This is a genomic window from Ensifer sp. NPDC090286, from assembly GCF_044769565.1.
GTDB lineage: Bacteria > Pseudomonadota > Alphaproteobacteria > Rhizobiales > Rhizobiaceae > Ensifer.
On the sequence record NZ_JBIVYF010000001.1, the window covers coordinates 1,166,331 to 1,220,419 of the forward strand.

55 protein-coding genes (1 of these 55 only partly in view) are annotated in these 54,089 nt (G+C 64.4%); 22 read left to right on the forward strand and 33 right to left on the reverse strand.

All coding sequences use genetic code 11. The annotated features are described in order from the left end of the window. Positions 1 to 1,059 carry the 5' portion of a sensor histidine kinase gene (locus tag ACIQUG_RS05795; RefSeq protein ID WP_402318432.1) on the reverse strand. Its footprint begins 105 nt before the window's first position, so 1,059 of the gene's 1,164 nt are visible here — the first part of the coding sequence; the start codon lies at positions 1,057 to 1,059; its stop codon lies beyond the left edge, outside the window. Between the two features lie 280 nt (positions 1,060 to 1,339). On the opposite strand from ACIQUG_RS05795, the gene ACIQUG_RS05800 reads away from it, so the two are divergent. The 4 genes from ACIQUG_RS05800 to ACIQUG_RS05815 all read left to right on the forward strand — a co-directional run bounded on the left by ACIQUG_RS05800 (position 1,340) and on the right by ACIQUG_RS05815 (position 4,313). Further along, positions 1,340 to 1,483, forward strand: coding sequence for a hypothetical protein (locus tag ACIQUG_RS05800; RefSeq protein WP_034793319.1), 144 nt, complete (start codon positions 1,340 to 1,342; stop codon positions 1,481 to 1,483). Positions 1,484 to 1,738: 255 nt separating this feature from the next. Continuing rightward, positions 1,739 to 2,251 carry a GNAT family N-acetyltransferase gene (locus ACIQUG_RS05805; RefSeq protein ID WP_402320585.1) on the forward strand — a complete coding sequence of 171 codons (513 nt, stop codon included), beginning with the start codon at positions 1,739 to 1,741 and terminating at the stop codon, positions 2,249 to 2,251. 300 nt (positions 2,252 to 2,551) lie between these two features. Beyond that, positions 2,552 to 3,793, forward strand: coding sequence for a multidrug effflux MFS transporter (locus ACIQUG_RS05810; protein ID WP_402318435.1), 1,242 nt, complete (start codon positions 2,552 to 2,554; stop codon positions 3,791 to 3,793). Beyond that, positions 3,777 to 4,313, forward strand: coding sequence for a hypothetical protein (locus ACIQUG_RS05815; RefSeq protein WP_402318438.1), 537 nt, complete (start codon positions 3,777 to 3,779; stop codon positions 4,311 to 4,313). The genes ACIQUG_RS05810 and ACIQUG_RS05815 overlap by 17 nt, the downstream gene beginning before the upstream one ends. 47 nt (positions 4,314 to 4,360) lie before the next feature. On the opposite strand, the gene ACIQUG_RS05820 is transcribed toward ACIQUG_RS05815, so the two are convergent. After that, the gene (locus tag ACIQUG_RS05820; RefSeq protein ID WP_402318441.1) at positions 4,361 to 5,263 is read right to left on the reverse strand and encodes a LysR family transcriptional regulator; all 903 of its coding nucleotides are present in this window, start codon (positions 5,261 to 5,263) and stop codon (positions 4,361 to 4,363) included. Between the two features lie 290 nt (positions 5,264 to 5,553). Between ACIQUG_RS05820 and ACIQUG_RS05825 the strand changes: the two genes are divergently transcribed. The 5 genes from ACIQUG_RS05825 to ACIQUG_RS05845 all read left to right on the forward strand — a co-directional run bounded on the left by ACIQUG_RS05825 (position 5,554) and on the right by ACIQUG_RS05845 (position 10,771). Continuing rightward, entirely contained in the window at positions 5,554 to 6,327 is a 774-nt protein-coding gene (locus tag ACIQUG_RS05825; RefSeq protein WP_402318445.1) for an SDR family oxidoreductase, read from the forward strand. A gap of 403 nt (positions 6,328 to 6,730) precedes the next feature. After that, on the forward strand, positions 6,731 to 9,043 hold the full coding sequence (locus tag ACIQUG_RS05830; RefSeq protein ID WP_402318448.1) for a mechanosensitive ion channel family protein: 2,313 nt from the start codon (positions 6,731 to 6,733) through the stop codon (positions 9,041 to 9,043). Between the two features lie 233 nt (positions 9,044 to 9,276). Next, positions 9,277 to 9,408: a hypothetical protein gene (locus ACIQUG_RS05835; protein ID WP_256364289.1), complete on the forward strand. Its 132-nt coding sequence runs from the start codon at positions 9,277 to 9,279 to the stop codon at positions 9,406 to 9,408. A 328-nt stretch (positions 9,409 to 9,736) separates the two neighbouring features. Next, entirely contained in the window at positions 9,737 to 9,859 is a 123-nt protein-coding gene (locus tag ACIQUG_RS05840) for a hypothetical protein (RefSeq protein ID WP_255380501.1), read from the forward strand. A 519-nt stretch (positions 9,860 to 10,378) separates the two neighbouring features. Continuing rightward, positions 10,379 to 10,771, forward strand: coding sequence for a hypothetical protein (locus tag ACIQUG_RS05845; protein WP_402318453.1), 393 nt, complete (start codon positions 10,379 to 10,381; stop codon positions 10,769 to 10,771). Positions 10,772 to 10,876: 105 nt separating this feature from the next. Here the strand turns inward: ACIQUG_RS05845 and ACIQUG_RS05850 are convergent, their stop codons facing one another. From ACIQUG_RS05850 to ACIQUG_RS05860, 3 genes are all read right to left on the reverse strand, one after another. Next, positions 10,877 to 11,677, reverse strand: a complete 801-nt coding sequence (locus ACIQUG_RS05850; RefSeq protein ID WP_402318456.1) for a nucleotidyltransferase domain-containing protein — start codon at positions 11,675 to 11,677, stop codon at positions 10,877 to 10,879. A gap of 82 nt (positions 11,678 to 11,759) precedes the next feature. Next, positions 11,760 to 12,800 (reverse strand): cell division protein FtsZ, encoded by a 1,041-nt coding sequence (ftsZ, locus tag ACIQUG_RS05855; RefSeq protein WP_402318459.1) that lies wholly within the window; start codon positions 12,798 to 12,800, stop codon positions 11,760 to 11,762. Positions 12,801 to 13,249: 449 nt separating this feature from the next. Then, the gene (locus ACIQUG_RS05860) at positions 13,250 to 13,858 is read right to left on the reverse strand and encodes a glutathione S-transferase family protein (protein ID WP_402318461.1); all 609 of its coding nucleotides are present in this window, start codon (positions 13,856 to 13,858) and stop codon (positions 13,250 to 13,252) included. Positions 13,859 to 14,096: 238 nt separating this feature from the next. On the opposite strand from ACIQUG_RS05860, the gene ACIQUG_RS05865 reads away from it, so the two are divergent. Then, complete coding sequence (locus ACIQUG_RS05865) at positions 14,097 to 14,393, forward strand: hypothetical protein (protein WP_402318464.1); 297 nt, start codon at positions 14,097 to 14,099, stop codon at positions 14,391 to 14,393. Positions 14,394 to 14,443: 50 nt separating this feature from the next. Here the strand turns inward: ACIQUG_RS05865 and ACIQUG_RS05870 are convergent, their stop codons facing one another. The 7 genes from ACIQUG_RS05870 to ACIQUG_RS05900 all read right to left on the reverse strand — a co-directional run bounded on the left by ACIQUG_RS05870 (position 14,444) and on the right by ACIQUG_RS05900 (position 20,553). Continuing rightward, positions 14,444 to 14,830, reverse strand: a complete 387-nt coding sequence (locus ACIQUG_RS05870) for a type II toxin-antitoxin system death-on-curing family toxin (RefSeq protein WP_402318467.1) — start codon at positions 14,828 to 14,830, stop codon at positions 14,444 to 14,446. Further along, positions 14,827 to 15,126, reverse strand: a complete 300-nt coding sequence (locus ACIQUG_RS05875; RefSeq protein WP_402318469.1) for a hypothetical protein — start codon at positions 15,124 to 15,126, stop codon at positions 14,827 to 14,829. Before ACIQUG_RS05875 ends, ACIQUG_RS05870 begins: the two co-directional genes overlap by 4 nt. Before the next feature lie 55 nt (positions 15,127 to 15,181). After that, on the reverse strand, positions 15,182 to 16,222 hold the full coding sequence (locus tag ACIQUG_RS05880; protein WP_402318472.1) for an ABC transporter ATP-binding protein: 1,041 nt from the start codon (positions 16,220 to 16,222) through the stop codon (positions 15,182 to 15,184). Beyond that, complete coding sequence (locus ACIQUG_RS05885; protein WP_402320587.1) at positions 16,210 to 17,916, reverse strand: ABC transporter permease; 1,707 nt, start codon at positions 17,914 to 17,916, stop codon at positions 16,210 to 16,212. Before ACIQUG_RS05885 ends, ACIQUG_RS05880 begins: the two co-directional genes overlap by 13 nt. A 74-nt stretch (positions 17,917 to 17,990) precedes the next feature. Then, positions 17,991 to 18,971, reverse strand: a complete 981-nt coding sequence (locus ACIQUG_RS05890; protein WP_402318474.1) for an ABC transporter substrate-binding protein — start codon at positions 18,969 to 18,971, stop codon at positions 17,991 to 17,993. Between the two features lie 139 nt (positions 18,972 to 19,110). Continuing rightward, the gene (locus tag ACIQUG_RS05895; protein WP_402318477.1) at positions 19,111 to 20,037 is read right to left on the reverse strand and encodes a peptidoglycan-binding domain-containing protein; all 927 of its coding nucleotides are present in this window, start codon (positions 20,035 to 20,037) and stop codon (positions 19,111 to 19,113) included. 243 nt (positions 20,038 to 20,280) lie between these two features. After that, positions 20,281 to 20,553, reverse strand: coding sequence for a hypothetical protein (locus ACIQUG_RS05900; protein WP_402318479.1), 273 nt, complete (start codon positions 20,551 to 20,553; stop codon positions 20,281 to 20,283). Between the two features lie 226 nt (positions 20,554 to 20,779). Here ACIQUG_RS05900 and ACIQUG_RS05905 point away from each other — a divergent pair, with 226 nt between their 5' ends. Continuing rightward, entirely contained in the window at positions 20,780 to 21,250 is a 471-nt protein-coding gene (locus ACIQUG_RS05905; protein WP_402318482.1) for a carboxymuconolactone decarboxylase family protein, read from the forward strand. Then, a complete protein-coding gene (locus ACIQUG_RS05910) occupies positions 21,250 to 22,107 on the forward strand; it encodes a sigma-70 family RNA polymerase sigma factor (RefSeq protein ID WP_402318485.1) in 858 nt (285 codons plus the stop codon). Before ACIQUG_RS05905 ends, ACIQUG_RS05910 begins: the two co-directional genes overlap by 1 nt. Before the next feature lie 175 nt (positions 22,108 to 22,282). Here ACIQUG_RS05910 and ACIQUG_RS05915 read toward each other — a convergent pair whose 3' ends face one another. Then, on the reverse strand, positions 22,283 to 22,705 hold the full coding sequence (locus ACIQUG_RS05915; protein ID WP_402318487.1) for a RidA family protein: 423 nt from the start codon (positions 22,703 to 22,705) through the stop codon (positions 22,283 to 22,285). 169 nt (positions 22,706 to 22,874) lie between these two features. Between ACIQUG_RS05915 and ACIQUG_RS05920 the strand changes: the two genes are divergently transcribed. Beyond that, positions 22,875 to 23,471 (forward strand): TetR/AcrR family transcriptional regulator, encoded by a 597-nt coding sequence (locus ACIQUG_RS05920; protein WP_192447176.1) that lies wholly within the window; start codon positions 22,875 to 22,877, stop codon positions 23,469 to 23,471. Between the two features lie 40 nt (positions 23,472 to 23,511). On the opposite strand, the gene ACIQUG_RS05925 is transcribed toward ACIQUG_RS05920, so the two are convergent. The 3 genes from ACIQUG_RS05925 to ACIQUG_RS05935 form a co-directional block, all read right to left on the reverse strand. Then, positions 23,512 to 25,413, reverse strand: a complete 1,902-nt coding sequence (locus ACIQUG_RS05925; RefSeq protein ID WP_402318490.1) for an adenylate/guanylate cyclase domain-containing protein — start codon at positions 25,411 to 25,413, stop codon at positions 23,512 to 23,514. 146 nt (positions 25,414 to 25,559) lie between these two features. Next, a complete protein-coding gene (locus ACIQUG_RS05930) occupies positions 25,560 to 26,165 on the reverse strand; it encodes a deaminase (protein WP_402318492.1) in 606 nt (201 codons plus the stop codon). Between the two features lie 204 nt (positions 26,166 to 26,369). Further along, on the reverse strand, positions 26,370 to 27,836 hold the full coding sequence (locus tag ACIQUG_RS05935; protein WP_043619576.1) for a nucleobase:cation symporter-2 family protein: 1,467 nt from the start codon (positions 27,834 to 27,836) through the stop codon (positions 26,370 to 26,372). A 377-nt stretch (positions 27,837 to 28,213) separates the two neighbouring features. Here ACIQUG_RS05935 and ACIQUG_RS05940 point away from each other — a divergent pair, with 377 nt between their 5' ends. Continuing rightward, complete coding sequence (locus tag ACIQUG_RS05940) at positions 28,214 to 28,504, forward strand: hypothetical protein (protein ID WP_371258892.1); 291 nt, start codon at positions 28,214 to 28,216, stop codon at positions 28,502 to 28,504. A gap of 46 nt (positions 28,505 to 28,550) precedes the next feature. Here ACIQUG_RS05940 and ACIQUG_RS05945 read toward each other — a convergent pair whose 3' ends face one another. Beyond that, positions 28,551 to 29,456, reverse strand: a complete 906-nt coding sequence (locus tag ACIQUG_RS05945; protein ID WP_402318495.1) for a hypothetical protein — start codon at positions 29,454 to 29,456, stop codon at positions 28,551 to 28,553. Positions 29,457 to 29,651: 195 nt separating this feature from the next. Next, complete coding sequence (locus ACIQUG_RS05950) at positions 29,652 to 30,290, reverse strand: glutathione S-transferase family protein (protein ID WP_402318498.1); 639 nt, start codon at positions 30,288 to 30,290, stop codon at positions 29,652 to 29,654. 287 nt (positions 30,291 to 30,577) lie between these two features. On the opposite strand from ACIQUG_RS05950, the gene ACIQUG_RS05955 reads away from it, so the two are divergent. Continuing rightward, complete coding sequence (locus tag ACIQUG_RS05955) at positions 30,578 to 31,591, forward strand: aldo/keto reductase (protein ID WP_402318500.1); 1,014 nt, start codon at positions 30,578 to 30,580, stop codon at positions 31,589 to 31,591. Positions 31,592 to 31,720: 129 nt separating this feature from the next. On the opposite strand, the gene ACIQUG_RS05960 is transcribed toward ACIQUG_RS05955, so the two are convergent. After that, positions 31,721 to 32,653: a LysR family transcriptional regulator gene (locus ACIQUG_RS05960; RefSeq protein ID WP_402318503.1), complete on the reverse strand. Its 933-nt coding sequence runs from the start codon at positions 32,651 to 32,653 to the stop codon at positions 31,721 to 31,723. Positions 32,654 to 32,873: 220 nt separating this feature from the next. Between ACIQUG_RS05960 and ACIQUG_RS05965 the strand changes: the two genes are divergently transcribed. Next, entirely contained in the window at positions 32,874 to 34,166 is a 1,293-nt protein-coding gene (locus tag ACIQUG_RS05965; protein ID WP_402318506.1) for an MFS transporter, read from the forward strand. A gap of 251 nt (positions 34,167 to 34,417) precedes the next feature. Here the strand turns inward: ACIQUG_RS05965 and ACIQUG_RS05970 are convergent, their stop codons facing one another. The 6 genes from ACIQUG_RS05970 to ACIQUG_RS05995 form a co-directional block, all read right to left on the reverse strand. Next, positions 34,418 to 35,290 (reverse strand): NAD(P)H-binding protein, encoded by an 873-nt coding sequence (locus ACIQUG_RS05970; RefSeq protein ID WP_402318509.1) that lies wholly within the window; start codon positions 35,288 to 35,290, stop codon positions 34,418 to 34,420. An 88-nt stretch (positions 35,291 to 35,378) separates the two neighbouring features. Next, positions 35,379 to 36,239, reverse strand: a complete 861-nt coding sequence (locus ACIQUG_RS05975; protein ID WP_402318512.1) for a helix-turn-helix transcriptional regulator — start codon at positions 36,237 to 36,239, stop codon at positions 35,379 to 35,381. Positions 36,240 to 36,346: 107 nt separating this feature from the next. Next, positions 36,347 to 37,288: an HlyD family secretion protein gene (locus ACIQUG_RS05980; protein ID WP_402318515.1), complete on the reverse strand. Its 942-nt coding sequence runs from the start codon at positions 37,286 to 37,288 to the stop codon at positions 36,347 to 36,349. Beyond that, positions 37,285 to 37,572: a DUF3302 domain-containing protein gene (locus ACIQUG_RS05985; RefSeq protein WP_402318518.1), complete on the reverse strand. Its 288-nt coding sequence runs from the start codon at positions 37,570 to 37,572 to the stop codon at positions 37,285 to 37,287. The genes ACIQUG_RS05980 and ACIQUG_RS05985 overlap by 4 nt, the downstream gene beginning before the upstream one ends. A gap of 109 nt (positions 37,573 to 37,681) precedes the next feature. After that, entirely contained in the window at positions 37,682 to 39,184 is a 1,503-nt protein-coding gene (locus tag ACIQUG_RS05990) for a M81 family metallopeptidase (RefSeq protein ID WP_402318521.1), read from the reverse strand. A 410-nt stretch (positions 39,185 to 39,594) separates the two neighbouring features. Continuing rightward, entirely contained in the window at positions 39,595 to 40,383 is a 789-nt protein-coding gene (locus ACIQUG_RS05995) for a transporter substrate-binding domain-containing protein (protein WP_402318524.1), read from the reverse strand. 244 nt (positions 40,384 to 40,627) lie between these two features. Here ACIQUG_RS05995 and ACIQUG_RS06000 point away from each other — a divergent pair, with 244 nt between their 5' ends. Further along, on the forward strand, positions 40,628 to 41,539 hold the full coding sequence (locus ACIQUG_RS06000; protein WP_402318526.1) for a LysR family transcriptional regulator: 912 nt from the start codon (positions 40,628 to 40,630) through the stop codon (positions 41,537 to 41,539). Positions 41,540 to 41,619: 80 nt separating this feature from the next. On the opposite strand, the gene ACIQUG_RS06005 is transcribed toward ACIQUG_RS06000, so the two are convergent. Further along, positions 41,620 to 42,603, reverse strand: a complete 984-nt coding sequence (locus tag ACIQUG_RS06005; protein WP_402318529.1) for an aldo/keto reductase — start codon at positions 42,601 to 42,603, stop codon at positions 41,620 to 41,622. Between the two features lie 71 nt (positions 42,604 to 42,674). On the opposite strand from ACIQUG_RS06005, the gene ACIQUG_RS06010 reads away from it, so the two are divergent. After that, a complete protein-coding gene (locus tag ACIQUG_RS06010) occupies positions 42,675 to 43,070 on the forward strand; it encodes a MerR family transcriptional regulator (protein WP_089043565.1) in 396 nt (131 codons plus the stop codon). On the opposite strand, the gene ACIQUG_RS06015 is transcribed toward ACIQUG_RS06010, so the two are convergent. Both ACIQUG_RS06015 and ACIQUG_RS06020 read right to left on the reverse strand, forming a co-directional pair. Then, complete coding sequence (locus ACIQUG_RS06015) at positions 43,018 to 44,088, reverse strand: NAD-dependent epimerase/dehydratase family protein (RefSeq protein WP_402318533.1); 1,071 nt, start codon at positions 44,086 to 44,088, stop codon at positions 43,018 to 43,020. The genes ACIQUG_RS06010 and ACIQUG_RS06015 overlap by 53 nt on opposite strands. A 27-nt stretch (positions 44,089 to 44,115) precedes the next feature. Next, positions 44,116 to 44,694, reverse strand: coding sequence for a TetR/AcrR family transcriptional regulator (locus ACIQUG_RS06020; protein ID WP_402318535.1), 579 nt, complete (start codon positions 44,692 to 44,694; stop codon positions 44,116 to 44,118). 66 nt (positions 44,695 to 44,760) lie between these two features. Here ACIQUG_RS06020 and ACIQUG_RS06025 point away from each other — a divergent pair, with 66 nt between their 5' ends. Then, on the forward strand, positions 44,761 to 44,907 hold the full coding sequence (locus ACIQUG_RS06025) for a hypothetical protein (RefSeq protein WP_402318538.1): 147 nt from the start codon (positions 44,761 to 44,763) through the stop codon (positions 44,905 to 44,907). Positions 44,908 to 45,186: 279 nt separating this feature from the next. Here the strand turns inward: ACIQUG_RS06025 and ACIQUG_RS06030 are convergent, their stop codons facing one another. Beyond that, a complete protein-coding gene (locus ACIQUG_RS06030) occupies positions 45,187 to 47,145 on the reverse strand; it encodes an elongation factor G (RefSeq protein ID WP_402318540.1) in 1,959 nt (652 codons plus the stop codon). A gap of 354 nt (positions 47,146 to 47,499) precedes the next feature. Between ACIQUG_RS06030 and ACIQUG_RS06035 the strand changes: the two genes are divergently transcribed. After that, positions 47,500 to 48,180, forward strand: a complete 681-nt coding sequence (locus tag ACIQUG_RS06035) for a glutathione S-transferase family protein (RefSeq protein ID WP_402318543.1) — start codon at positions 47,500 to 47,502, stop codon at positions 48,178 to 48,180. 113 nt (positions 48,181 to 48,293) lie between these two features. Here ACIQUG_RS06035 and ACIQUG_RS06040 read toward each other — a convergent pair whose 3' ends face one another. Both ACIQUG_RS06040 and ACIQUG_RS06045 read right to left on the reverse strand, forming a co-directional pair. After that, positions 48,294 to 48,797 (reverse strand): hypothetical protein, encoded by a 504-nt coding sequence (locus tag ACIQUG_RS06040; RefSeq protein WP_197067161.1) that lies wholly within the window; start codon positions 48,795 to 48,797, stop codon positions 48,294 to 48,296. Positions 48,798 to 49,025: 228 nt separating this feature from the next. Then, positions 49,026 to 50,003, reverse strand: coding sequence for a transporter (locus ACIQUG_RS06045; RefSeq protein ID WP_402318546.1), 978 nt, complete (start codon positions 50,001 to 50,003; stop codon positions 49,026 to 49,028). Positions 50,004 to 50,296: 293 nt separating this feature from the next. On the opposite strand from ACIQUG_RS06045, the gene ACIQUG_RS06050 reads away from it, so the two are divergent. Then, positions 50,297 to 51,352, forward strand: coding sequence for an aldo/keto reductase (locus ACIQUG_RS06050; protein WP_402318549.1), 1,056 nt, complete (start codon positions 50,297 to 50,299; stop codon positions 51,350 to 51,352). A gap of 41 nt (positions 51,353 to 51,393) precedes the next feature. On the opposite strand, the gene ACIQUG_RS06055 is transcribed toward ACIQUG_RS06050, so the two are convergent. After that, complete coding sequence (locus ACIQUG_RS06055) at positions 51,394 to 51,519, reverse strand: hypothetical protein (RefSeq protein WP_402318551.1); 126 nt, start codon at positions 51,517 to 51,519, stop codon at positions 51,394 to 51,396. A 29-nt stretch (positions 51,520 to 51,548) separates the two neighbouring features. On the opposite strand from ACIQUG_RS06055, the gene ACIQUG_RS06060 reads away from it, so the two are divergent. Next, the gene (locus tag ACIQUG_RS06060; protein WP_402318554.1) at positions 51,549 to 53,306 is read left to right on the forward strand and encodes an adenylate/guanylate cyclase domain-containing protein; all 1,758 of its coding nucleotides are present in this window, start codon (positions 51,549 to 51,551) and stop codon (positions 53,304 to 53,306) included. A gap of 6 nt (positions 53,307 to 53,312) precedes the next feature. On the opposite strand, the gene ACIQUG_RS06065 is transcribed toward ACIQUG_RS06060, so the two are convergent. Next, entirely contained in the window at positions 53,313 to 53,936 is a 624-nt protein-coding gene (locus ACIQUG_RS06065) for a hypothetical protein (protein ID WP_043619607.1), read from the reverse strand. Positions 53,937 to 54,089: the final 153 nt, after the last annotated feature.

A 54,089-nucleotide genomic window follows, 5' to 3' on the forward strand; every position in this document is an offset into this window, starting at 1 on the left:
GACCGGTCCGGCGATGAGCGAACCGCCTTCGGGGAAGCGCGCCTTGACGCGCTCTTCGACATTGGCGAGCCCCACGCCGAGCCCGGACCGTTTGACCGTCGGCAAGACCTCGCCGGCATCCGACACGTTGTCGACCGAAAGCTGCAGCCGGTTTTCCGCCTGCGATGCGCTGATCGTGATCTTCAGATCGCCGGACGAGCGCCCGAGCCCATGCTTCACGGCATTCTCGACGAGCGGCTGCAGGATCAGGCTCGGCACCAGCGCCGTCCTCAACTCCTGCGGAATGTCGAGCGTGACGCTGATGCGATCGGAGAAGCGCTCCTTCTCGATCGCCAGATATTCCGATTGCAGCGCCAGTTCCTCCGAAAGCGCCAAATCCCGCAGCGGATCCATTTCGAGCGTCTTTCGCAGAAACGACGACAGCGACATCACGACCCGGCTCGCCTGCGACGACGCGCCCTCCTCGATCAGGCCGACGATCGAGTTCAGCGTGTTGAACAGGAAGTGCGGGTTGATCTGGTAGTAGAGCGCCTGCATCTTCGCGGTCAGCGCCTCTTCGCGCGTGATCGCCAGCCGGCGCTCCTGCGCGCGAACCTTCAGGTTGTACATGTAGGCGATGAAGAAGCAGGACCAGCCGAAGAACAGCGAGATGCCGTAAAACAGCGTGTAGCAGACGTTCTCGATCGTATAGTCGATGCCGATTGCGGGCTTCACGTAGGTGAACAGGTGATAGTCGACGGTGGTTGCGACCGTCGATGCCAGAATGGACAGGACCGCCGACACGAAAACCTGGGCCGCGATGTTTTTTGCCCGCATCATCGCCACGATGTGGGAAATCATCAGCGTGATCAGCACGCATACCAGCGACACGACCAGCTTGATCGGCGCGTAGTCGACCGGATTGACGCCCAGCACCACCCAGAGCCCACCGGTCATGAAAAACTCGGCCGCCCAGAAAGAGAGCACGAGCCTGATCACCCGGGAGAAGAACGCGGCGGCGCTCGTATCCGAATGGTCCATGTCGAAGGTTTTTCGGTAGAAACTTCCAAGCACCATCATTCCGGCCACCATCCGCATTCAGTCGTTCGCGTCGTTCAATCTATTTGCCTCAATTAGCGAAAATCAACCAATGCAGGCAAATCAACCTTTGTACGCCTTGGTGAATGGAGGGCGCTGCGAACGCGCTGGAGGTTCCCTGCGCGGTCAAAGAAGCCAGCATAGTGGGTCAGGTTGGCTTCCCAAGCCGTATCGCCCTCTGCGCGCATCGTCGCCGTTATCCCATTGTCTTTCCTTGAGAAGCGCCTATTTCCCAGACGAACCACCGAAAAAGGAGCTCCGCATGAACCGAAACGGCCTCTATCTCGTCATCGCCCTGCTTGCCGTCGCCGTCGTCGGCCTCGGCATCTATGTCTACCAGGAAGAGACGAAGCCGGGCGTCGAGATCAAGATCGGCCAGGACGGCGTTTCGGTTCAGGAAAACTAGGGCGCAGGCAGCGAGCCTCAGCGATGAAGGCGGGCACAGCGGCTGCCCGCCCGTTGACCGCCACAAAGGCCTGGCTCTATACCAAGATGCTCGCCTGAACTGAGCAGAGGAATTGTCGATGCTGGAGCTTGTTCTCACCCACTGAGCGTCTCGATCGGTCGAGACGCGAAACCGCGCCACCGGCGAACGATATCCGTCGTTCGCAGTCGATGGCGCGCGACCACGGTTTCAAGAACAGGTTTTACCATGACAATCATCGACATCCGCTCCGAACAAGGGAGCGATATCCCCACCATTCGACAGATCACCAAGGCAGCTTTCGCGCCGATGGCCTATAGCAGCCAGACGGAGGCCGAAATCATCGACGCCCTGCGCGACGCCGGCGCGTTGACGCTCTCGCTGGTCGCCCGCGATAAAGGCGAGATCATCGGCCATGTCGCTTTCTCTCCGGTCACGATCGACGGAGAGGACCTTGGTGGAGACGATATGGGCTGGTACGGCCTCGGCCCGGTCTCCGTCTGGCCCGACCGCCAGAAGGGCGGCATTGGCGGCAGGCTGATCCGCGAGGGCCTCGCGCGCCTGGCCGGCACCGGCGCCAAGGGCTGTGTCGTCCTCGGCGAGCCGGACTACTACCAGCGCTTCGGCTTCGAGCACCACGCCGGCTTGTACCTCGAAGGCGTGCCGGCCGAGTACTTCATGGCCCAGGCGTTCGCAGGCCCGGTGCCCTCCGGCCGCGTCCGCTACCACGCGGGCTTCGACGCAAGCTGACCTCACCACATGCCTCGGAGCGGGATGATCCCGCTCCGATCGGTGCCAGCCAATCGCTAGCCGCTGCACGTCTTTGTCGGTCGCTGGTCGGCAAGCCTGGACGGGGACAAGCGCATGGCCGGCCTCAACCGGAGTGGCGCGACAGCGAACGGTTCGACCTTCGCGCCCGGCCAACGTCCGGCGGTGGCTGCTCCAGGCGCAGGGCCGACAGCTCGCCGACACCGGGGACGTAACACGCACCGTTTCGACGCCGCTCACAAGACCGAGTATACTGCCGCCCCTGCGGCTCGGGGGCGCAAGGTGGAACGCAAGGGCCTTTCCCGAAGGGAGTTCGTCACGCTCGTGGCCGCGCTGATGGCCATCGAGGCGCTGGCGCTCGATATCATGCTGCCGGCCTTGCCGGAGATCGGCGCTGCCTTTCAGGTCAGCGATCCGAACGACCGCTCCCTCGTCCTCACCGTTTTCCTGATCGGCTTCGGCCTTCCGCAGGTGCTGTTCGGGCCGCTCTCCGATCGCTTCGGCCGCCGCCCGCCCGTTCTCATCGGCCTTGCCGTCTACCTCGCCTGCGCACTCGCCTCACCCGCCATGGGCAACTTTGCAGCACTGCTGTCGCTGCGCTTTGCCCAAGGGGTGGCCGCGGCCGCCATCCGCGTCGGCATCCTTTCGGCCGTGCGCGACCGCTATCAAGGCGCGGCCATGTCCGAGGTCATGTCGGTCGCCATGTCGATTTTCCTGCTCGTGCCGCTGCTGATGCCCGGTGTCGGGCAGATAATCCTGCTTTTTGGTCCCTGGCAGCTCATCTTCGTCGCCATGGGCGCGCTTGCGGCGATCGTCGGGCTGTGGACGCTGCTGCGCCTGCCCGAAACCCTGGCCCTTGCCAGCCGCCGCCCGCTCGATTTCGCAAGTATCGCCGATGGCTTTTCCCGCGTCATCCGCAACCGCGCCGCCTTCAGCTATGGCCTGTCAGGCGCCTTCCTGCTCGGCATCATCCTGGCGCTGATCAACACGTCGCAGCAGGTCTATGTCGATATCTATCGCCTCGGCCCCTATTATCCGCTCGCCTTCGCCGCCATGCCGGCCGCCGCCATCATCGGCTTCCTCACCAATTCGCGCCTGGTCGCACGCTTCGGCATGCGGCGGCTGGCGCACGGCGCCATGCTCACCTTCCTTACCGGCAGCATCCTCTGGCTCGCCATGGTCGCGGTCGCAACTCCGCCGCTCTGGCTGTTCCTGCTGATGGTCGTGCTCGTCACACCCATGGTCACCTTCGGCTTTCCAAATACCGGCGCGCTCGCCATGGAGCCGCTCGGCGAGGTCGCCGGCACCGCCTCTGCCATCTTCGGCGCCATCCAGACCGTCGGCGGCGCCATCCTCGGCTGGGCGGTGGCGCAGTCCTTCGATGGCACGCTCGTGCCGGTGATGGCGAGCCTCTGCCTCTTCGGCGCCTGCGTGCTCGCCTGTTTCCTCGTCGCCGAGAAGGGCCGCCTGTTCGGCAACGGCAGCGTCAGCACGGCGCCGGCGCTGGATGCATGCGCACCTTGATTTTGCCTTCCGATTGACCGCCCATGGCGACAACCGTCGCGACTCGCCGCTGCCCGGCGATCACAAGAAGACCGCGAAGTCCCGAAACGCCAAAGGTGCCGCGTTGACAGCAAGCCTTTCCTTCACCGCCGCATTGCTGCTTGCGACCGCATCCGCCTCTGCGGCGATGGCCGGCGAGACGAGCACCGCGCCCTCGGGCACCTATTGCGGCCAGCTCTCCTCCGCCGGCGTGCTCTCGGATGCCGAGACGCATTTCGAAACCGCCGCCGATGGCACGGTCGTCGGCAAATACGTGTTTTCCGATCAGGGCCAGTCCGTCGACGGCGAGCTTGCCGAAACCGGCGACGATGGCGACGGCAGCGATCTCACCCGAAGCTTCATGTGGCGCGACAAATACGGCTACGGCCAGCTGCTCGTCACCTTCACCTCGGATTTCTCCGAATTCGTCGGGAAGTGGAATGCAGGCGGATCAGAGTTTCTGCCGTGGAACGGCCACCGCTGCCACCAGGCGATCAGCTAGCGCGCACAAACAAACCCGTCTTTCGCAAAAAAGCGGGCCCAGCCCTCTCACGCCGCAACCACACCCCGCATCAGCCCCTCCAGCCAATCCGCAAACACCTTGAGCCGGCGCGACAGATGCTGGCGGTGCGGATAGAGCAGCGCCATCGACATCGGGGCAGCCACGTGATCCGGCATCACCTCGACGAGCCGGCCTTCGCGGATGTGGTCGATCACGTCGAAGGCCGGGATCTGGATGAGGCCGAGGCCGGCGAGGCAGCAGGCGATACTGCCTTCCGCACTGTTGACGCTGACACGGCCGGTAACCGTCACCGTGCGCACCTCGCCGCCTTCGATCCATTCCCAGTCCTCCACCCGGCCGCTCGAGGGAGACGCATAGTTGACCGCGAAATGTTCGGCGAGATCGGCGGGTATTTTCGGCGTGCCGTGGCGGGTGAGATAGTCGGGGCTTGCGACATTGATCAGCCTGAGCGTGCCGAACGGCCGGGCGATCAGGCCGGAATCGGCAAGCGGCCCGACGCGCAGTGCACAGTCGACGCTTTCCTCGATCAGGTGCACCGCCCGGTCGGTCATGCCGAGATCGATGTCGATGCCCGGGTAGCGCGCGAGGAACTCCGGCAGCGCCGGCGCCACGATCAGCCGGCCGATGCGGCTCGGCAGGTCGACGCGCAGCCGCCCGGTCGGGCCGGAAGCGCTGCGGCGAAAGAGGTTCTCCGCCTCGTCCATGTCCTGGATCAGCCGCAGGCAGCGCTCGTAGAAGGCGGCGCCATCCTGTGTCGGCGCCACCTTGCGGGTCGTGCGATGCAGGAGCCGCGTGCCGAGCCTTGTTTCGAGCGTCTGCACCGCCGCCGACACCGAGGAGCGCGGCAGGCCCAGCGTGTCGGCCGCGCGGGTAAAACTGGCGCTTTCGACGACGCGGGTGAAAATGCGGAAAAGCTCGATCCTGTCCATGCCGGCCACATCCATTGTTCGTCATTTCTGACAAGTCATGTCACGGACGGACGCTTTATGCCAGCGACGCCGACGATATTCTCTCCCTTGCGATGCCCGTCGCAGCCCGCCCTCACGTTGGCGGCGGCACGGCCCGCGCTATTTCGAAACGCGGCGTACGGCGTTCGGGACGATCAACAGGCCCGCGACCGGCCGTCAACACCGGAGCAGTCCCGGGACAGTGCGCTGACGCCGGCATCCCCGCTCGCCGCAAACCGGCCGCAGCAAGCGGCCGACAAAAGGAGACGACCATGGCAGACCACAGCATCAACGGCAAAACCGTCCTCATCGCCGGCGGCGCGAAGAACCTCGGCGGCTTGCTTGCGCGCGATTTCGCCGAAAACGGCGCCCGTGGCGTCGCGATCCATTACAACAGCGCGGCGACGAAGGCGGCAGCCGACGAGACCGTGGCCGCGATCAAGGCGACCGGTGCCGCGGCCCACGCCTTTGCTGGCGATCTCACCAGCGCCGCCAATGTCGAAAAGCTCTTTGCCGACGCCAAGGCGGCGCTCGGCAGCATCGACATCGCCGTCAACACCGTCGGCAAGGTCCTGAAGAAGCCCTTCGTCGAGATCACCGAGGCCGAATATGACGAGATGAGCGCGGTCAACTCCAAGTCCGCCTTCTTCTTCCTGCGCGAGGCGGGCAGGCATGTCAGCGACAACGGCAAGGTCTGCACCCTCGTCACCTCGCTGCTCGGCGCCTTCACGCCCTTCTATGCGGCCTATGCCGGCACCAAGGCGCCGGTCGAGCATTTCACCCGGGCCGCCGCCAAGGAATTCGGCGCGCGCGGCATCTCGGTCACCGCCATTGGCCCCGGCCCGATGGATACGCCCTTCTTCTATCCGGCCGAAGGCGCCGACGCCGTCGCCTATCACAAGACCGCCTCAGCCCTCTCGGCCTTCTCCAAGACCGGCCTCACCGACATCGAGGACATCGTCCCCTATATCCGCTTCCTCGTCTCCGACGGCTGGTGGATGACCGGCCAGACGATCCTCGTCAACGGCGGCTACACGACGAAGTGACCGTATCGCGCGACGAGGGTCGCGCTCTCATCCGGACGGCGACGTCGCCCCTAATCCGCCTGCCGGCACCTTCTCCCCGCCTGCGGGGAGAAGGGACACGCGGCACCCGCGCGCCTCGTCTCAAAGCACGCGAGCAAAGCGGGGCGATGACTGCAGATGCGGTTCCCGGCGGGCCTCTCCGATATGGGCAACCACGCCTGCCACATCTTCGACGCATCCCCTCTCCCCGCCTGCGGGGAGAGGGTGAGGGTCAGCGGCTGGCGCGATTGCCTCTCAAGGGCATCAAGGCACGTCCGTTACCGCCGCGTGCCTGCCCTACAAAATTCGATTGGAATTTTAGAACGTTATGTAATGTGATGCATGCGGCCGCATGGCGGACAACCGATCTCAGTGGATGAACTTCATGACGCATATCCCGTTTCTCGTCCGTCGCCTCCTGGCAGGCCTCGTGCTCCTTCTGGCAGTTGCCCTGCCCACCCTCGCCCAGACGACGCCGCCGCCGGTCACCGTCATCCTGACGCCCGGCCAAAGCCCTGCCGAAATCGAGCAGATCCTGCGGGCTGCCGCCAAGGCCGGCGGGCCGGTGACCGTCGAGTGGCGGGAGAGTTCGGGCAAGGCTGCGCCCACGGCCGCAACGCCGGATGATGCGGCGACACCTGCCCCGGCCGACACAGCAACGCCAGCGGCCACGCCGAACGCGGCCGACGCTCAAGCCCCGGCAAGCGCGGAGAGTGCTACCCCCACGCCGGCCGCCGAGCCGGAGGATTCTCTCGACACCCTTTCCGCACGATTTATCAACGGCTTGCAAATGGGCCTTGCCGGCATGTCCGGCATCGCCGGGGTCATGGCTGACGTTGCGGCAGGCATTCGTGTCGAAGGCTGGTCGGTGGCCTCGGTCGCGGCAGTGGCCGCACTTGCCGTTGCCGCCGGGCTTGCCGCCGCCTTTGCCTGCCGCCTCGTCATCCATCGCCTGTTCGGCGCCTCTTTCGAGGTGGTCGACCTCTTGCACCGCATGCGCGCCTCGATCATCCGGCTCGGCTTCGACATCGCCTACCTCGTGATCTTCGCCGCCGTCGCCCACGGATTTGCCCATCTGCTCCTGGCGCGCGGCACCGCCTCGGCCGAGCTTGCCCATGCGCTGATCACCATTGCCGTCGCGTCCGCCGCCTATGCCGTCGGCGCGCGCTTCCTCTTTGCCCCGACGCGGCCCGAGATCCGCCTGCTCGACATCGCCCACCCGCGCTTTCACGCCAACATGCTGTTCGCCTATGGCGCGCTCGGAGCCGTCGTCGGCGCCAGCCTGCGCTTCGCCCACCAGCGCGGGCTCGACGTTGCCGCCACCGATGGCTGGCTGCTGATCGGGGTCACGATCCTGACGCTCGTCAAGCTCCACTGGTTCATCGCCGGCGCCAGCGACATCCGCGCGCTCTTTGCCGGCGAAAACCCCGGGCCCGTGCGTCGCGCCATCGCCTTCGGCGTGCCGGAGTTCTATGCCTTGAGCGCCATCGTGCTCTGGCTGATGAGCGTGATCGTCGCCGGCAGCCCCAACAGCGCGGCCTGGAGCTTTGCCGGCGGCATGACGCAGATCATCCTGCTCGCCCTTCCGATCCTCGCCTTCGGCATCCATTCGCTGGTAGGCGCCGCCGCCGAGCGCCGTCGCACGCCCGCCTCATCGAGGCTGCACGCGGCGATCTCCGGCAGCATCCAGACGGCGCTTGCCGGCGCCACCTGGCTGATCGGCCTGCACATCATCATCCAGCTCTGGCGCTCGGTCATGGTCCAGCACGACACCGCCGCTGCCGTCGGCTGGATCGTCGTTCTCGAGCGCATCAGCCTTGCGGTCGTCGCCGCCTGGGTGATCTGCAGCTTCCTCTGGCGCAGCTTCGAAGCCTTCGCGCCCACCGCCCGCCTCGCTTTGCCCGGCGATAGCGAAGACGACACGGTGGTCCAGCAGACAAGCCGCCTCTCGACCATCCTGCCGCTCGTGCGCAACCTCATCTTCGGCGGCATATTCGCCGTCACCAGCCTCGTCATCCTCTCCGCGCTCGGCATCAACATCGCGCCGCTGATCGCCGGCTTCGGCGTGCTCGGCCTTGCCCTCTCCTTCGGCTCGCAGGCGCTGGTGAAGGATGTCGTCTCCGGCATCTTCTTCATCGCCGACGATGCCTTCCGCGTCGGCGAATATGTCGATACCGGCAAGCTCAAGGGCACGGTCGAGCGCATCTCGCTGCGCTCGCTTCGGCTGCGCCACCAGAACGGCCAGATCCACACGATCCCCTATGGCCAGTTGCAGGCGGTCACCAATTTCAGTCGTGACTGGAGCACGGTGAAGTTCGAGCTGAAATTCGAGCGCGATGCCGACCCCGAAAAGATCCGCAAGACCATCAAGAAGGTCGGGCTTGCCATGCTCGAAGACCCCGAGATCGGCGGCGAATTCCTGGTGCCCCTGAAGATGCAGGGCATCCAGGACGTCACCGAAAACTCGCTCGTCGTGCGGCTGAAATTCACCGCCCGCCCCGGCAACCCCAGCATCCTGCAGCGCGAGTCGATGAAGCGCCTGCTGCCGGCGCTGCGCGAAGCCGGCCTCGACCTCGCCTCCAACGCCGTCACCGTGCGCTCCGGCGCCGCCGGTGCAGCCGAGGCCGAGGCGGCCGCCGCGAACCTCGCACTGGCGCGAAAGCCGGTAGCGGCCGAAACGGCGGACGCGGAGGGTTAAGCTGGCATACGCTGGCGGCAGCGGTGGGGACAGGCCGGTGCTGTGGCGAAACGAAAGCTGCCCACCCTGCTCTCGCAGCCTGGGCGCGACAACTCCCGCCGCCAAGACATCATCTCCGCCAACCGCGATCCGGCGACAAGGACACGCAATCATTCCACGTGCCGCGACGACCTTTGCGTGTATGGTGGGCCACGCGGGCGCGACAGGAGCGCCTTTCGATGGAGCATTCGGGAATGGATAACGATCACCTCTGGTACTGCCTCGTCGGCACGAAGGATACCAACACCGGCATGGCCCGCTTCCTGCTCGCCGTCGGCGCATTCATCGTGCTCTTCGGCATCCTCTTCTGGCTCCTCGGCCTCTAGGGCCGTCCGACCTCCATCCCCCGACATCGAGCGTGCAGAAGAAACCGAGCGGATGCGCAGGCGCCCCTCAGGCGTCCGAAGGCGCATGGCTGCGCCCGGCGCCCTTCCGTTTCTCAAAGGGACCAGCCCGCAGCACACCACAAAGCTGCATGCGCCCGCACTTTCCCGCTGTCCCCGCGGGAACAATAGTCGGCCCCGGCCATTTGCTAGAGCAGGTTCAACGAAAGGCCGAAAGGCCTTTGACCGGAAAGCTGAAGGCTTCCGGATCGATCAACGCCCGGTGAAACGAAGGATCAAGGCCGGGCAAGAAGGAAGTCGGAGCAACACCATGCGCATCATCCTGGTAGCCCTTGTCGCCTCAGTCATGAGCATCCTGGTGTTCAAATATGCCGACCATTCGCTCGGCAACACGCAGATCGTTGCAACAGCCGAACAGCTGGCCGCACTTTAAGGTTTCCCCCTTTGATCGAAGGTTTCCCTCTTTGATCGCACTGGAAGCGGAACGATGCTTCGGCCCGGCGCCGCCTACGCTCCCATCTCTGACTGAAGGCGGCACCCGCACCCGCACCCGCACCCGAGGTGCCACCACGGGGATTGCCTTTGTCCAATCGGCGCGAAGGACATCGGTCGCGGTCCGCGTCGCCCGCAAACCGCTACCGTTTCCATCCCAAACGTCTTTTGCCGCTGCCCCGCAGCCGGACCGACAAAGGCACGCCGCCGCCATATCGCGCCCTGCCCGTCCCACCCCGCTTCGGTCGAGCGGTGCAATTGGGAGCGCCCAATTTCGCAACCTCTAATAGACGCCGAACGATCGGAGAACGGTCCGAGCACGAAAGTGGTTTTTTCGTAGCCTCCTCCCCCATTTGGGGGAGGAACATTTCGTGAAACCACCCGAGGCGAAAGCGCACATCTTGCTAACCGCTAAAGTTGTATTACATAGGCATGGGCAACAATTTATACGATTGAATAAATGAACCTTCGTCTCGTCGCCGGCAGCATGTCCGTCGCTCTCCTGTGCATCGTCGCAATCGTCCTGTTCGCGCCGCGAACCGAGCAATACATGAGCTATTCCAAATATGAATGGACCCTGTCGGCGCTGCGCAAGCGCCCGGGCGCACAACCGCAATATGTCGAGGCCTGCGTGTCGGAGTACCTGCCCGACCTCAAGGACGATGCGCTGGAGGGAACGCCCTATTCCAGTCGCGAGGAAATGGCGGAGGACGTCTGCCGGCGCTACTTCAAAGTGTTCGTCGATGGCAGGCTGACCTTCGCCGAGTTCAACCGCTCAATGTACGAGGAACTTCCATTCTCGGTGATCGAGGAAGCAGAGCTCCGGGAGCCACGCCCTCCGCGTAGTGAGTGAAGGCCAAAGGTCTCGCCTCTGCACGCACCGTCGCTGCTGCCTCATCCAGCGCTTCGCAGCGGTCGGTTCCGTCAGCGCTCGCCTGAGAACGCCCCGGACGCGCATTCACTCCACGAGACGACCAGGACGCCGGGCGCCCACCGGCGCCGTCCGCCGATCCCCGGCAAACAGCGGCCCGCCATGCGGCGCCAGCTCATCTTCGGCCAGCCGGATCAAATCCGCCGCCTGTCCTGCACCGGCGTTGCAGATGGCCGCGTCGAAACGCTCGGCAAGGGCCGCGTCGGCCCGCAGGAGCAGCCGCGGCAGCCATTTGCCGCGCCCAGACCAGCGCCCGCGGCCAAGCAACATCAGATCGGCGAGCGGCCGCATCAGTTCGGCGGCAATGGCGCGGATCTCGGCGGCCGGGCGTGGATCGCGCAGATCGTCCACCAGGTCGGTGATCTGGTAGCGCAGTCCGTTGCGGATTTCCGGTGTCAGCGGTGCCGGCCCTTGTTCCAGGCGTTGTCGCGCCTCGGCCTGGAGCGCTTCGGCACGCGCCCGCTCAGGCCCGATCGCAACGCCGCCCGCCACCATGTCCGTAAGCACCGGGCAGCCGCCCGCCATGTCCTGGTCGGCAAACCAGTTGAGCGTCTCGAAATCGTGCACGAAGGCTTCGACCGGAAAGCCGTCGAAATGAAAGCTCTCCCGCCAGGCGGCCGGCAGGGCCTCGTGCAAAACCACCAGGTCGATATCCGAGCTTTCCGTACCCTCGCCGCGCAGGATTGAGCCCGCAACGATCGCAAAGATCGCCTTCGGGAAGCGTTCCGCAAGCACCGCCTCGGCCGCCATCACCGCCCTCGCCGCACGGCCCACGGCCGCTGGCGCGCGCTTTGCCCCCGCATCGGCGGGTACACCCTCGTCGCTCATTCGAGCCTCCAAACGCAAGGACCCTCCCGATATGGCGTCATCACATCGGGAGGGTCCTTGAAGCAGGCGATGGATGCGTATGCTATTGCAGCGTGCGGGTCGGTACAGGCTCTGACGCCGGCTGGCCGACGGCGGCGCCGGCCGGGTTGACGGCTGAGCGTGCGCCATCGAGGCCGGTCGCGACGACGGAAACGCGGAAGGTGCCGTCGAGCGAGCGGTCAAAGATCGAGCCGACGACGATGTCGGCCTCGTCATAGACCTCTTCGCGAATGCGGGTCGCGGCTTCGTCGACTTCGAACAACGTCATGTCCATGCCGCCGGAAATCGAGATCAGCACGCCGCGCGCGCCGCGCATCGACACTTCGTCGAGCAGCGGGTTGGCGATCGCCGCTTCCGCGGCCTTCAGCGCCCGGCCCTCGCCGGTCGCCTCGCCGGTGCCCATCATGGCGCGGCCCATCCCCTTCATGACCGACTTCACGTCGGCGAAGTCGAGGTTGATCAGGCCTTCCTTGACGATGAGGTCGGTGATGCAGCCGACGCCGGAGTAAAGCACGCGGTCTGCGATCACGAAGGCATCGGCAAAGGTGGTCTTGGCATCGGCGATGCGGAAGAGGTTCTGGTTGGGGATGACGATGACGGTGTCAGCCGCTTCGCGCAGGCGTTCGATGCCCTGCTCTGCCGTCTCCATGCGGCGCTTGCCCTCGAAGCTGAAGGGCTTGGTGACGACGCCGACCGTGAGGATGCCCGCCTTGCGCGCGGCCGCCGCGATCACCGGCGCCGCACCCGTGCCGGTGCCGCCGCCCATGCCGGCGGTGACGAAGCACATATGCGTGCCGCCGAGGTGATCCATGATCTCGTCGATCGATTCTTCCGCCGCCGCCCGGCCGACATCCGGCAGCGAGCCGGCGCCGAGGCCTTCGGTCACGGCTGCACCCAGCTGGATGATGCGCGACGACTTCGACATGGCGAGCGCCTGCGCGTCGGTGTTGGCGACCACGAAATCGACGCCCTGAAGCCCTTCGTTGATCATGTTGTTGATGGCGTTGCCGCCACCGCCGCCGACCCCGATCACGGTGATCTTCGGGCGCATTTCGGTGATCGTGGGCTTCTTGAAATCGGTCATGGCTTGTCTCCTAGAGCCAGCGCCTTGCGGGCGCCCGGCAGCGGCGAATCGGGCAGCTTGTATTTTAGGAATTGAAAAAAGCCATGGAGAAGGCAAGCAAAAAGGGCGACGCGCCTATCCACATATGAATTTTAGCGGGGGCGCAGAGGCGGCCGGGATTCCGCCGCAGATTGGCGAAAACATACAAACAATCAAGTCGTTACGCCACATCCACCCCTCACCCTAAACCTCTCCACGCTGCGCGGAGAGAGGGGACGTGGTCGACGGCCGGCTCCCAAACAGGGACGCGCGGCAGCGAAGACCGCTGCCGCGATTGGCTGATCGAGCCTCTTTCCGCTGAGGTTGACGGGCGAGCGAGCGGCTGCCGCAAGCCCCCTTCTCCCCGTCAAAACGGCGAGAAGGTCCCGGCAGGGAATGCGAGGCCGACCGCCGCCCCTGCACTTTGCCCCCTAAGCTTCAAAGCTCGGCCGCGAGCGCACCCGCTCCAGCCAGCCCTGCACGTTCTTGGCCGAGGCCGGGATCTCCATGCCGAAGACGTCGCAGAGCCAGGCGGTAACGCCGGCAGTGATGTCGGCGATCGAGAACTGATCGCCGGCCAGATACGGCCGACCGTCGGAAAGTTCGTCGTCGAGCCAGCCCCATTTCTTCGGCACCGCCACCCGCTCGGTCTCGGCAAAGGCCGGAAACTGCGTCAGCCGTTCGGCAAAGAAGGCATCCGAATGCAGCGCCACATTGCCGACGGTGCCCAGGATCACCAGTTCGGCGCGACGGTTCCACATCTCGATCTTGGCGCGGCTGACGGCATCATGGCCGAAGAGCTGCGGCTCGCGCTTGGTCTCTTCGAGATAACGGCAGATCGCGACGCTCTCGGTAATAATCGTGCCATCGTCGAGCTCCAGCACCGGGATCTGGCCGAGCGAATTGACCGCCAGGAACTCCGGCGCCTTGTGCTCACCCTTGGCGAAATCGACATCCACCATCGGCAGCGAAATCCCCTTCTCCGCCATGAAGATGCGCACGCGATACGAATTCGGTCCCATGCCCTGATAAAGCTTCATCCTATCCTCCTGTCGATGAGGCGACCGCCCCGTTCCTCCTGAGCCGCGTTTAAGCGGGATACTGATTGTTTATAGCAACCGGTTTCATTTAACTCAACGGTTTATTTCGTGGTGTGATGAATTTTGTGGGCTGGCGCGGCAAATGGCGGAATCCCGTCAGTCGTCCCAGGCGGCCGAGCCCAGCCACTTGAAGCGGTCAGGGCGTCATGCTTCCTTCACTTGAAAACAGGAGCTTGCCATGTTTGTCCGATCCGCCGTCGCCTGCCTCGCCCTCCTCCTTGCCGCCGGTCAGGCCACGGCCGCCCTTGCACCGAATTTTCAGCGGGCGCGCGAGTTGAACGCGGTCATCAACGCGGTCGCCGTCGCCGTTCCCAAACACCCGATCGACAAGGTCATCAGCCAGGGCCGCGACCGTTATGCCGTCGTCGCCGGAAAGTGCACGGTCATCGCGAGGATCGTCGGCCTGCCGGCAAAGCCGGGCGTCGTCGGCCCGCGCCAGTTCGAGGTCGAACTCGACAAGCCCGATTGCGAGTGAGCTCACACGGTTGCAGAATTATGGGCGAAAGTCGGTATTTGAAGACGGTATCACGCGCCCGCTGGCAGGAGGTGACCGTCCACCCAGCCCGCAAGCTCCGCCTCTCCCATTTTGCCATCGGCAACGGACCAGATGACGTCACGCACATCCCTCTGGCTGGCATCGAGCCTGTAGCCCAGGATCCCCAGCTGCATCGCAAGCGCAAAGAGCGCGGCGCGCTTGTTGCCATCGGTAAAGCCGTGTGCCTTGGCTATCCCGACGCACACCGCGGCCGCTAGCCTGCCGATCGTGACGCCATCCTCGTAGAGCGCAATGTTGACAGGACGCGCAATCGCGCCACGAATTGCGCCTTCATCCCGGATACCGGGCAAACCTCCGTGCCGCTTGATGGTCAGGTCGTGGGCCTGTACCAAAGCATCGAAGGATATTGGCTTCATTTGGCAAGTTCGGAGAGCGTCCAATCGAAGCGGGCGAAGATATCCTCCGCCGCCTTCATCGAGACGTCGTAGGTTTCATCGGCGCTGGCTGCCAAAGGCGGTTGATCCTGTTTTACGACAACCGTTTGCGCTCGCAGGTTCGAGGCAGGTCGCGAAGATCCGACTACGGATCGAGAAATCACTTCGCTATTGTACTTCAAGATCTCGTGAAAAATGCCGTCCTTGTCGCGGTAAAGCTCACGCTTGTTCGCGGCATCAGCAACTCTTCCCGTTGTCTTCCTGACATTCTTGGCCATAGCTACGATATAGCATTTGGAAGTGGCGTTTCCAAGGAGGCGCTACCGCCTCCTCTCAAAGCCGCCACCCGTGGCTCATCACGAAGCGCGCCGTGTCTCCCGGTATGATCGCCCTGTCGCCAAAGGCTTTCAACGACTGGCCATCCGGCAAAGCCAAGGTCAGGGCAAAACGCTCGCCCTCAAAGACGCAGGAGACGACGCGGAGCGCCATGCCCTCGCCGTCGTGGCGCACGTGTTCCGGGCGCACGAGGACGTCACGAACGGCGCCATCGCCAGCACCTTCCATGCCGACCCCGGCAAGCGCTGTCCGCAGCAGCGGCCATTCGACCGCGCGAGGCGCGCCCTCCGGCACCGCGAGCTTGAGCACCGAGCCGCGGCCGATGAGGCCGCCGACGACGGCGCCTTCGGGTCTGGCGTAGATCTCGGCGGGTGGCGCCATCTGCATCAACCGCCCCTCGGACATCACGGCGACATCGGTCGCAAGCGCCATCGCTTCCGCCTGGTCGTGCGTCACATAGATCATCGTTGCGCCCGAGCGCTCGTGGAAGATGCGGAAGGTCTCCTCCATCGACTTGCGCAAATGCTGGTCGAGATTGGCAAGCGGTTCGTCGAGCAGCACGACGTCCGGCGAAGTCACCAGGCAGCGGGCGAGCGCCACACGCTGGCGCTGACCGCCGGAAAGGGCTGCGGGTCGGCGGTCGGCATAGTCGGTGAGCTTCACCAGCGCCAGGGCATCGGCGACGCTCCGTTGCCACGCCGAGCCCGAAATACCGCGCACCTTCAGCGGATAGCCGACATTTTCGGCCACCGTCATATGCGGCCAGAGCGCATAGGACTGGAACACCATCGCCATGTTGCGCCGCTCCGGCGGCAGCGCCCGCGCGGCATCCGAAAGCCGCCTTTCGCCGAAATCGATCGAGCCGTCGCTCGGCTGCTCGAAGCCGGCGATCATCCGGAGCACCGTCGTCTTGCCGCAGCCGGACGGCCCGAGCAGCGCCAGGAAGCCGCCCTCCCGCACCGTCAGCGACACATCAGACACCGCCGGCCGGCCGCCGCCGAAATTCTTGGTGAGGTGGTTGAGGATCAGTTGCGCCATGGCAGCACGCCTTCCGGGAGATAGTTTGCGAGCGCCTCGAGTGCTGCCATCAACACCACGACCATGACGACCACGAGCACCGAAAGGGCTGCGGCCAGGTCCGACGAACCGCTGTCGTCGAGATTGAAGATGGCAACGCCGAGCGTCTGGGTGCCGGCCGACCAGAGCAGCGCCGAGACCGTCAGCTCGTTGGCGGCAATCAGGAAGACGAGGATGATCGCAGCCCCCGCCGCCGGCGCCACCAAGGGCAGGATCACATCGCGCATCCGCCTGAAGAAACCGGCGCCCGCGAGACGCGCCGCCTCTTCCAGCGACGGGTCCATCTGCAGGAAAGCACTCATCACAGGCTTGAGGCTGACGGCGAGGAACGAGGAGAAATAGGCAATCAGGATGATCCAGATGGTGCCGTAGAGCGAGACCTTGAGGATCGGCAAAGGTGCGGCAAAGGTGAGGATGAAGGCGACGGCGAGCACGATGCCCGGCAACGCATAGGGGATCTCGATCAGGATGCCGAGCGTATTCGAAAGCCACCCCTTGCGCCGGGTCATGAGATAGGCCGCCGGCACCGAGACCGCGAGCAGGCCGAGCGCTGCACTGATGGCAAGGAACATGGAATTGCCGAGCGCCTTCAGCGTCATCGACTGACGAAAGAGGATTTCTTCGTAAGCGCCCAACGACACGGTCTGCCAATTGAGCGGCACGCCGTAGGCCGGCACCAGCGAGCTTGCGACAAGCGCGGCGAGCGGCGCCACCAGCACGAGAAGCAGGATCGCCGCGAGGAGCAGTTCGACGACCAGGCGGAAGCGGCCGAGCGAAAAGGCCGCATTCGCGCCGGAAAGGCCGATGATGCGGTAGTCCCGGCCGACAAGCGCCTTTTGCTGCAGCATCAAGCCGGCCGCGGCAATGAAGGCGATGAGGCTGGAGAGCAGCGCGATCTCGCCGAAGGTGCCGGCGCCGAAGCTGGCAAGCCGCGTATAGATCAGGGTCGGCAGCACCTCGATTCCTGCCGGAATGCCGAGGATCGCCGGAATGCCGAAATTGCCGACGCCGGAAACGAAGGCGATCGCAGCGCCTGCAATCAACCCCGGCAGCGACAGCGGTGCGACGATGTCGCGAAAGACGCGAAGCGGCGTGGCCCCGGCAAGCCGTGCCGCCTCCACCCCGTCGCGCGGCGAGGCGGAAAGCCCGGCTTTCAGCGCCAGGAAGACCAGCGGCGCATGCTGCACGCCGAGAAGCAGCGATATGCCCATGAGCGAATAGAGCGGCTGCGGGCTGCCGAGCGGCGGCGCGATGCCGAGCGTCTTTAACAGCGGGCTCGCCGGGCCCGTCATCTCCACCCACGCAAGGGCCGTCACCTGCGGCGGGATCATCATCGGCAGCATGAAGGCGAAGCTGAGCGTAAGCTTGCCGCGCACATCCGTCAGCGCCACCAAGAAGGCAAAGAGCGCGCCGATGACGACGGAGACGACCATGCCGCCAGTCGCGGTCAAAAGCGTGTTGCGGATCGCCGCAAAGGTCGCGGGCTCCGTGAGCACCCCGATCGACCGTCCGGAGACGAGCCCGGAAAAACCGGCCCTCGCCAGGCTGAAGAGCGGCAGCAGGCAGAGAAGAAACAGGCAGGCGAGAACGAAGGGCGCCAGCCAGCGCGGCTCGGCAGCGGGGCTGGCGCCTACCCGTAGCTTGGGCGCGCCCATCGTCCGGCCTTGAATGGGAAAGCGCAGCCAGCGGGGCCGGCTGCGCGCATCGTTACGTTTCAGCATTGAACCGATCAGTTCGTGCCGAAGATGCCGGAGAAGGTTTTGAGGTCCGCGTCGGAATTCTTCACGGCCTCGGCCGCATTGACCGGCAGCACCTTGATCGTCTCGCGCGCCGGATAGCCCTCAGGCAATGCCACGCCGTTGCGGGCCGGGATATAGCCCATCTTCACCGCCGTCTTCTGGCCTTCCTCGGACAGGAGGAAGTCGACGAACTTCTTGGAAGCCTCGACGTTCTTGGCGGTCTTCAGGATACCGACCGGCTCGGTCACGGCAGACACGCCCTCGGCCGGAAAGACGAATTCCACCGGGGCGCCCTTGGCCTTCTCGCGGATCGCCATGAAATCGACGAGCATGCCATAGGCTTTCTCACCGGTCGCAACCGCCTTCAAGACGCCGCCATTGCCGCCGGCAGCCGTGGCGCCGTTTGCGGCGAGCGCCTTGTAGTAGTCCCAGCCGAGGCCATCGATGCCGGTCAGGGTCTGCGCGTGGATGAGAGCGGCACCCGAGGTCAGCGGGCTCGGCATGGTGACAAGGCCCTTGGCTTCCGGCTTCGCGAGGTCCTGCCAGCCTTCAGGCTTCATGGCGGCAGACGTGTTGTAGACGATCCCGGTCGTGATCATCTTGGTCGAGTAATAGGCGCCGTCGGCATCATAGAGTGCCGCGTCGTAATTCGCCGCTTCCGGCGACTTGTAGTCGGCGAGATGGCCGGCTTCCTTCAGCCGCTGCATCGTCACGGTGTCGGCGATCAGAAGCACGTCGGCCACCGGATTGCCGGCCTCGATCTCGGCCATCAGCTTGGCCATGATCTTCGTCGTGCCCTCGCGCACCCATTCCACTTCGATGCCGAGATTGGCCGCCTGGAACGCATCGACCGTCGCCTGCGCATCCTCGTTCGGCTGGCTGGTATAGAGCACCAGGCTTTCGGCATAGGCCGCGGTCGAAAGCAGGCCTGCGACAACGGCGCCGGCAAGGACGGAGACAAACGATTTCATGGATATACCCTCGTGTTGAAACTGGCGCCGAGGGATAGGGCCACCCTTTTACAGGGGTATGACAGAACCGGGGGGAAGCGTAATCGGCGATCCTCGACGCGTCTCGCGCAAATATGCGCGGCGGATTCACGCGACGGACCTAGCGTGGCCCAGTCGACATCTGACTGCGGTGGCGCACATAGGCATTGGCCAGCGTGTATAGAAACTCGCGGTCGCTGTAGTGCGCATAGTCGTCCAGCCTGTAGACCCGCGCGAAGTTCCGGGCGGCGACCTCGAACTCCGGTCCGAACGCATTGTCGACATCGCCGAAGTAAAAGCCGATGGCCTTCAGATATTTCTGGATGAGGCGAAGGTCGCCCTCCTCCGACTGGATGGTCAGCTTGTTGAACTCGTTGGTGGTGAAGATCGACAGATCGTCATTGGTGTTGCGGTACTCGAAGGTCACGACATAGCCGAGGTTTTCCGCAGCGATGAAGGCGTGCATCGTCTTCAGGATGACGTTGTAATCGACAGGCCTCCCGCTCAACGGCGCCATGCCGCGGTTGAAGAACAGCATCATCGAGGCGATCCGCGACGTCATGGAAAAGGGACTGCTTGGCGAGTAGCCCAGTACCTCGAAGACGCAGCCGTCGGCCTCATAGTCCTCGGCCGGATCGAGCACCCGGCGCAGGTACTCGTCGTCGACCCCGGTGATCCGGTTGTCCTCGCCATAGTGAAGCCGCCCCTTGATGTACTCGCCCTTTTTGCCGGAAGCCTGCCCCGCCTCGACGGCCAGTTCGCGAATGGCCATGCCGAGCCGGCCCATCAGCATCGTCGCGATCACCGCCTCCACCGCGGCCTTCTCCATGCCGTTTCTGGGAATGACCGCCGTGCCGTGGCCGACATAGGCATCGAGCGCGCCGAAGGTCGCCCCGAATTCCCCCTGCAACTGGCCGTACCAGTTGGGCAAAAGCGCCTTCAGCGCAAAGCTTCGCCGCTCCAGCTTCCGCCACAGCGCCGCAAAGTCGTTGATGGTGATCTCGAAGACGTACGGAATATCGAGTGCGGCATTGAATTCGTCCGCCATTGAGTACCTCCCGAAGCACTCGGCACCGCCACCTGAAATAGAGTGGTCCCCCCAGCCTACACTCACATATCGACCGAGGGCGTCATAGTCATCCAAACGGGTTAGAAAAGGCACGCGGGACCCGGTTCGGCCGGTTTGTCCACACTTACTTTTCAAGAAGAAGAACACGGGCCTTTCAAGAAGCACCTCACGGGCTTTTCAGGAAGAGCCTTGTCGCCGTCGGTCTGCGGGCAGCACCTGAAATCAGGAGACCGGCACCTCATCGGTCGCAGACTGCAACGCGCCTCTGATCTCGATGGCGCCGTCGACGAACCGTTCGAATTCGTCTGCCTCCAGCGGAAAGTATTGATAGTTGCCCGAGGACGTCATCGCGAGCACGACATAAAGGCGGCCGCTCCCGCTTTCGCGCTTCATGCGTAGCGAGAGGACGCAGTTGCCGTTCATGATTGGAACGTCGGATTTCCGGATGACCTGCCCGGTCATCACCCACTTGAGCGACTTGAATAGCCCCACCATCGCGTCATGCGCCCCTTTCCTTCGCCAGCCACCGCGTCGATCGCCCGGTACAGCCACCCCGTTCGGACGCAGGTCGTTTCTACTTATATTAGAAGATGAACATTTTATCCACACACAGCCATCGACCGATGCCGCCCGAATTTTCTTGAAGAAAAATTAGGCGCGATGTCACACCGGGCTAAGCTCGCTCGTCATGGTATCGGAACCAACGAAAGGAAACGGAACCATGACTGCCAAGATCGACCTTTTCGCCGCTGCCCCGCAACTGATGAAGAGCTGGACAAGCGTCTCGGTGGCCGTTGCCGCGAGCCTCGACACCACCATCATCGAACTCGTGAAAATCCGCGCCTCGCAGATCAACGGCTGCGCCAACTGCATCAACATGCACACCCAGGAGGCCCGCGAAAAGGGCGAGACGGAACAGCGCATCTACCTGCTTTCCGCCTGGCGCGAAGCACCCTGCTATTCCGATCGCGAGCGCGCCGCGCTAGGCTGGACCGAAGCGCTGACTCGCCTGTCCGAGGGCCACGGCCACGAAGCGGCCTATCAGGCGCTGAAGGACCATTTCACCGAGGAGGAACAGGTGAAACTTACGCTGATGATCAACGTCATCAACGGCTGGAACCGTCTCGCCGTCGGCTTCGGCCTCTGGGTCGACCCGGCAGCCGCCAAGGCCGCCGCGCAGGCTGCCGCCTGATGGCGGTGAGCGCCCATGAGGACGCAGCGGCGGTCTTCGATCCGCTGCGTCCAAAACTCGTCCGCGTCGCCTACCGCATGCTCGGCTCGGTCGCCGATGCGGAGGACATGGTGCAGGAGGCCTTCATCCGCTGGATGGGGGCCGACCGCACCTCCGTGCGTGAGCCGGAAGCCTTCCTGCGCCGCACCGTCACGAGGCTCTGCCTCGACCAGTTGAAATCCGCGCGCCTCAAGCGCGAGACCTATGTCGGCCCCTGGCTTCCCGAACCTGTCGTCGAGGAAGAGCCGGAGGACGACGTCACCCTGCCCCTGATGCTGGCGCTCGAACGCCTATCGCCCTTGGAGCGCGCCGCCTTCCTGCTGCACGACGTCTTCGGCCAGAGTTTTGACGAGGTGGCCGTGACGATCGAGCGCGACGCCGCTGCCTGCCGCCAGCTGGCAGCCCGCGCCCGCACCCATGTGCGCGCGGAACGCCCCCGCTTTGAGATCGAGCAGCAGCGGGGCCTCGAACTTGCCAACGCCTTCTTTGCAGCCTCCCGCCACGGCGACATGAAGACGCTCGGCGCGATGCTCGCAGCCGATGTCAGCGTGCATGCCGACGGCGGCGGCAAACGCCCGGCCGCAATGCAGCCGATCCTCGGCTTCGATGCGGTGATGAAGGTGCACGAGCAACTGGCCGCCCTGTTTGCCAAGCACGGCTCGACGCTGGTGCGCGCCGGCTTCATCAACGGCCTGCCCGGCTTCGTCACCCGCGAGGCCGACGGCGAGCTGCAGACGACCGCGCTGGAGATCAAGGACGGCAAGGTCGCGGCGATCTATGTGGTGCGCAATCCGGACAAGCTGGCGCATCTGCATTAGCGCCAAGCTGTCGCGACCTGTCGCCTCGCGTTTCAATTGTCGGAGCGCTGGCCCTCGATAGAGGCACGCGGATCGGCACCCAAGGAACGATCCCTCTGTTTGACATGGCGTGCGGTGCCGGAGGGCGCCGCATAGAACGCGACGTCCCTCCAACGTCCCAAATGCCCAGCAGGCGCTAAGCCGCCCGCCCCCGCTCGGCACCACCCGCTTCGGGTATCCGCGCGATCACCTTGATCTCGAAATCGAAGCCGGCGAGCCAATTGACGCCGATGGCCGTCCAGTTCGGATAGGGTTTTTCGGAAAAGACGCGATCCTTGACCGCCAGGATCGTTTCGAACTGGTTCTCCGGATCGGTGTGGAAGCTCGTCACGTCGACGATGTCGTCGAAGGTGGCGCCCGCCGCCTTCAGCGTCGCTTCGAGATTGTCGAAGGCGCGCTCCACCTGGCGGGCGAAGTCCGGCTCCGGCGTGCCGTCCTCGCGGCTGCCGACCTGGCCGGAAACGAACAGCAGATCGCCGGAACGGATAGCTGCGGAGTAACGGTGCTGCTCGTAGAGCGCATGCCGGCCGGCGGGAAAGATTGCGTCGCGTGACGTCATGGGACTTGCCTTTCTGGTTTACGGGATCGGCACAAAGGAGGACGAGCGGGATGCCGGGCCCTCCTTCACAAATGCCTTCCAATTTGATATACGGCACGTATCTGAAATAGCGAAATACGACGCGTATGTCAAATCCATATACGCACCGTATCTGAAATTGAGGGCAATGATGGCCAGAAGCCGCCAGGAAACGATGGAGGAAAACCGCGCGAAGCTGATTTCGGCGGGGCGCAAGGCCTTTGCGGAAAAGGGTTATGCCGCCGCCTCGATGGATGAGTTGACCGCCGATGTCGGGCTGACGCGCGGCGCGCTCTATCACAATTTCGGCGACAAGCGCGGGCTGCTGGCCGCGGTCGTCACCCAGATCGACGGCGAGATGGCCGCCCGCGCCAAGGAGATCGGCGCCGGGGCCGCAGCGGGCGACCACTGGCAGGCGATGCTTGCCGAAGGGGCCGCCTATATCGAGATGGCGCTGGATCCCGAGGTGCAGCGCATCGTGCTGCTCGATGGCCCGGCCGTGCTCGGCGATCCCTCGAAATGGCCGAGCCAGAACAGCTGCCTGCTGGCGACGAAGCGGTCGGTGGAGCATCTGCTGGACAAGGGCGTGTTGAAGCCGGTCGATGCGGAAGCGGCCGCACGCCTGCTCAGCGGGGCTGCGCTCAACGCCGCCCTCTGGGTTGCCGCCAGCGACGAGCCGAAGACGGTTCTGCCGAAAGCGATCGACGCCTTCCGCGCCATGGCGACCGGGCTGCTCGCGGATCGCTGATCCGCCAACGAACCGGTCTCGACGACCGCCGTGGTGCAGACTATCCGCGCGTGCCGGCCAGTTCCCAGAGATCGATGCCGCCCGAGCGCCCCTTCACATGCACCATGCCCATCGCGCGGAAGTCGAAGAGATCGGCAACGGCGGAATGCACCGCCCCGCTCACCAGGATCGAGGTGTTGTATTCCTTGTTCAGCCCTTCGAGCCGCGAAGCGACGTTGATCGTGTCGCCCATGGCCGTGTATTGCTGGCGCGCAATCGCACCGAAGCTGCCGACGACCGCCGGGCCCGTATGCACGCCAAAGCGCGTGAACAGTTCCGGACGGCCACCCTTGCGGTTGGTCTCGTTGAGGCGATCGACCGCCGCCTTCATCGCCAGCGCGCAATGACAGCCATTCTCGATGTGCTGCGGATCGGCAACCGGCGCGTTCCAGATGACGAAGATGCTGTCGCCGAGATACTGGATCACCGTTCCGTGGTACTGCTCGGCCACCGTGTTCAGCATCTCGAAATAGGCCGAGAGGATATCGACGACCTCCTCGGGCGAATGCTGTTCGGAGATGGTGGTAAAGTCGCGCACGTCGGTGAAAAGCGCCGTCACTTCCTGTCTCCTGCCGCGAACCGCCGCGCCGCCCTCGGGATCGATGATCCGGCGAACCACCTCGCGCGGAACGTAAAGCGCAAACTGGACGATGGCGCGCCGGCTGGCGGAAAGCGCGCCGCCAAGCGTGTTGATCTCGGTAATCCAGGAATGCGGGGCGTCGTTGCTGGCAAAATTCAGGTCGCCGATCCGCCGCGCCTCGTCGGCAAGGTGATAGAGCTTGCGGCTGATCACCCGTGACAGCATCAGCGAGCCGATGACACCCGCCACCAGCAGGCTCCCGGCAATCATCAGGTTGCGCACCAGCAGCCGGTTTGCCTGCGCCACCAGGTCCTGCAGCGGCACGACGATTGCGACCGAGCTGCCCTTGAACAGGCCGGCAACGCTGACCGGCGCGATCTGCACCAGATAGCGCTCGCCGGCAAACTCGGCCTCTGTAAGCCCCCCACCCACATAGGCGGGGTCCTTGCGCAGCCCGGCGACGACGTCGAGGCTCGGATCGAGGCTGTGCATATCGGCCCCGCGCCCGCCCGACCAGGCCCCGAGGATCATGCTCATGACCGCGGGATCGGAATGGGCGACGAGGTTGTTGTCGCTGCCGATGACATAGGACCGGGCCCGCGGCGAGATTTCGCGCGCATCGAGCAGGCGGCTGACGGTCTGCAGGTGAATGTTGGTGCCCACCACGATGCCGCGGGTCCCCCGCAGCGGCGCTGCCAGCGCCAGGGTCGGCACCTTGAGCGTGCCCGTGACATAGGGCCCGACGGAAACCGGACCGGCGGTTCGAAGGGCCGCCTGATACCAGGGGCTCTGACGCGGGTCGAAACTCGTGCGCTCGAACGGACGTTCCCCGATCTGCTTGGCGCCAGCGTCGAGGAAGCGAAGCGTCGAGACTGTGCCCGCGTCCTGCCCATGGGCAAGCAGGCGGACCGCAAAGGCCGTCCCCACAGGCGCTTCGAGCGCCTGGCGCACATAGTCTCGCTCCGTATTGATCACCTGCAGGTAGGAGCCGTCGGGATAGCCGGCATAGATGCTCGTCGCGTTGGAAACGCTTCTGAGCACCTCCAGGAAGAATTGCTCCTTTGGCTCCAGGTCGCCGGGTGGCGCGACGGCCAGCTGCGGCACGGTGGACGCAAGCGCCACCGCCTCGTGGCCGCCTTCGAGCGCATTCCTGTAGCCCTCGATCAGCCGCAGGCTCATCTCGCGCATGTGCTTCTCGCCGGCAAGGATCGCCGCTTGCCGCCCCTGGCTGAAGGCCATCCAGATGATCGGCGTTGCCGTTAAGACGAGCAGCGCGACCACGAGCACGCTGAGATGCACCCTGAGAGGCCTGGACCAGTTCACGCAATTCCCCCGAAACGCGACTGTACGCCGGCGACCCTAGCACCTGCATTCATAAGGAGGAATGCATATTCTTTCAAAGAAATAGGCCATTTCATGCCCTGACGAGAGAATGAAATGGCCCTGTTCAGGTGAAGGCTTTTCTTGCCTCAGTTCAGCGGGATAGCGTTGCCGTCCTTGCTGTCCTGATAGGCGGAGGAGAGTTCGTCATATTTCGCGCGGATTGCCTCGGCGCGGGCCTTCAGGCCGCCCCGCTGCGGCTCGGGCAGAGCGTCGATCAGCGCGTGGATCGACTGGCCCTTCCAGAACGCATTCGTCCGGTTGTAGCCGCCCGGCTCCAGCGTGAAGACCTCCTTCAGGATCTTCAGGTCATGCGGGATGGAGAAACTGTCGCGCGAATCCTCGTGGCTGAAGAAGTAGAAGAAGTTGTCGAAGCCCGCCCAGGTGATCGCCGAAAGGCACATCGAGCACGGCTCGTGCGTGGAGAGGAAAATGAGGTCGCGGCTGTCCGGGCGCTCCGTTCCTTCGATCTCGTAGAAGCGCTTCAGCGTGTGCACTTCGCCGTGCCAGAGCGGGTTTTCCGTTTCGTTGTTGGTTTCCACGAGCACGGTCGAAAGATCGGATTTGCGCATCAAGGCGGCGCCGAAGATCTTGTTGCCGGCGGCAACGCCTGCTTCCGTCGCCGGAATGATGCCCTTCTCCATCGTGCCGAGCAGCGCATCGAGGAGCGCGTAGTTGTCGGTCTGCTGTGTCATTCCCAGTGTCCTTTCGTTGGGGTTCAAAGCAACGCCAGGAAAAACAGGAAACGATCCCCTGCCCGGAATGGCGGTATCTCAAAGCAATCCTAGGAAAAGTGCGAAGCGGTTTTCCGTGCGGGATTGCATATTTCAGAGCAAATCCCGGGAGAAGTCTGAAGCGACCTCCCGCCGGGATTGGGCATGCTTAGAGATCGCGCCTGTTCAGTGCGCCTCGATCAGCGGCACCTCCACGCCCTTGGCGTCGTAGAGCTTGCCGTTGAGGAAGTAGTCGCCGTCATGCAGGCGGGCGATATCCTGGTAGCGGATCGTGCGCTCCGTTGCCGCCACGAACACCGATTGCTGGTCGGAATTGCCCACGGTGAAGTGGTTGAACAGGAGGTTGAGCAGGATCGCCATGACCGCCGCCGACGAGATGCCCGAATGGAAGATCGTCGCGACCCAGGTCGGGAAGTGCTCGTAGAAACCCGGGGCTGCGATCGGGATCATGCCGAAGCCGATCGAGGTCGCAACGATCACCAAGTTCATGTTGTTGTTGTACTCGACCTTGGACAGCGTGCGGATGCCGCTGGCTGCAACCGTGCCGAAGAGCACGATGCCGGCGCCGCCGAGAACCGAGGTCGGAACCGAGGCAACGATACGCCCCATGACCGGCAAGAGGCCGAGGGTCACCAGGAACATGCCGCCGGTCGCCACCACGTAGCGGCTCTTTACGCCGGTCACCGCCACGAGGCCGACATTCTGGGCAAAGGCGCTCTGGGTGAAGGAACCGACGATCGGCGCGAGAATGCTCGACAGCATGTCGGCGCGAAGGCCGTCGCCGAGCCGGCGCGAATCCACCTTGGTCTCGACGATCTCACCGACGGCGAGAATGTCGGCCGAGGTTTCGACCAGCGTCACCATGATGACGATCAGCATCGAGATGATTGCGGCAAGTTCGAAGGTCGGGTAGCCGAAATGGAAGACCTTCGGCAGTGCGAAGACCGGACCGTTGGCAACTTGCGAAAAATCGGTCATGCCGGCCACATAGGCGATGCCCGTGCCGATCACGATCGAAAGCAGGATCGAAAGCCGCGAAATCGACGCATTGCCGAGCTTGCTCAACAGCAGGACGATGATCAGCGTCACCGCTGCAAGCTGGATATTGGCGGTGCTGCCGAAGTCCGGCGCCGCTTTGTTTCCGCCCATGGCCCAGAAGGCCGCCACCGGCATCAAGGTCAGGCCGATGGTGGTGATCACGATGCCGGTCACCAGCGGCGGAAAGAAACGGGTGATGCGCGAAAACACCGGCGTGATCAGAAGACCGATCAGCGAAGCCACGATCACCGCGCCGAGAACAGCCGGAATGCCGCCATTGCCCGAAATCGCGATCATCGTCGCAACGCCGGAGAACGAAACGCCCTGCACCAGCGGCAGGCGGCTGCCGAAGAACGGCACGCCGATCGTCTGCAGGATGGTCGCAAGCCCGCCGGCAAAAAGCGAGGCGGTAACGAGCAGGCCGACATCGGCGGAATTCAACCCGGCCGCCTGGCCGAGGATCAACGGAACGGCGACGATGCCGCCATACATGGTCAAGACGTGCTGCAGCCCGTAGGCCAGATTGGCACCGACACTCAGCCGTTCGTCTTCGGGATTTTCCGGTAGTGCATTTTCCTCTGCAATGCTTGCCAAGGGTATCTCCTCCATACCTTGTGCGATTGCCCCGTCTCCAGCGGGACAAGCAAAAAGGTAACCGAAGGAGGACAAATCTCGTCTTCCTAAAAAAGGCGAAACACCTTTCGGGTTTTGGGCGGGAATAGGTAATGGCCGTTCCGACGCCTCATTCGGGCCGATTGGCAGCGGCGTCCAAGGTCGACTTCCGACCGGGCCGCGGCACCCGAAAGCCCGGTCAAGCGGGCCCGGATAGACCCAAAGATGGTACGGCAGCAATCTTCAGCTTGGTAGTGAGTTCAGCTAAAGAATTTCTCGCGAGTTCTCGCAATAACATATTCCAACAGGTTGAAAACATGAAAAAGTTTAACTTCGCCCTTCTGGCGTCGGCAGTTGTCATGTGCCTATCGACAACAGCAAAAGCCGAGGATCTCGTCTTCACGCTGAAGAACGGGACCAATTCTGTCCTGAACAATTTCTACGCCTCTCCGACCGGCGTCGACAACTGGGAAGACGACATCTTCGGCCGGCAGGCTCTTGGCCCCGGCGAAGAGATGGAAATCACCATTGCCGACGGTCGCAGCGTCTGCCGGTACGACATGCGCTTCGAGTTCCAGGGCGACGATCTCGACACGACGACCGATACGCAGGACCTCTGCGAAATGGGTTCCTACACGATCCACGAGTAATGAACGCCCGGCGGGGAGCCTCAGCGGACCCCCGCCGCATGCGCCTTCAGGCGGCCTCCAATACACCGCTTGCGCGACAGGTTTCGGCAAAGGCGATCGAAACGGCCGAGAGCTTGATGGCCTGCCAATAGCGGTAGTCGTGCACCAGCGCCGTCGAAATCCAGCACGCGCCGCGATTGCTCGTCTTCGCCCAGCCGATCAGCCCCGCCTCGCGCGCCAGCCCAAAGAGCCGCGCCGTATGGGTTCTGGAAATGCGGTACCGGCTCGACAAGGCATTGGGAGACACTTTTCCGATCCAGATCGGCGCCGCACTTTCGTCAGGCAGCGCCGGCGCATTCTTGATCAGGTCGTGCAGCACGCTGCTTCCGGAATCCGAACGGACGAACTTGGCGATGCTTGGTGGCGGCTTGTGCCAGTCGCGACGCGCCAGCAGCAGGCGCGCGAAACGGGGCTGAGCGCCATGCAAGAGACCGGGCTGCTGGCGCGACAGCGCATAGCGGTCGCCGCCATCGATGAGATCGAGCGCGCGCAGATGAATGTCGAAGTAGCGCCGGATGAGCGCCTCGCTCATCTGCGTTGCGCGAACCGCGCGCTGCCGGCCGTCTCCACGCTCCAGCGGTTCGACAAAGCGGTATCTCCGCATTTCCAGGAGAAAGGCATGCACCGTGTTGCGGCTTGCCATCGCGCTCATGGTGCGGGCGAGATTGCCCGGTGAAATCGGCAGGCATGCCCTATCCTGCAGATGCTCGAAATGCATGGCCATCGTCATCTGGCTGAGCATCCAGCGCCGCAGATCCGCCACGTAGTGCACTTCCCGCGGCAAGGCGAGATGCGTTTCCAGCAGTTCGCGCGCAGCGGAATCGAGCCCCTCGCGAAAACGATCCATCCGGACCAGATCTTCGGCAGTATAGGGCGGCGACAGCGCCGCAACGGAAACGACGGACAACGACATGATCGGGAGTTTTCGGCAGGGTCGACCGCGCGGGATGGCGGCCGACCGGAAGGAAGGTTGCAGACCCATCATACTGGGATCGCAGACGAAATCCAGCGTCCGGACACCTCCCGCCAGGCCGGGAAGCGCCCGCTTCCAAGCCACCCACGACTGCCGCCGAAGGCGACCCGCGCAGGCCGCGCGCCGATCCGCCCGTCAAGCCGGAAGCGGCGGCATCTCCGGCGCGGCGAGCCCGCCGAAAGGATCGCGCCAGACCTCGATTTCGTCCAGTTGCCCGGCCCAGCGCGCAAGCGCCGGATAGTCCGCGATCGGCAGCCGCGCCACGTCGTTGTAGGGCAGGAACGTCGCCATGCGGAAATCGGCATAGGAAATGCTATCGCCCAGCAGCCAGGCGCGACCGGAAAGCTCGGCCTCGAGCAGCCTGGCCGCCCTGTGAAAGGACCTCAACCCCTCCTCCACCATCGCTTCTTCGCAAGGGCCGATGCCGTAGCGCAGCTTGGTGCCGCGCTCCCAATGCACCATGTCGCAGGCCTTCACGAAGTTCTCCTTGCCCCAGCTGATCCAGCGGATCATCTCCGGCTCGTCGTCATCCCTTCGCCAGAAATTGGAACCGAGCGTTCGGGATAGAAAGCAGGCGATCGCATCCGCCTCCCAGAGCGCCCGGCCGGGACGCTCCAGGATCGGCAGAAGCAGGTTGGGATTGAGCGGCCGATAGCGGTCCGCCTGCCCCGGCGCCAACGGCTCGGCAAATTCGAAGGCGACCTCGGCGTTTAGAAACCGCGCCGTTGCAACGGCCAGACGCGGATTGGGGTTTCGGCTGAAATAAAGCTTCATGCGGCGTCGCTCCCTGTTACACTTCATGAAGACGAACGAAGGCGGCGTTTGCCGACAGCCGGAAACAACAAAAATCGGCGATCGCGGCGAAAGCCGGCGACCGGCGATCGATAGCCGCCGATGCGGTTTCCAGCCAGCCATCTGTGAATTCGTTTCTCAATTCCTGCGAAATCCGCCTGCCTAGTGCCGATCCACAGCCCGACCTATCTCTCAGTCCGAGAGCGATGCCTCACCGATCGCAGCACCGCACATCAACACCTGCCATTCAACAGCAAAGGACAGGACACATGACACTCAAGGATATTCTGCCCGGCAAGCTCGGCTTCGGCGCAGCCCCGCTCGGCAACATGTTCCGCGAAATCCCCGAACAGGAAGCGCTTGCGACCGTCGAGGCCGCCTGGAACGACGGCATCCGCTATTTCGACAACGCCCCCTTCTACGGCGCCGGCCTTGCCGAGATCCGCATGGGCGAGGCGCTCGCCGGACGCCCGCGTGACGAATACGTCATCAGCACCAAGGTCGGCCGGGTGATCCTCGACGAGATCGAGGATGTCAGCGCCCGCGATCTCGGCGAAAAGGGCAACGTCTTCCGCTATGGCCGCCCCAACAAGATCGTCAACGACTATACCTACGACGCGACGCTGCGCTCGATCGAAGACAGCCTCAAGCGCCTGAAGACCGACCGGATCGAGATCGCCTTCGTCCACGACGTCGCCCAGGATTTCTACGGCGACGAATGGCTCGACGTCTTCGAGACCGCGCGCAAGGGCGCATTCAAGGCGCTCGACACGTTGCGCGACGAGGGCGTGATCAAGGCCTGGGGGCTCGGCGTCAACCGGGTCGAGCCGATCGAACTGCTACTGGCGCTCGAAGGCCCTCGCCCCGATGGCTTCCTGCTTGCCGGCCGCTACACCCTGCTTGACCATGACCGGGCGCTGCAGCGCGTCATGCCCGAGGTCACCAGGCGCGGCCTCGGCATCATCGTCGGCGGTCCCTACAGCTCCGGCGCGCTCGTCGGCGGCCCGAACTTCGAATATGCGCCGGCGACGCCCGAAATCCTGGCGAAGGTCGCACGCATCAAGGCAATCGCCGACCGTCACGGCATCTCGATGAAGGCGGCCGGCCTGCAGTTCTCGCTCGCCAACCCGGCGGTCGCAGCCGTCATCCCCGGCGCCAGCCAGCCGAGCCGCATCGCCGAAGACCGCGCCGCCCTCAACGAGGTCGTGCCGGCCGACTTCTGGCGGGACCTGCGCGCAGCCGGCCTCGTCAACCCGGAAGCGCCGCTGCCGGTTGCCGGCTAAGCAATTCCAGGAAAAGTGTGAAACGGTTTTCCGTGTGGAATTGCGTCGCTTGGTCAAGCAATTCCAGGAAAGTGGGAACCGGTTTTCCGTCGGAAATTGGCGTCACTTGAAACCCATCATCCCCGCCCGTCATCCCCCGGGCGGGGCAAGCTCTGCCGGCTCTTCCGCCAGAAAGCGCTGCAGGCGCGGCACGACAAAATCGAGGAAGGCGCGCACACGCGCCGGCAGAAGCTGGGCGCCACGAAACAGCGCATGGATATCGTCGGCCTCTGTTATCGCGCTGTCGGCCAATACCTCGACCAGCTCGCCGCGGGCGATCGGACCGCGCACGTGATAGTCGGCAATCCGCCCGATGCCGACGCCTGCCATCGCCATGCGGCGGATGGTTTCGCCGTTGTTGGTCAGAAGCGAGCCGCTCAGCATCCGCTCGACGATCCGCCCGCCCTCACGCATCGGCCACACCGGATTGGCCCGGCGAAAGTTGAAGCCGATGCAATTGTGATGAAGCAGGTCCTCCGGCGTTTCCGGCACGCCCCATTTTTCGAGATAAGCGGGCGACGCGACGATCCGCCTTTTGGTCGTGCCGATCTTGCGCGCCACCAGGTTGGAATCCGGAAGCCGCCCGACCCGGATCGCCACATCCGTCCGCTCGAGATAAAGATCGACCACCTCGTCCGACAGCGAAAGGTCGATGACGATCTTCGGATAGGCTTCCCAGAAGGCCGGCAGGATCGGCTCCAGTGCGGTTGCGCCGAAACTGACGGAGGAGTTCACCCGGATCAGCCCCTCGGGCTCGGCACCTCCGTGCGCGATCTGCTGTTCGGTCTCGTCCAGCTCGGCAAGCAGACGCTGGCTGCGCTCGTAGTAGAACTCGCCTTCCCGGGTCAGAAGCAGCCGCCGTGTCGAGCGCTCGACGAGCCTGATGCCGAGCCGGCTTTCCAGCCGCGCGATCAGCTTCGACACGGTCGACGGCGTCATCATCAATTGGCGGGCCGCTTCCGAAAAGCTGCCGGCCTCCACCACCTGGACGAAAACCATCATCTCGCCTGCCCGGTTGTCCATGACGCCACCTGATTTGAATTCATAGATCTGCCGTCAGATTAGCCCTGAAAACCCGCTTTGTCGCGATATTGCAGGGCCTCGTCGCACCATCTGTGAATTTTCTTATCAGATCCTGGGAACCCTCACCGTCTACTGCTGCGCCATCCGCCGTGAGATCTGTTGTCTCAAGCAAACCGTCCAGTGAGCGACGGTCCAATACAACAGGAAAAGGATCACCGAGATGTCCCAAGCAGCCGAAGCCAGCCTCGCCTCACAGACCGCCGCCTTCGATTTCGCCAGCCTGCGCCAGCGGATCGGTGGCTCGCAGATCGCTACGCGAAAGCGCGTCGCCCAGCCAGCCGGCGAGGCCCCGACCCCGCAGAACAATCGCCTGACGCTGCTGGCCCTGGCGCTCGGCAGCTTTGCGATCGGCACCTCAGAATTTGCCAGCATGGGCATCATCCAGCTCTTTTCGCAGGCCATGCACATCGGTGTACCGGAAGCAACGAGCGCGATTACGGCTTACGCCTTCGGCGTGGTCATTGGCGCGCCGCTCGTGACCCTGGCCGCTGCAAGGGCGAACCGGCGCACGCTGCTTCTCGCACTGATGGGGCTCTTCATCCTCGGCAACGTGCTTTCGGCGATTGCGGCAGACATGGGCATGCTGATGGTCGCCCGCTTCATCAGCGGCCTGCCACAGGGCGCCTATTTCGGCGCCGGCGCCGTGGTCGCATCCTATGTCGTCGGCCCCGGCCAGGCCGGCAAGGCCTTTGCCATCGTCATGACCGGGCTGACGGTCGCAACCATCATCGGCTCGCCGCTTGCCACCTTCCTCGGCCAGACGCTCGGATGGCGCGAAACCTATCTGGCGATCGCCGCCTTCGCCGTGCTTGCCTTCCTTGCGATCTGGGCCTGGGTGCCGCGCACGACAGCGCTCGATGGCGTGCCGGTGGTGCAGGAGCTTTCGTCGCTGCGCAAGGCAAACGTCTGGGGCGTGATGCTGGTCGCAGCCGTCGGCATCGCCAGCATCTTTGCGGTCTACACCTTCATCGCCCCCATCGTCACCGACATTGCAACCCTTTCGCCCGCCATGATCCCGGCAGCACTTGCCCTGTTCGGCATGGGCATGACGGCCGGCAACCTCGTCGGCGGCAAGCTTGCCGACCTCTATCCCGCACGCGGCATCGTGCTTGGCTTTGCCGCAGCACTCGCAACGCTTGCAGTGCTCGCAATGGGCGCGGCAAATCCCTGGGTGCTCTTCCCCGCCCTCTTCGGTGTGGGTGCAGCAACCATGGCCCCGATCCCGACGATCCAGGTGCGGCTCACCCGTTTCGCTCCCGAAGCCCCGAGCCTGATGGGCGCCATGAACCTTGCCGCCCTCAACGTTGCCAATGCCGTCGGCGCCGAGGCCGGAGGTGCGGCGATCGCCGCCGGCCATGGTCTGCTCTCGGCCGTCTGGGCAGGCTTTGCCCTTACGGCTGCGGGCCTCGCCCTCTTCGGCCTCACCCTGCTGTCGAAGAAGGCACGGCAGTAGGGCTCACGCGGTCTCGGCGGACTCGTCTCAAGCCCGACGGGGCCAGCCCTCGCCCTCTCCGCTCCGTCGACAGGCGAGCGAAAATGAGGCGCTTCCCACCACCAAGCTTTGACGCCCCGCGGTGATCCGACCGCGGGGTTTTCGCCTCAGAAGTAACGCATGTCACGTGTCTGATAAGATCGACAGGAAGCGGCTGATCACTCGATTGCCGCATCTGCGCAATGCGTCACGCCGCGATCCGACCCCTCCCATCAGGCCGGCACGAAGGGCCGCAGGGCCTCGACCAATCCGGTCGTTCCATAACGAACCTCGCCGCCCGGTTCGACGTCGATCATACCGCCCTTGTTATGGGCGTCGTAGAGATGGACCAGAAGCCGGGCGGTGCTTGCGCTCAAGGTCCGTTCCAGCGCCTCCTGCCACACGCCGCGCGGCACCGCCTGGACCGTGATCGTACGCCCGAGCAACTGGCCCAGGGCCGCGGCCACGTCGCTGGCGCTGTAGCGGCGCGGTCCCTCGACATGGACGATCTGCTCCACCGTTTCCGGCCCCGGGCGGCGGAGCAGGTCCGCAGCCATGCGCCCCACGTCTCCGGTCGAAACGGCGGCAAAGGTCCGCTCCACCGGATGGTGCAGGCTCGGAAGGGCACCGGTCGCGATCGCCGCCGGGATGCTGCGCGCCCAGCCTTCCATATGCTCGGCCGATCGCAGGAAGATCTTGGGCATGTCGAGCCCGCGAAGCCGCTCCTCGAAGAGACGGAAGACCGTGGGCATGCCGATATCCTCGGGCACATGGGCGCCATAGTCGGAGATCGCCAGCACGCGTTTCGGCCGCGCCTGCGCCAGCGCTTCGACCATGCTCTCGGTGAGCGCACGCATTTCCGCTCTGGCATCTTCGGCCTTGAGCGGCGGCGGCAGGATGATCTGCACGGCCTCGGCTTCCACGATCGCCGCGCCGAGCGCTGCCGTGTCACGCAAATCGGCAAAGGCGACGTCGCAGCCGATCGCCTGCAATGGACCGGCCTTTGCCGGATCGCGCAGCACTGCCCGCACCGGCAGCCCCTCCGCGCGCAGGGCCGACGCCGTTGATGTCCCGACCTTTCCGGCCGCTCCGAGAATGACGAACATGATCTTTTTTCCTTGCTGAAGACGGGCAAGGCATAGGGATCAGGCGGAACCCAGTCGCACAGATTCAGCCAGGATTTTGCAGCTTCGGTCAGATTTCGCCGGAGCGCCGCATGATTGCGCCCGGCGTCTCGCCGAGCAGCCGGCGCATGGTCGAGGCCATATGGCTTTGATGGGAAAAGCCTGCGGCGACCGCGATCTCGCTCGCCGGCAGGTTCGTCGTGGTCATCAGCGCGCGGGCAAGTTCCACACGGCGACGGATGACATATTGATGCACCGGCAGGCCGGTGCTGTTGCGAAAGAGGATCTTCAGCCGCGTGGCACTCAGGCCCGCCACAGCAGCGAGATCGGCGAGATGCAGCTTCCCGTCGAGATTGGTCTCGATATACTCGGTCAAGAGCCGCAACTGCCGCGCCGAGAGCTTGGGCTGGCTGCGCCCTTGCGCCCGCGCGCCGCCGGTCGCGCTTTCGATCAGCCGCACGGCCAGCGCATTGGCGAGAAGATCGACATAGAGCGGATCGGACGGCGTCTCCGCTTCGAGGTCCGCCTTGATCGCCCAGCCGATCGCCTCGAGCCGGGCATCGCGCACCTGCATCTGCGGCCGCAGCTCGACGCTTTCCCGCCCGAGATCCGCCGCCACGCCATCGAGCAGGGCTCGCGAGAAACTCAGCCTGAGGATCCGACAGTCCGCATCGTCCTCCCAGGAACCGTCGACGCCCGCCGGCACGATGTCGATATCGCCCGGCTTCTGCACCCGTCGCATGCGCCGCCCGCCGCAGCGGCAATCGGCGTTGACCGGCGGCCCGAAATGCATGCCCAGCCGATGCATGTCACCGCCGGGCACATGCACCAGCCCACGCGGAATATGGATGAAATCCGCGGCAAGCCCCTTCCACGCCCGTCCGGCGCTCGTCAACAGAACCTGCGGCGTCTGGATTGCGGAAAGTGTCATGATCTGTCGCCGTCCTGATCCGGGTTTGCGGACGCCATGCTACGTCCCAAACGGCCACGGAACAACCACGCGCAAAAGCCTGCGAACGACAAAGGATCAGAACGGGATCAGAACGGATTGACGTAGTTGGTGATCGCGATCTGGCGCAAGAGCACCCGGCGGATCACGTGTGCCGCCTTCACCCGCTCGGTAAAGATCGCCGCATCGCCCGTGGCACCGGCCGGCAGCCGTGCGGCGAAGGCCTGGTCGTCGAGCTTCACCCGCACGATGAACGGCGCGGCCGAAAGCGCCTCCGGCGTCACCGCCGTGCCGGACACTCGCGCCTGCCCGGAGGCGATCGCCTGCAGCACGCTTTCGACCGTGCCGGTATAGGTCTCGCCGGGCGCGAACTTGAAGGTCGCCTCCACCATCTGGCCGGGCTTGATGTAGCGCGCGTCGATCTGGTTGATCTCCACCCCGATGATCGTTTCCGACGTGTCGATGAAGGCCATGGCCGGCGACAGCGGCAGTGTCGTCACGCGCGCGCCCTTGCGCAGCGCAAGGTTGGTCACGTAGCCATCGGCCGGCGCCCGCACGGTCGTCTTGCCGAGGTCCCATTCGGCGCTGCTGATCTGCGCCTTCAGATTGTCGACCTCCGCCTGGCGCTGCTGAACGTCGAATTCGGTCGCCGCATCGCGCGACTGCAGCTTCGTCATCTGCGAAAGCCGGAGCTCCTGCAGCGACAGTTGCGCCTGCAGCGCGTCCACCTTCGCCTGGTAGGGCACGGGATCGATGCGGAAGAGCACGTCACCGGCCTTGAGCGGGGCGTTGGAAACGACCGGCACCTCCAGCACCTCGCCTGAGACATCGGGCACGATCGCGACCGAATTGCGCACCACCAGCGCCTCGCCCTGCGGCGCGCCCCAGTTCATCGGAATGAACAGGCCGACGAGCAGCAGCAGGAACACGATCGCCGGCGATACCTTCCAGAAGAGGTTGAAGGTGACGATCCGGAGCTTCACCAGGAGGAAGAGGATCGCCAGATAGACGTTGAAGAGAAAGACGATCATGGCTGGCGCGCCTCGCTCGGATGAACGTCGCCGGTGGAGGCAGCGCCCGGATGCGGCCCTATCGGACGCGGCACGTCCACATAGGCCCAGACGAGCGCAACTGGCCACAGCGCGAAGCCGAGGAACAGCGTCACCCAGCCGGCCACATTGACGGCCTCGCTCCAGGGATGGTTGCGGCGTCTCGCAATTGAGCCCGGCAGCATGGCGAGAAACACGAGGACCGCGACCGTACTCACCACGAGCACGATCAGCACGATCCAGGCGAAAAGATCGATGAAGCTCATGACGTTTCGCTCCCCTTCGTGATGGGGAGGCTAGCTCCGCAGGCCTCGCGCGCGGAAGTACGTAACAGTTACCATCCGCGCCGCATGGGCCGATGAGCGACAGCCCGCCTTAGCCGAATTCACCCCGATCCAGCGGATAGACCGGCCGCCGCACGCGCTGGAATTTGCGTGCGCCGATATTGGCGCTGCTGAGGCCAGTGCCGTCGATCTCGACGATCTCGGAGGCGATCGGCCCGAAGGCGGCGCGGAAGTGCTGCTGCGATTTGACGACGACGATGGCGTAATCGGATGGCTCGATGCCGACGGCGCGGAAGAGGTTGCGGTCGAGCATCTGCTGGCGTTCGCTGCAGATGAGGATATCGATGCCTTCGACGTGAAAGCGCACGCTCGGCCCCATCGTCGCCGGCAGACCCTGGAACATCGGCCCCTCGAACACGATCCTGCCGTCCGAGATCGCCTCCACCCTGCCCTTGATCTTGATCGGCCCGCCGCCCACCTGCGGATCGATCTTGCAGCCAAGCGTCACCTCGCGTGTCGCGCCGATGCCGGCGGCGATCAGCTCGGCCACGACTTCCGGATCGCAGAGCGCGCCGAAGGCCGCCCTCTCGACGCCGATCTCCAGCAGCCGGGCGAGCACGCAGGTGGAATCGCTGTAGGCGCCGCAGCCGGGATTGTCGGAGAAGTCGGCGATCACCAGTGGCCCGGCCCCATCTTTCGCTGAATGCGCCGCGACGATGCCGGACAGCGCGTCAAGCGGCAACTGCACATCCTGGTGCTCGCGCCGGTCCCAGATCTCGCGGCAGAGACGCTCTGCTTCCGCTTCCGCCTCTTCGGGCGAAACCCGGTTGCGGTCGTAGCAGATGACGGCCGAAGGGCCGGTGTTGAAGATGTCGGCATCGTAGAAGCCGGCGTTGATCGAGGTCGCGAGTATGCCGTCGCGGGCCGCGATCCCGTCGGCAATTTCCAGAAGCTCGGTCATAGCGCAGGCATGGGTCGTGCGCCCGTCGTTGCAGCCGTTCAGCATCGGCGGCTGGCGGATGGCAAGCGCCGGGCGGATTTCGCCGCGCATGGCGCGGTTCAACAGCCCGCCGGCCTTGTGGGCGCATTCGGCCATGTCGACATGCGGATAGGTGCGGAAGGAGACGGCGATATCGAGCAGGCCGGCCATTTCGGGTGCCGAATTGGCGTGCAGGTCGAAGGTCGCGGCGATCGGAAGCTCCGGCCCGACGATGCCGCGCACCACCTGCAGCAACTGGATCTGAGCATCGTCCGCGGTCTCCGTGCACATGGCGCCGTGGAAAACGATGAAGACGCCGTCGAGCCTTTCGCCTTCAAGCGCGTTTTGGAGATCGGCGACGAAGCGCTGCCGCATCGCCTCCTCGATCCTGCCGCCGGGCTCGGCCCGCGCCGCCACCGTATAGACCGGCTGCCAGCCATAGCGATCGCAGCAGTCGATGAAGCCGCCAATCTCCGAATTGGTGCCGCGGCAATGGCTCTCGATCTCGGCCCCGACGAAATAGTGGCACGCCTCGAAATCGCGAAACCCGGTCTTGAGCTTCGAAAACGTATTGGTTTCCTGGTTGAATTCGAGAACGGCGACCCTGAAGCTCATCGCATGCACTTTCATTTTCGGATTGGAGAAGGAGACGGGCGCCGGGGAAAACGCGAAACCCCGGCGCCGCGCCTGTCCGCCGGCCGCGCGATGCGTCGAACGCAGGGCGCGACAGGCGAAGTCTGGATGAAGTTGAGCTTGGATCCGCGGCGGCTGCTCACGGCACCTCGGAAGAGACGTCCCTCACGCATCTTTCGAGGAGGTCGCCCCTCTCCTCGGGTTGAACCCGAGGACGAACCCTCTCCCCCGCAGGCAGGAGGAGGGAACAGGACCGCCGAGAGTGGAGCGAGCGCCTGCCGCACCCTCCTTCTCCCGCCAAGCGGGGCGAAGGTGGCCGGCAGGCCAGATGCGGGGCAGAACCGCAAACCTCAGCCGGCGCGGCCGCAGATCTCAGCGGGCGCGTGTCACGCTCAGCGGAAATACTCGCTCGTGGTCTTCGGCTTCGCCATGATGTCGAAATCGAAATACTGCTTGCGGATCTTGTCGTAGGTGCCGTTTTCCATGATCGTCTTCAGGCCGGCATTGAGCTTGGCGAGCAGCGCCGCGTCGCCCTTGCGCACCGCCATGGCGTTGCCTTCGGCGGTATCCAGCACGAAGCTTTCGCCGACAAAGGCGCAGCAGCCGCTTTCTTCCTTGGCCAGCCACTCGGTAAAGGCCATCTGCCCTTCGAGGATCAGGTCCAGCCGGCCATTTTCCATGTCGAGAAACACCTCGCTCATCGTCGGATAGAGCTTCACTTCGCTATCCGGAAAGAACTGCTGCAGCGCTTCGACCGCGACCGAGCCGGACTGCGTGCCGATCACCTTGCCCTTCAGCGCCTCGGGCGAAATGTCCTTGAGGCCGAGATCCTTGCGGGCGACGAAGCGCATGGCGTTGAAATAGTAAGGGGCGGTGAAGTCGACCTGCGTCTTGCGATCCGGATTGATCGCCATCGAGGCGATCATCACGTCGAACTTCTTCGCCTGAAGTGCGGGAATGATGCCCGCCCATTCGTTGGTGCTCCAGACGCAATCCGCCTTGATCTCGGCGCAGACGGCCTGGCCGATATCGTAGTCGAAGCCTTTGATCTCGCCGGCGGCGGTCACATAGTTGAACGGCGCGTAGTCGCCCTCGGTGCCGATCGCCAGTGTCTCGGCCTTGGCTGTGCCGGCCGCAAGCAGCGCCGCAAGCGCAGACATGGTCATGAACTTCTTTATCATCTCGCTCCCTCTGTCCTTCCCTTCGACCGGGCAGGCAGCCTCATCCGCAGCCGCATTCGGGTCGCACCCAACATGCCCTTATGCGCGGAACTGCCTGTGTTTTCGGCCGATTTCAGTTTTCGTTTTGCTTTATTATGCTTCGACAATGCGCGAAGACAGCCGCCCTTCGCAATGTGAAAGAAATCATTCCAGACATCGAAAAAATTCATGCTACGCTGCCGTCGACCCAGACCCGGAGAAGCGGATGCGTGATCTGCCGAGCCTCAAATCCCTGCGCGCCTTCGAGGCCGCCGCGCGCAATGGCAGCCTGACGGCGGCCGCCGACGAACTCTGCATCGGCCAGGGCGCGATCAGCCACCAGATCCGCAACCTGGAGCTCAATCTTGGCCTTCGGGTTTTCGTGAGGAAACAGCACGGTGTCGAACTGACGCCGGAGGGTGGGCTGCTCTACGCCTCCTGCCAGCGCGCCTTCGACGATCTCGAAGGCGTCGTCCAGCACATCCGCCCACGCACGAGCGACAAGATCCTGCGCGTCCGGGTGGGGCCGTTCTTCTCGATGAAGGTGATCGCGCCGCGCATCTCGGAGTTTCTCACCGCCAATCCCGGTGTGCAGATCCATCTCTCCCACCTCGAAACCATCACCGCCGGCACCGGCCCGGCCGATGTCACAATCGCTTACTGCCTGCAGCCGCCGGCCGGACGCTTCACCCGCAAGCTGCTGCGCGAACGCCTGGTGCCCGTCTGCGGCCGCGACCTCTGGCAGGAAGACAGGCAGGCGCTGCTCTCCGGCAACCGGCTGCATTATCGCGGCCTTCAGGAATGGCAAAGCTGGATCGCCTCCTCGGGCCTGGCGCTGCCGCGCAGCCGCCAGGACCTGATCTTCGACGACCAGCACATCATCCTCGAAGCGGTGAAGGAGGGCCAGGGCGTGGCGCTGATCGACCGCACCATGGCCGAACACGAGTTCAAATCCGGCCAGATCCGCCTCGCCCACGACCATTTCTACGAGCCGGCCGAAACCTACCAGTTCGTCTGCCAGGAGGAGCTGCTGCGCACCAAGCCGGTGACGAAGGCCTTCCTCAACTGGCTGATCGCCGAGATTGAGGAGCGCGAGCGGCGGAGCGTGGAGGCGGTGCAGACATCTGCCACAAGCTAGCCGTCGGCGGCCGCGAACGTCCCTCCTTCCCAACGGAAGAACCGGCCACCGCACGCCCGTCGCGCACGGCGATCGCGCCCTTAGACGGCGGCGCCTTGCACAGCCCCGGCGAGCGGATCAAGCATGGCCACTACATCATCGGGGAGGATGACGGACGCCGCCGCGACGTTCTCCTCAAGCCGGCTGCACCTGCGTGTTCCGGGGATTGGCACCACCTTGGCATTCAACTTGCGGGCCTGCGTGTGCAGCCAGGCGAGTGCCAGTTGGGCCGGGGTAATGCCGAGGCCACGCGCGGCTTGCTCGACCTTTGCCACCACCTGCCTGTTCGCCTGCTCGTTCTGCGATGCGAAACGCGGGAAATGCTTGCGCGCATCTCCCTCCTTCAGGGATTGGGCAAAGGCCTGGCCGGTCAGCATGCCGCGTCCAAGCGGGGAGTAAGGCACGAGCGTCACGCCGAGTTCAAATGCAGCGGGAACGACATCGTCCTCGATCTCACGCGTGAAAACAGACCATTCCGACTGCAGGGCTGCAATCGGATGGATGGAATGCGCGGCCCGCAGCTCTGCCGCAGTCACCGCCGAGAGGCCGAGCCAACGGACCTTTCCGGCCGCGACCAGATCGGCCATCGCGCCAACGGATTCTTCGAGTGGCACGGCATCAGTGCGGCGATGCATGTAATAAAGGTCAATGACATCGACGCCCAGGCGCTTCAGCGAGCGGTCGGCGGCAGCACGAATGAACTCGGGCCGGTTGTCTATGCTCCAATCGTCAGGGTTTTGCGGCGTGCGCGCATAGCCGAACTTGGTGGCGATCAGGACCGCTTCACGATGCGTCCTGACGAAGGACGCAAGAAAGGCTTCGTTGGCGCCGATACCGTACATGTCCGCCGTGTCGAACAGGGTGACGCCGAGTTCGAGCGCCCGTTCCAGCGTGGCGCGGGATTCGGCCTCGTCCGTCGTGCCGTAGAACTCGCTCATGCCCATGCAGCCGAGGCCCTGGGCTCCGATCAGTGGGCCATGCGGGCCGAGTTGGACGCGGTGTAGAATCTTTTCCTTGCTTGTCATCATGGGTCTCCAATTCCAGACAAGCAGCCCTTATAAGTATCGACTATACTCCATGGTCAAGGGTTCTCTGCATGCTGATTTCGGAATTTGCCAAAGCCACGGAACTGCCGGTTGATACGATCCGCTTCTATATTTCCAAGGGGCTGCTGAAGCCGGAGCGCAGCGCCAAGGGCGGCTCTAATCCCTATCAGCTGTTCAGCCAGGAAGACGTTACCGCCGCCCGGATGATCCGGCTGCAACAGACGCTGGGTTATTCGCTGCGGGAAATTCAGGCCCTCAATGACGCGTACCGCGCCGGCGAAAGTTCGCCCGCACGAACGGTCGAGATCCTGCAAACGCAGATCGCGCGACTGGAGGAGCGGAAGGCCGCGCTGGACGCGGCTCTCTCGTTCCTGCGCGGCAAGGTGGACTGGATCAAGGCAGGCAAGCCGGACACGGCGCCGCAACTGGAGGACTACCGGTGCTGACGGTCCGAAGCTCGTCCAGTCCCTGCTCCCGCGAGATGACGGGAACATAGCCCAGTCCCCGCTTTGCCTTGCCGATATCGAGCGAGATCTCGACGGCCGACGTGGCATAGGCCTGTGATGTCAGCGGAACGCTGATCCTCCCCCTGGAGAGGGCAGCGAGCATATCGCCGCCCCAGGCAACGGCTCTCACGACAGCGCGGGGAACGGATTTGTCCGGCGGGACGATCCCTTGCGTTTCCAGAAGCTGCGAGACGAACGTTCGAAACGGCACGGCACCGCCATCGGCGACAAAATAGACCTCCCCGCCCCGCCCGTTTGCAAGCGCAAGCGCCACGACCTGGCACAGGTTGGCGATATGCGTGGTCGAGGTCAGATAGGTGCCTCCCGCGATCCAGGCGAGCTTGCCGGAGCGGGCAGCCTCCACCAGTGCCGGCAGCGCCGTGGTATCGTCACGCCCCCAGACGAAGCGCGGCCGAAGGGCAACGACCGGGAACGCCGGACTGCTGGCCGCAAGTGCGACACGCTCGGCCGCCGCCTTGCTGCGCGAGTAGCTGCCGGCCGGGCGGAGCGGAAACGGCGCCGTCTCGTCCACCTGCACCAGCGGGTGCCCATCGGCAAGCACGGATTCGGTGCTGATATGGATCGCCTTGCGGATACCGGCGACGCGGGCCGCCTCCATGACGATCCGCGTGCCCTCCTCGTTCACCCGGCGCTGCTGCGGCGTGCCCGGTCCATGATCGGTATCGGCCGCCGCATGGACAAGCGCATCGCAGCCCGCCATTCCCGCGGCGATGTCTGGGCTCAGCAGGTCGCCCATAAAGGCAGTCGCACCGAGTTGGTGGACGCGGTCGGCCGACTTTTGGCTGCGCGCCAGAGCGACGACAGAAACGCCTGTCGCGACGAAATGGCGGATGATGTTGCGGCCGACATAGCCGCTGCCGCCGGTGATGAAGATGCGCCGGAACGGGACGTGTTCGTCCGTGGCCACGGCGGATGTGGCATCGCATGCTTGGTTCATTTCACTACACCTATGAGGTTTGGACGCTTAGCGCTCGCCCGGAAGATCGGCTGCCTGCGGGGTCGCAGTCACGAGCCAGTTGATTTCGCGCAGCACCTCGTCGCGGTCCGCACGCGCAAAATGGTGAAAGTCGAGATATTCAAGGAACTTGAGGCCCTCGAGCGCGAGATAGGCAAGCAACGCCCCGCGCGGCGACCGGGAATCCTGGAGAATTCTCGCGACCGTCGCATCCTGGCTTGCCTGCATCTTCCGGCGCAAACCGGCATCGAGCGTAAGCGCCGCGCTGAGGTTCAGTGCCACAGCCCGGAATTCCTCGGGCGGCGGTTCGGCCGCCGCAACGATGCGCCCCCTGATCGCTCGATCCTGAAGATCACCGATCGTCGCTTCAATCCCGGCATGGTGCGCGTTGTCGCGCTCAAACGCGCGGTCGACGACGGCCTCGATCAGCGCCTGCTTGGACTTGTAGTCATAAAGCACACTCGCCTTGCTGACGCCGGCTTCCCTGGCGACGGCGTCGACAGTCAGGTTGGCAGCGCCATCGCGACCGACGACCCGTTCGGCGGCATCCAGCACCTGCTGTTGATCAATTGCGCGTTTCCGGCCCATGGTTCCATCCGATTTATATCCGACCGGATGGTTATAAATAATCTATCGACGCCTTTGTCAAGCACAGTGGAGTCCCTAGAAAGCCCGATCGCCTCCCCGGGCCTCAATCTTCCGCGCATCCGCCAGGACCTGATCTTCGACGACCAGCACATCATTCTCGAACCGGTGAAGGAGGGCCAGGGCGTGGCCCTGAACGACCGCGTGCAAAGGTAGGGCCAGCCGATTCATCTCACGACCTGACACCCCCACCCGCCGGCGCAGGGTATAAATGACATCGGCAGAGAGGCCGTGCGACGTCCAAGGCATCACCACACGCCCCTTCTGCTCGGGCAAACCAAATTGGGTAGGATTGTCTCCGCCAGATATCCAGGAGGCCTCGGTTTTGCCGACTGATCGCGCCACAGTCTTGTCGCCGCACCCGCTGGCAATAGCGGGTGCGCTGGCATTGGCGGCGCTGAGATCGTCACGCGTCGATTTCGTGGCCTGCCTTGGCTACCCCGCCTGCGGCGCCCCATGCGCGTGGATCACCGCATCCGCCTCCTTGCCGTAGAGCTCCTCGAAATGGTCGAAACTTTTTGAGAAGTAGCCGATCCCTTGCGTCGCTGCCCTTAGCGTCCGGGCGAGGTCGTCGAGGGCTGACCCCGGCACCAGGGCGCGAAAGATGTCCCAGCCCTTGGCGGTCTCGTCACGGTCGAAGCCGAGCACCTGGCCCTTGTAGGTGGAGACGATCGGCACCAGGCTGCCGGAATAGATCGACGGGATGTGGATCTCGACGCGGATGACCGGCTGCATCAGGACCGCGGACGCCTGCGACAGCGCCTGGCGCACGCCCATCTTGGCGGCTGCGCGGAAGGCGAAGTCGTTGCTGTCGACCGCATGATGCTGGCCGTCCGTCAGGGTCACGCCGACATCGATCACCTGAAAGCCGAGCGGACCCTTCTCCATCGCTTCGCGCGCGCCGGCCTCGATCGCCGGGATGAAGTTGCGCGGCACCGCCCCGCCTTTCACCGTCTCGGCAAAGGAGAAGCCGGCACCGCGCTCGTTCGGGTGCACGCTGAGCTTGACGTCGGCAAACTGCCCGGCACCGCCCGTCTGCTTGCGGTGGCGGTAGTGCACATCCGACGGTTTCAGCACGGTCTCGCGATAGGTCGGGCTCGGCGGCCGGTCGGTGACGCCGACATGGAAGACGTCGGCAAGCGTCTTGCAGAGATCGCGCAGGTGCATCGGCCCCTGCACGCAGACGAGCTGCGCACCGCTGCCTTCCTCCTGCATGACCGCAAGCGCGCGGTCGGTCTCGGCGAGCTTGGCGAGCGTGCCCGAAAGCTTGGTCTCGTCGCGTTCGCTGTCGGGCACCAGGATGCGCACCAGCATCGGCGTCGGCGGCGCCGTCCAGTCCGGCGCCTCGGCACTGGTGTTGGCGGCAAGAAGCGCCGGCACAGGCAGGTGGTCGGCCTTGACGGCGGCAAAGATTGCGCCCGCCTCCGGCGTGGCATTCGGCAGCGGCTTGCCGGTCGCCGGGTCCTGCAGCGAGCCGAGGCTGCCGCCGCCAAGCGTCGCGCCCTGCTTGATGCCGGATGTCAGCGCCCTGACCAGCACGGTCTTGCCGACATTCGCCTTGTGATAGGCGTGGAAGCTGACGGCTGAAAGCGCCGCCTCGGCGATCGGGCCGGCCTCGGCCAGTCGCTTTCGCAGCGCATCGACCTGAGGCGCTTCATGGCGCAGCGCCTTCATCAGCCGGAGAATACCGTTTGCGTGGCTTGCCGCACCCACCAGCACCGGAATGATGCGGTTTTCCTTCAGGAGCCGCGTGGAGATCGCATAGATCGTATCGTTGGCCGGCGCCCGGTCCTCGATCAGCTCTTCCAGCAGCCAGTCGTCGAATTCCGAGAAATGCTCGAGCAGTTCGGCGCGCGCCTCCTTTTCCCGATCCATCACCGTGTCGGGGATTTCGATCAGTGCCGAGGTCTGCCCCTCGCGGTATCGCCAGGCGCGCTCGGAGATCAGGTCGCAGGTGCCGACGATCTTGTCGCCCTCGCGGATGGGCACCTGGCGCAGGAGCAGCATGTGGCCGGAGTAATCCTGAAGCGCAGCTATGACATCGCGCAGCCGCCCCTGCGGCTCGTCCATGCGGTTGATGAAGAGAATGCAGGGCGTGCCCGACGCCTCGATCGCCTTCAGATAGGGCGCGGCCAGCACCGCCTCCTCCGGCACCGGCGAAACGCAGAGAACACAGGCGTCGCTGGCGATCAGCGCGTGCTGTGCGTGGCCCAGCGCCTCGGTGCCGCCGGGTGCATCGAGCGCGCACCAGGGCTCATTGCCAAATTCGAATTCCGTGAGGTTCAATCCATAGGGTGAAGCGGCTTTTCGAGAGGCCCCCTCCAGACCGGCCAGCTTGTCTACCAGCGTGGTTTTTCCGGTCTGCGAGGGCCCTAGTACCGTGAAGCAGCGCATCGGCAATCCTCCCCTGTCGCGATGACGACGGGCGCCGAGCGTTGCGACGCCCTTGTTCTATTAATTCTAGGGCAGCTTTTGCGCTTTCAATGGTAGCCGGGCACGATGGCGGCAAGTCTTTGCGCTTCTGCCCCCGTTTCCGGCGCTAACCGCTTGGAATCGATCAGCATGGCGTCCGTCAAAAAACGATCCGGATCCGGCGCGGGCGTCGCCGGTTTGCGCCGCTGCTGCCGATCTTTTGCTCCTCACCCCTCGAAAACCGATTGCAAAACAGAACCGGTTTTGCAATAAACGGGCCCGTAAAGACCTGACGACCGATCCGCAAGCGTCCCTTCCGCACTGGAGAATACGCGCATGTCCCTCACGCTTTACCAGCACCCGCTCGCTTCCTTCTGCCACAAGGTGCTGATCGCGCTTTACGAAAACGAGACGCCGTTCAAAAGCAGCCTGGTCGACCTGCTCGACCCGGAAGAAGCGGCCCGCTTCGCAGCGCTCTGGCCGGTCGGCAAGATGCCGGTCTTGACCGACAGCGCCCGCGACGTGGTCATGCCGGAGACGTCGATCATCATCGACTATCTCGACCGCCACTATCCGGGCCGCCAGCGGCTGATCCCCGATGATCCCGACACGGCCCTGAAAGTCCGGCTTTGGGATCGCTTCTTCGACAATTACATCCACGTGCCGATGCAGAAGATCGTCACCGATACCCTGCGGGCCGAGGGCGAAAACGACACCCGCGGCGTTGCCGATGCCCGCGCAGCACTCGCTCTGGCCTACGGCATGGCCGACAAGCACTTCTCCACGCATGCTTTCGCCGCCGGCGATGCCTTCAGCCTTGCCGATTGCGCCGCCACACCGGCTCTCTTTTACGGCGGCATCGTCGAGCCCTTCGACGGAACGCATCCGCATCTTTCGGCCTATTTCGAGCGGCTGCTCGAACGCGCGTCCGTGCGCCGCGTGCTCGCCGAGGCGCGCCCCTATTTCCACATGTTCCCCTACCGGAAGCTGATGCCGGAGCGGTTTTTCGAGATCTAGAGCGTATCGTGCAAAAGCGCGTAGCGGTCTTACGATAACGACATTCGCCAAATCAGGGCTTAAAGCGCGTCGCGCGTTTCAAAGATCGCAGCGCGCTTTAGGTGATGCCGGCTTCAGTTGTCGGCCCGGTACCGCCTTGGATCGGCCTGCTGCTCCAGCCACATGGCGTTTTCAAACAGCACCCGCTCGTCGGAAACGCCGCGGCGGAACTGGCCGGTGATGTGGCGGGCCAGCCGGTCGGCGCGCTTGCCGTAGCGCGGGATGCTGCACCAGATGCAGACGCGGTCGAAGGTGCGCTGCAACATATCAAGATCGTCAGGGCCGATCTGACTGTCCGGTTCGCGTGCAATCTCCTGCATTGAAACCTCCTGGCTGCCATGGACGGGCGTGCCGGCATCCGTTTGCGTCGCCGACCGCAGGTCTAAACCGATCATGTATTTGAGGGCACCGCTCTCGCGAATGCCGCGCTGGTAGCAACTGAAGATGCGTCTTGCGATTGCCTCCGCCATCGCGCAGTCGCGCGAAAGTCCGCGCTCGAGCAGGATCTCTGCGAAAACCTGCTCTATTCTGTTCATGTCGTGTGGGAGAAGCGCCTGTGCGTGGGCCGTGGAATACATCGCGCGACCTCCTGAACTGGGGCGAAAGCGCAATGATCTTCCAGCCGCCGGGGCCCGTATCACTGCCCAGCGATGGCGGCAGTATGCGCCGTTCGGGAGATAAAGCAACGTCGCCACGCGCGAAGCCTGCCGCGGGCGATCGCTTCGCCCCGGGCGCAGATCATGCATGGCCCTCGTCCCGCCGGCCGAAAACGGCGCCGGCGGACGAAAGGGAAGCCCGGTTCGGGCCTACTTCACCTGCGCCGGCGGCGTGCCGATCGGGAAGGCGATGGTGACGAAGCCGGCGGTACCCTCCGGCCGGTTTTTGGCACCGAACTCCTGGAAGACCTTGAGTGTCAGCGAGACCGGGGTCTCGGCCATCTTGAAATTGTAGCCAACGGTGCCGCCGATCGCAGCGATGCGGCCCTTGAAGGAACCGAGCCTTGCGCCCGCGCCACTGTCGCCCGTTACCTGCTGGTAGAAATAGCCGGCAAGACCGGCGGAGAACTGCGGACTGAAGTGCTGCGTCACCGCCCATTCCGCGTGGAATTCGGTACCTGTCCTATAGTCGGTCGCCGGGTTCTCGCCGTTGAAGGTGAAGCCCGCAGCCCCCGAAAGATCGAGGCCGGTTTCCGGATTGAACCAGGTGCCGGCGAGCGTGAAGTCGCCCGCCCACCGGTTGAAGGAGAGATTGGCAAGCTCGCCCTTCTGATAGTCGCCGATCGGCACGTTGACGCTGGCGTTCGCCGTCCAATGGAAATCGCCGTTGTGCCAGCCGAGCGTGGCGCCAAGCACTGGGTCGCCGACCGTGAAGATGCTGTCGCTGACGGAGGCCGAGCGCCCGGCGCGCGGCGCCGAAAGCGTGGCCTCGACGTTCGGCCCGCCAAACGGCACGATCGCGGTGAAACCGAGATTGCCCCCAAGCACCTCCTCCGGCATCACCCAGAGGCCGGTGACGAAATCGCCGAAGAGCTTGGCGTCCACTTCGCCGACGATCTCGCCGCCGAGCGGCAACTGCTTGCCACCCTTGAGTTCGCCGAAATAGAAATAGGTGTCGTTCTGGACATAGGTTCCGGGCGGTGCCAGCAGGCCGGCCAGCGGACCGCGCGCACCCAAAAGATAGAACCCGGCGCCGTTTTCGGCTGCATTCGCCGTCAAAGGTGCAACAAAGGACACCACACCGGCAGCGATCGCCGATGCGGACAGCAGACGCCTTACAACGCTCATCGAGTGATTCCCCTTAATCTCTCGACCAAACGATAACATTTTGCCGTCCCCAAGCCAGCCCTAAGAAACCGGAGCCGAAAGAACCGCAACATCCGATTGCAGCGTGTTGCCGGTCTACACACCCTGCCCGCGCACGGACGCCGCGCCCATGCGATCGCCCCTCGCTCGCCCTCCCGTGACCCGCCTCCTGACCCGCCCCTTGGCCACCTCTTGACCGCCCCCATCGCCTTCGGCTTTCATCGCGGGCCAAGGCTTCTTCTCCCGCTCCGCGCACAAGCAAAGGATCAGAGACCATGGAATACCGGCTGCTCGGCCGCTCCGGCCTGAAAATCTCTGTGATCACCATGGGCACGATGACCATCGGCGGCCGCGGCAAGTTCGCCGAGGTCGGCAATGTCGGGCTGAAGGAGGCGCGCCGCTATGTCGACCTCTGCCTCGATGCCGGCGTCAACCTGATCGATACCGCCGACATCTATTCGACCGGCGCCTGCGAGGAGATCATCGGCGAGGTGCTCGGCGGCAAGCGCAAGAACGGCGTGCTCGTCGCCACCAAGGCGCGCTTTTCCATGGGCCCCGGCCCCAACGACGGCGGGCTGTCGCGCCAGCACCTGATCGCCGCCTGCGAGGCGAGCCTGAAGCGGCTGAACACCGACGTCATCGATCTCTATCAGGTGCATGAATGGGACGGCCTCACACCGCTCGAAGAGACGATGGAGGCGCTCGACAGCCTCGTTCGCAGCGGCAAGGTCCGCTACATCGGCTGCTCCAATTTTTCCGGCTGGCACATCATGAAGGCGCTCGGCGTCAGCGCGCTCGAAGGCCGCCAGCGCTTCGTCAGCCAGCAGATCCACTACACGCTCGAGGCGCGCGAGGCCGAATATGAGCTGATGCCGATCGCGATCGACCAGGGGCTCGGCGTGCTCATCTGGAGCCCGCTCGCCGGCGGCCTGCTCTCCGGCAAGCACCGGCGGAACGAGACGCCCGAAGGCACCCGGCAGCTCGCCGGCTGGAAGGAACCGCCGATCCGCGACGAGGAGCGGCTATGGAAGATCGTCGACATGCTCGTGGCCATCGCCGGCGAGCGCGGCGTGTCGCCTGCGAAGGTGGCGCTCGCCTGGCTGATCGGCCGCAAAGGCGTCACCTCCGTCATCATCGGCGGCCGCACCGAGGCCCAGTTCGCCGACAACCTCGCCGCCGCCGGCCTGAAGCTCTCCGACGAGGAACGCGAACTGCTCGACGCCGTCAGCCTGCCGCCGGTCATCTATCCCTACTGGCACCAGCTCTGGACCGCCAAGGACAGGCTCGGCGAAGCGGACCTGTCGCTGCTCGGGCCGTATGTAAGAGAATAGCGCCCGATCCGGCTCGCCAACGCTTCGTCGGCATCGTGGATTCAAGCGCCATTGAAGGCGGCACTCGTGAAGCGTCGCCACAGAACCGTCTGAGTGGTATCATCAGCCGGCACGGTCGCGGTGTCGGGCAGCCGGATGGTGCATCCCGTCAATCGCCTGGGCTTCATGCGGCGGATCTCCTGAGGGGGAGACAGCCATGGCACCTGCAAGAGCGGAGCGGCGGCTGGCCGCAATCCTGGCCGTTGACGTCGTCGGCTATTCCCGCCTCGTCGAACAGGACGAGGCCGGGACGTTGTCGGCTCTCAAGGCTCTGCGCCGGGAGCTGATCGATCCGCTGCTCGCCGAACACCAGGGCCGCATCGTCAAGCTGATGGGTGACGGCGCGCTCGTCGAATTCGGCTCGGTCGTCGATGCCGTCGCCTGCGCGGTCGCCATCCAGAAACGCGTTGCCGAAGACCAGGCCGGTATCCCGGCGGAGCGGCGCATCGTCTTCCGGATCGGCGTCAACCTCGCGGATGTGATCCACGAGGTCGATGGCGATCTCTACGGCGATGGCGTCAACATCGCCGCTCGCCTGCAGTCCGTGGCGGATCCCGGCGGCATTTGCATTTCCGGCACGGCCTACGATCACCTCCAGGGCAAGCTTGACTGCGACTACGAGTATCTCGGCGAACGCGCGCTCAAGAACATGGACCGGCCGGTGCGGCTGTATCGCCCCCTACTGGAAAAAGCGGCCGCACGGGCGCCGCCACCGAGGCCCGCCCTTCCGGACCGGCCGTCCATTGCCGTGCTGCCGTTCAGCGCCATGAGCGCCGACCCGGAGCAGGACTTCTTCAGCGACGGGCTGACCGAGGACATCACGACAGCGCTCTCCAAGCTCAAGGGCTTCTTCGTGATCGCCCGCAACACGATGTTCACCTACAAGGGAAAACCGGTGGATGTACGCGCCATCGGGCGCGAACTCGGCATCCGCTATGTTCTCGAGGGGAGTGTGCGCAAGTCCGGCAACCGGATGCGGGTGAGCGCTCAGCTCATCGATGCCGCCTCCGAAGTCCATCTCTGGGCCGAGAGATACGACGGCGACCTCGGCGACATCTTCGCCATCCAGGACGAAATCACCGCAAGCGTCGTCGGCCGCATCGGGCCGGAACTGCTGGCGGCAGAGCACGCCCGCGAAAGCCCCAAGCCGCATCATGGCCTGGATGCCTGGGAATGCGTCGTGCGGGCCGTGTTCCTGTGTTCGCAACTGTCCGAGGAGAGCAGCGGGAAGATGCTGCCGCTGCTCGACCGGGCCATCACGCTGGCTCCCGGCTATGCGCAGGCGCTGGCCATGAAAGGCTGGATTACCATGTGGCGCGCCTTCCAGGGGTGGGAGGACATGGGCTACGCGCTCGCCCTTGGCAGGGATTTCGTCCAGCAAGCCATTGCCGCTGATGACAAGGAGCCGTGGACCTACCTTGCGCAGGCGATGATCGCCTTTGCGACGCGTGACAATGCGCTGGCGATGGCAGCGATCAGCCAGGCTGTCGCGATCAACCCCAACTCCGCCTTTGCCCACGGCCAGTTGGGCCTTGCGCATGCCAATGGAGGCCGCGCAGCCGCCGCCATTCCTTGCATCGACTACGCCCTCAGGCTGAGCCCGCGCGAAGCCTTTCTCGGCGACTTTCAGTTCTACTACGCCATGGCGCATTTTCAGGGTGCGAATTACGAGCGTGGACTGCACTACGCGCGGGAGGCGCATCGCTTGCGCTCCGGCCACGTGGTTCCGCTCATCATCGGCACCGCCTGTGCCGGGCTTCTCGATAACCGGGAGGCTGCCGCGGACCTGCTCGGGCGGCTGAAGTCGCTCGTTCCCGACATCTCCCGCAACGCGGTCGCGGTAACATCGTCTTTCGTGCGCGCCGAGGATCGGGCGCGCCTGGTCGAGGGACTGGCTCGTGCCGGCCTGAACTGAGGGCGCCTACTTCACAGCAAAGCAGTAGAACAGCCCCTCGCCGCCGGTGCCCTTGAACGCCTCGACCGTGCAGCCGCCGCGCGTCGCGTGCGAAGAATTCCAGGATTTGGCCTCGGCGGAATCGTTCAATCCGGTGCGGTCGCTGTGGCCGACGATCGCTGAGCCGTCGGCGCCACCCATCGTCCAGTTGCCGCAGGTCTCGGTTGCCGCGGTGCCGTCGGCCTTCGAGCCCGTCAGGATATCGTGGCGGTTGGGCGTGTCGCCGCGCCCGTTGATCACCTCGCCCTTTTCGTTGAGGGCCGTCTGCTTGGTCAGGTTGTTGCTGTCGCTGTGGAGCGATGCGACGTCATCGGCGATCTTCTCGCCCTTGGCGTTGTACCACGGTCCGGTGCCAATCCGGTCCTTGGCGTTCTCCGCATCCGTGGAAAGATAGGCTTTCCAGCTCTTGCCCGTCGACCCCGCCGCCTTGGCCAGTGTGTCGCAATAGGCATCCGCCCCTTGCAGGCCGCCGAGGTCGCCACCCTTTCCGGGGTTGGCGCTGGTGACGAAGAAGCTCATGCTGGTGTCCTGCGCATAGGCGGAGCCGGAACAGGCGAGTGCGAATGCGATTGCTGCAAGTGCGCGCTTCATGACTCTCTCTCCCATCAACTGTGCCCGAAAGCCTAGCGATCGCCTTCAAAGGAGTAAAATCGAATTGACGTGATGGCAGATCCCAAGCCAGCAACCGGCTCAACCCTTGACTTTCTCGCGCCCACGATCAATTTATATCATATGATACACACA

What these genes read in the sequence shown, in the direction of transcription:
- ACIQUG_RS06005 (WP_402318529.1), bottom strand. Translation starts at nt 42,603, where the DNA reads ATGACAAGCAAGGAAAAGATTCTACACCGCGTCCAACTCGGCCCGCAT.
- ACIQUG_RS05880 (WP_402318472.1), bottom strand. Translation starts at nt 16,222, where the DNA reads ATGGCGCAACTGATCCTCAACCACCTCACCAAGAATTTCGGCGGCGGC.
- ACIQUG_RS05830 (WP_402318448.1), top strand. Translation starts at nt 6,731, where the DNA reads ATGACGCATATCCCGTTTCTCGTCCGTCGCCTCCTGGCAGGCCTCGTG.
- ACIQUG_RS05905 (WP_402318482.1), top strand. Translation starts at nt 20,780, where the DNA reads ATGACTGCCAAGATCGACCTTTTCGCCGCTGCCCCGCAACTGATGAAG.
- ftsZ (WP_402318459.1), bottom strand. Translation starts at nt 12,800, where the DNA reads ATGACCGATTTCAAGAAGCCCACGATCACCGAAATGCGCCCGAAGATC.
- ACIQUG_RS06030 (WP_402318540.1), bottom strand. Translation starts at nt 47,145, where the DNA reads ATGCGCTGCTTCACGGTACTAGGGCCCTCGCAGACCGGAAAAACCACG.
- ACIQUG_RS05835 (WP_256364289.1), top strand. Translation starts at nt 9,277, where the DNA reads ATGGATAACGATCACCTCTGGTACTGCCTCGTCGGCACGAAGGATACC.
- ACIQUG_RS06015 (WP_402318533.1), bottom strand. Translation starts at nt 44,088, where the DNA reads ATGAACCAAGCATGCGATGCCACATCCGCCGTGGCCACGGACGAACAC.
- ACIQUG_RS06035 (WP_402318543.1), top strand. Translation starts at nt 47,500, where the DNA reads ATGTCCCTCACGCTTTACCAGCACCCGCTCGCTTCCTTCTGCCACAAG.
- ACIQUG_RS05975 (WP_402318512.1), bottom strand. Translation starts at nt 36,239, where the DNA reads ATGACACTTTCCGCAATCCAGACGCCGCAGGTTCTGTTGACGAGCGCC.
- ACIQUG_RS05980 (WP_402318515.1), bottom strand. Translation starts at nt 37,288, where the DNA reads ATGATCGTCTTTCTCTTCAACGTCTATCTGGCGATCCTCTTCCTCCTG.
- ACIQUG_RS05955 (WP_402318500.1), top strand. Translation starts at nt 30,578, where the DNA reads ATGACACTCAAGGATATTCTGCCCGGCAAGCTCGGCTTCGGCGCAGCC.
- ACIQUG_RS05985 (WP_402318518.1), bottom strand. Translation starts at nt 37,572, where the DNA reads ATGAGCTTCATCGATCTTTTCGCCTGGATCGTGCTGATCGTGCTCGTG.
- ACIQUG_RS05945 (WP_402318495.1), bottom strand. Translation starts at nt 29,456, where the DNA reads ATGTCGTTGTCCGTCGTTTCCGTTGCGGCGCTGTCGCCGCCCTATACT.
- ACIQUG_RS05965 (WP_402318506.1), top strand. Translation starts at nt 32,874, where the DNA reads ATGTCCCAAGCAGCCGAAGCCAGCCTCGCCTCACAGACCGCCGCCTTC.
- ACIQUG_RS05875 (WP_402318469.1), bottom strand. Translation starts at nt 15,126, where the DNA reads ATGGCCAAGAATGTCAGGAAGACAACGGGAAGAGTTGCTGATGCCGCG.
- ACIQUG_RS05970 (WP_402318509.1), bottom strand. Translation starts at nt 35,290, where the DNA reads ATGTTCGTCATTCTCGGAGCGGCCGGAAAGGTCGGGACATCAACGGCG.
- ACIQUG_RS05820 (WP_402318441.1), bottom strand. Translation starts at nt 5,263, where the DNA reads ATGGACAGGATCGAGCTTTTCCGCATTTTCACCCGCGTCGTCGAAAGC.
- ACIQUG_RS05800 (WP_034793319.1), top strand. Translation starts at nt 1,340, where the DNA reads ATGAACCGAAACGGCCTCTATCTCGTCATCGCCCTGCTTGCCGTCGCC.
- ACIQUG_RS05865 (WP_402318464.1), top strand. Translation starts at nt 14,097, where the DNA reads ATGTTTGTCCGATCCGCCGTCGCCTGCCTCGCCCTCCTCCTTGCCGCC.
- ACIQUG_RS05870 (WP_402318467.1), bottom strand. Translation starts at nt 14,830, where the DNA reads ATGAAGCCAATATCCTTCGATGCTTTGGTACAGGCCCACGACCTGACC.
- ACIQUG_RS06010 (WP_089043565.1), top strand. Translation starts at nt 42,675, where the DNA reads ATGCTGATTTCGGAATTTGCCAAAGCCACGGAACTGCCGGTTGATACG.
- ACIQUG_RS06060 (WP_402318554.1), top strand. Translation starts at nt 51,549, where the DNA reads ATGGCACCTGCAAGAGCGGAGCGGCGGCTGGCCGCAATCCTGGCCGTT.
- ACIQUG_RS05890 (WP_402318474.1), bottom strand. Translation starts at nt 18,971, where the DNA reads ATGAAATCGTTTGTCTCCGTCCTTGCCGGCGCCGTTGTCGCAGGCCTG.
- ACIQUG_RS06055 (WP_402318551.1), bottom strand. Translation starts at nt 51,519, where the DNA reads ATGAAGCCCAGGCGATTGACGGGATGCACCATCCGGCTGCCCGACACC.
- ACIQUG_RS05930 (WP_402318492.1), bottom strand. Translation starts at nt 26,165, where the DNA reads ATGACACAGCAGACCGACAACTACGCGCTCCTCGATGCGCTGCTCGGC.
- ACIQUG_RS06050 (WP_402318549.1), top strand. Translation starts at nt 50,297, where the DNA reads ATGGAATACCGGCTGCTCGGCCGCTCCGGCCTGAAAATCTCTGTGATC.
- ACIQUG_RS06020 (WP_402318535.1), bottom strand. Translation starts at nt 44,694, where the DNA reads ATGGGCCGGAAACGCGCAATTGATCAACAGCAGGTGCTGGATGCCGCC.
- ACIQUG_RS05825 (WP_402318445.1), top strand. Translation starts at nt 5,554, where the DNA reads ATGGCAGACCACAGCATCAACGGCAAAACCGTCCTCATCGCCGGCGGC.
- ACIQUG_RS06000 (WP_402318526.1), top strand. Translation starts at nt 40,628, where the DNA reads ATGCGTGATCTGCCGAGCCTCAAATCCCTGCGCGCCTTCGAGGCCGCC.
- ACIQUG_RS05815 (WP_402318438.1), top strand. Translation starts at nt 3,777, where the DNA reads ATGCATGCGCACCTTGATTTTGCCTTCCGATTGACCGCCCATGGCGAC.
- ACIQUG_RS05840 (WP_255380501.1), top strand. Translation starts at nt 9,737, where the DNA reads ATGCGCATCATCCTGGTAGCCCTTGTCGCCTCAGTCATGAGCATCCTG.
- ACIQUG_RS05960 (WP_402318503.1), bottom strand. Translation starts at nt 32,653, where the DNA reads ATGGACAACCGGGCAGGCGAGATGATGGTTTTCGTCCAGGTGGTGGAG.
- ACIQUG_RS05845 (WP_402318453.1), top strand. Translation starts at nt 10,379, where the DNA reads ATGAACCTTCGTCTCGTCGCCGGCAGCATGTCCGTCGCTCTCCTGTGC.
- ACIQUG_RS06040 (WP_197067161.1), bottom strand. Translation starts at nt 48,797, where the DNA reads ATGTATTCCACGGCCCACGCACAGGCGCTTCTCCCACACGACATGAAC.
- ACIQUG_RS05910 (WP_402318485.1), top strand. Translation starts at nt 21,250, where the DNA reads ATGGCGGTGAGCGCCCATGAGGACGCAGCGGCGGTCTTCGATCCGCTG.
- ACIQUG_RS06045 (WP_402318546.1), bottom strand. Translation starts at nt 50,003, where the DNA reads ATGAGCGTTGTAAGGCGTCTGCTGTCCGCATCGGCGATCGCTGCCGGT.
- ACIQUG_RS05940 (WP_371258892.1), top strand. Translation starts at nt 28,214, where the DNA reads ATGTGCCTATCGACAACAGCAAAAGCCGAGGATCTCGTCTTCACGCTG.
- ACIQUG_RS05920 (WP_192447176.1), top strand. Translation starts at nt 22,875, where the DNA reads ATGGCCAGAAGCCGCCAGGAAACGATGGAGGAAAACCGCGCGAAGCTG.
- ACIQUG_RS05995 (WP_402318524.1), bottom strand. Translation starts at nt 40,383, where the DNA reads ATGATAAAGAAGTTCATGACCATGTCTGCGCTTGCGGCGCTGCTTGCG.
- ACIQUG_RS05950 (WP_402318498.1), bottom strand. Translation starts at nt 30,290, where the DNA reads ATGAAGCTTTATTTCAGCCGAAACCCCAATCCGCGTCTGGCCGTTGCA.
- ACIQUG_RS05860 (WP_402318461.1), bottom strand. Translation starts at nt 13,858, where the DNA reads ATGAAGCTTTATCAGGGCATGGGACCGAATTCGTATCGCGTGCGCATC.
- ACIQUG_RS05850 (WP_402318456.1), bottom strand. Translation starts at nt 11,677, where the DNA reads ATGAGCGACGAGGGTGTACCCGCCGATGCGGGGGCAAAGCGCGCGCCA.
- ACIQUG_RS05895 (WP_402318477.1), bottom strand. Translation starts at nt 20,037, where the DNA reads ATGGCGGACGAATTCAATGCCGCACTCGATATTCCGTACGTCTTCGAG.
- ACIQUG_RS05900 (WP_402318479.1), bottom strand. Translation starts at nt 20,553, where the DNA reads ATGGTGGGGCTATTCAAGTCGCTCAAGTGGGTGATGACCGGGCAGGTC.
- ACIQUG_RS06065 (WP_043619607.1), bottom strand. Translation starts at nt 53,936, where the DNA reads ATGAAGCGCGCACTTGCAGCAATCGCATTCGCACTCGCCTGTTCCGGC.
- ACIQUG_RS05990 (WP_402318521.1), bottom strand. Translation starts at nt 39,184, where the DNA reads ATGAGCTTCAGGGTCGCCGTTCTCGAATTCAACCAGGAAACCAATACG.
- ACIQUG_RS05915 (WP_402318487.1), bottom strand. Translation starts at nt 22,705, where the DNA reads ATGACGTCACGCGACGCAATCTTTCCCGCCGGCCGGCATGCGCTCTAC.
- ACIQUG_RS05885 (WP_402320587.1), bottom strand. Translation starts at nt 17,916, where the DNA reads ATGGGCGCGCCCAAGCTACGGGTAGGCGCCAGCCCCGCTGCCGAGCCG.